The organism is Burkholderia sp. MR1-5-21 (assembly GCF_053427715.1).
In genome coordinates this window covers 1-56856 of sequence record NZ_JBSAXD010000023.1, presented here as the reverse complement: position 1 = coordinate 56856, position 56856 = coordinate 1, and the positions used below count along the sequence as shown (strand labels likewise).

The window sequence follows — 56856 nt, the reverse complement described above, 5'->3', positions numbered from 1 at the left end:
ATCATGTACGCCTCGTTGAAGCGTGCATGCTCGATCGGGTTGCGGCCGTCGCGGGATGTTCCTGACCGACGACATCCACGCGCAGCCGGGCCTGTTCGCGCTGCTGCCGCAGATCGTCGATGCGGTGCGCGCGCCGGTGATCGCGGCGGGCGCGATCGCCGACGGCCGGGGCATCGCGGCCGCGTTCGCGCTCGGCGCGCGCGCGGTGCAGATCGGCACGGGCTACCTGCTGACGCCGCAGGCCGGCCGCTCGCCGCAGCATCGCGCGGCGGTACGCGCGGCGCGCGACGACGGCACGCGCGTGACCAACCTGTATACGGGCCGCCCCGCGCGTGGCCTGATGACCCGCTTCATGCGCGAACAGGGGCCGATGAGCGCGGTCGCGCCCGCGTTTCCGCTCGCGACGGCGGCGGTCGATCCGCTGCGCGGCGCGTTCGAACGGCAGGGCCGCGACGATTTCTCGATGCTGTGGTCGGGCGAGGCGGCGGCGCTCGCGCGCGACGAAGGCGCCGGTGAGCTGACGCGCCGGCTGTGGGACGACGCGCTCGCGTGCGCGGCGGGCCTCGGCGCGATGCTGCCGCGGGCCGCCTGACGCGCGTCGACCCGCGTCGACCTGGGTCGGAAAGGGGCGCGGGCGGTTGGCCGTCGGCGTATCATCTGGGTTTTCGTCAGCCCGATCCAGGCACCCACCATGACCTCCGTCGACACTACCCCCGTCCTCGACCATGACAAGCTCGTTACCTTCGTCGAGCGCAAGTGGAACGATGAAATCCTCCATGCGCTGACCGACTACATCGCGATTCCCGCGAAGAGCCCCGCATTTGATCCCGACTGGGCGAAGCGCGGCTACCTCGAGCGGGTCGTCACCGATGCCGCGCAATGGGCCGAGCGCCAGCCCGTGAAGGGCCTCAAGCTCGAGATCGTGCGGCTGCCGGGCCGCACGCCGGTGATCTTCTTCGAGACGCCCGCGACGCGCTCGGGCAGCACCGACACGATCCTGCTGTACGGCCACCTCGACAAGCAGCCCGAATTCGACGGCTGGCGCGCGGATCTCGGCCCGTGGACGCCGAAGTTCGAGAACGGCAAGCTGTACGGCCGCGGCGGCGCGGACGACGGCTACGCGATCTACGCGAGCCTCGCGGCGCTCGGCGCGCTCGACGAGCAGGGCGTCGAACGGCCGCGCTGCGTCGGCCTGATCGAGACCTGCGAGGAGTCGGGCAGCTACGACCTGCTGCCGTACGTCGACGCGCTGCGCGACCGGCTCGGCCAGGTGTCGCTCGTCGTGTGTCTCGATTCCGGCGCCGGCAACTACGACCAGATGTGGCTCACGACGTCGCTGCGCGGGCTCGTGTCCGGCGACCTGCAGGTCGAGGTGCTCGAAGAGGGCGTGCATTCGGGCGTGTTCGGCGGCATCGCACCGTCGAGCTTCCGCGTGATGCGCCAGCTGTTCGAACGGCTCGAGGACGCGAAGAACGGCAACCTGCTGCCGGGCGCGTTCCATTGCGAGATTCCCGACAGCCGCCTGCGCGAAGCGGATGCGACCGCCGCGATTCTCGGCGATGCGGTATGGAAGGGCCTGCCGTGGGCGTGCGGCGCGGACGGCAAGCCCGTGCTGCCGACCACGACCGATCCGCGCGAGGCGCTGCTGAACTCGACGTGGCGGCCGTCGCTGTCGGTGACGGGGGCAGCGGGCCTGCCGCCGCTCGCCGATGCGGGCAACGTGCTGCGTCCGCGCACCGCGTTCAAGCTGTCGCTGCGCCTGCCGCCGCTCGTCGACGCCGCGCAGGCCGTGCAGCAGCTGAAGGAACTGCTCGAACTCGATCCGCCGTACAACGCGAAGGTCACGTTCAAGCCCGACGCGGGCGCGGCGACCGGCTGGGCGGCGCCCGACCTCGCGCCGTGGCTCGCGTCGTCGCTCGATGCCGCGTCGCGCCGCCACTTCGGCGCCGACTGCGCATACATGGGCCTCGGCGGCACGATCCCGCTGATGAACGTGCTGCAGGCGGGCTTCCCGGCCGCGCAATTCATGGTGTGCGGCGTGCTCGGGCCGAAGTCGAACGCGCACGGCCCGAACGAGTTCCTGCACGTGCCGTATGCGAAGAAGCTGACGGCGGCGGTCGCCGACGTGATCGCTTCCGCACGCTGAGCACGGACCCGGCCACGGATCCGACCACGGACCCCGACTGCGAGGAGACACGCCGATGAGCGACCCGCTGATGCCCGATACTGAACCCCTGCGCGTGCGCGCCGAGCCGTTGCACGCCTTCGTCGCCGCGATCTGGGAGCGGGCGGGCAGCAGCGAACGCGAGGCGCGTCTCGTCGCCGATCACCTGGTCGGCGCGAACCTCGCGGGCCATGATTCGCACGGGATCGGCATGATCCCGAACTACGTTTCGTCGTGGCGCGAAGGGCAATTGCAACTCAACGCGCACGCGTCGATCGTCCGCGACGCGGGCGCGGTGCTGACCATCGACGGCGGGCGCGGCTTCGGCCAGGTGATCGCGTTCGAGGCGATGGTCGAAGGGATCGAGCGCGCGCGGCGGATGGGGATCTGCGCGATCGGCCTGCGCGATGTCCATCACCTCGGCCGTATCGGCCACTGGGCCGAGCAATGCGCGCGCTCGGGCCTCGTGTCGTTCCATTTCGTGAATGTGCCGGGCGACCTGCTCGTCGCGCCGCTCAACGGCACCGATCCGCGCTTCGGCACGAACCCGTTCTGCGCCGCGTACCCGCGCACGGGCAAGCCGCCGCTCGTGCTCGACTTCGCGACCAGCGCGATCGCGTACGGCAAGACGCGCGTCGCGTACAACCAGCGCAAGCGCGTGCCGGCCGGCGCGCTGATCGACCATCGCGGCCAGCCGACCGACGATCCGGCCGTGATGCACGAGAAGCCGTTCGGCGCGTTGCTGCCGTTCGGGCTGCACAAGGGCTATGCGCTCGCCGCGATGTGCGAGATCTTCGGCGGTGCGCTCGTCGGCGGGCATACGACGTACGGCGACACGCTGCAGAAGACGAGCGCGATCATCAACGGGATGCTGTCGGTGCTGATCGATCCGCGCGCATTCGAAGCCGCCGACGCGGAGCGCGAGGCCGACGCGTTCGTCGAATGGGCGAAGGCGTCGCCGCAGGCCGGCGACGCGCCGGTGCGGATGCCCGGCGAACCGGAAGACGCGAGCCGCGCGGTGCGCGGCGCCGACGGGATTCCGGTCGATCGCGCGACGTGGCGGCAGATCGGCGACAGCGCGGCGGCCGTCGGATTCACCGACGCCGAGCGCGATGCGTGGACGCAGCGCTGCACGCTCGGCGCGTGAGGCAGGCGCATGAGCTGGCAGTCTGAAAAGGCGCACGGCGAAGAGATTGCGTACCAGCTCGCGAGCCTCGGCAACGTCGAGGTCGCGCGGTTCTTCAGCGGGGCGTCGCTGCGGGTCGACGGCGTGATGTTCGGCTTCATGTCGAACGGATCGCTGTTCCTGCGCGTCGACGACGTGAACCGGCCTGCGTTCGTCGTGGCCGGGATGGGGCCGTTTTCCTATGCGGGACGCACGCGCACCGTCAACCTCGAAGGCTACTACGAAACTCCGGCTGACGTGCTCGAGGACGCAGGCGCGCTGTTCGACTGGTGCCGCGGTGCATATCGTGCCGCGTTGCTCGCGGGGCCGCCGAAACGCAAGGCGAAGCGCGCGGCGCGGTAGCGGGGCGGACCGGGCGGAATAGCGTGTCACCACGATGACGCGCAACGCCGGTAGCTTACTACCGCACTTCACCTAAGCTCACCGCACCACGCGCGCTTCACAACGGCCGGTTCGGCGTTTATGATCGGCGCGATCGCGTTGGCGCACGACATGGCCGGTTGCCGGGCGAACCCGCAACGGCCGGCGCACACGGCGCGCAGAACGCCGCGCGGCATGCATCCCCACTCATATCCAGACGGAGACAGCTGATGCTCGTCCTGATTCTCGGTTTAGTGATCTTCCTTGGTGTGCATTCGATCCGCATCTTCGCGGACGACTGGCGATCCGCGCAGATCGCCCGGCTCGGCGAAAATGGCTGGAAAGGCGGCTATTCGATCGCGTCGATCATCGGGTTCGCGCTGATCATCTGGGGCTACGGCCTCGCGCGCGCGGGCGCGACCCTGCTGTGGGTGTCGCCGGTCGGCGTGCGGCACCTGACGGGGATGCTGACCGCGATCGCGTTCGTGCTGATCGCGGCGGCGTACGTGCCGGCCAATCGCATCAGGACGCTCGTCGGGCACCCGATGCTGGCCGGTGTGATGGTGTGGGCGGTCGCGCACCTGCTCGCGAACGGCACGCTGCACGCGGTCGTGCTGTTCGGCGCGTTCCTCGTGTGGTCGTTCGTCGATTTCATCGTGTGGCGCGCGCGCGATCGCCGCAACGGCGTGCGCTATCCGGCCGGCAGGACGTCGGCCGATGTCGTGACGGTCGTGGCCGGCCTCGTGATCTGGGCTGTGTTCGCGCAGTTCCTGCACGGCTGGCTGATCGGCGTGCGGCCGTTCGGCTGAGCGTGCCTGCGGCGCGCATTGCCGGGACGCCGCGCGCCGCGCGTGACTTGCCGCTCGCGCCACGAAATGCCGCGAACCTGCGCGTCACGTGCGCAAGCTCGCAGGGGCGCGCGTTACAGCGGCCTCTTGAACAGGCCGACGGTCAGCGCCGCGCCGATGCACACGATGCCGATCCGCAGGATCCGTTCATTGACGCGATGCAGCGCCCACGAGCCGCACAGGCCGCCGACGATCGCGCCGCCGCCGAGCGCGAGCGCCGCGGGCCAATGCAGGTGCGGCGAGGTCAGAAACAGCAACACCGCCGACGCATTCATCACGCCCGTGAGCGCGTTCTTCGTCGACGCCGCGTGACGCGGCGACAGGCCCGTCATCGTCAGCGCCACGATCATCAGGAAGCCGATACCCCCGCCGAAATAGTCGCCGTAGATCGCGATCGCGAACTGCGCGACGGCGGTCGCGACGGGGCCGAGATGCACCGTCTCCTGGCTCGGCTTGCGGAAGAAGCTGCCCCACGCGAATACGGCGGTCGCGAACAGCACGAGCCACGGCACGAGCCGCGAGAAGATCGACGACGGCGTGTTCAGCAGCAGCCCGCCGAGCGCGCCGCCGACGACGCTGATCGCGAACAGCGCCTTGAACGGCAGCTTGCCCACGCCGCGCACCATGTGGCGGCCCGCCCAGCCGGTCGTGACCTGCGCGGGAAAGAGCGCGACCGTCGACGTGATGTTGGCGGAGAGCGGTGACATGCCCGACACGATCAGCGCGGGCAGCGTGACGAACGAGCCGCCGCCCGCGAGGGCGTTTTGCAGGCCGGCTCAGAGGCCGGCGAGGATGACGAGGGTGAGCATCGGTGCGGGAGCGGAAAATTGGCGGGGGCCTGGCAGCAGCACGGCGAGGCTGTCCGGGCGCGGCGGACGCACGATGGTAATGCAGGATCACGGGTGCGGGAAGCGTTGCGCCGTGGTGTGATCCGCCATGCCGGCGCGTTCGACGCATCCCCGTGATGCGCGGCCGCATCGCTGGACATTTTGCCGGCCATGCGGGCTTCGGCATACCCCGAACTCAATCGGGCCGACGCGGTGGTGTGTCCGGCGCGTCGGCGTCGACGCCAGCCTCGCCGCGTGGATACACGATCGTGCCGTCCGGCTGAACGACGGCCCCCGGGGTCAGGCGCGCGGGTTCGAGGCGGCTCGTCCCCATGATGTGGAAGACCGTCTCGCCGCGCGCGATCAGATAGTCGGCGACGATGCGCCGGTGACAGCGCCACCACACGGCTTCCGCGCACATGACGGCGCAGCGCTGCCGGTGTCCTTGCGCGATCAGGTGATCGAGGCCCGCGCGGAATTCCCCGGATAGCGCGTAGTCGGCGTAGCGATGAAAGCTGTCGTTCGTCCAGAGGCCGTTGACGTCGTCGGACACCGCCCGGGACTTGCCGCGCAGCCCGCCGAGCGCGGCCACGTGTTCGTAGCCGATGTCGAACGCGGCCAGCGCAACGGGGAGCGTCGTCTCGTTGAATTGCGGATTGGTTCGCGATCGCGGCATTTTCCTGACATCCGCGAGCAAGCCGATGTCCACACCATTCAGCAGGCCGATGAAATCGTCGAGCGTGCGGTCGGAATGCCCGATCGTGAAGAACGGCAGCTTCATGCTTCACCTTTGCCGGACATCAGCGTGAGCGCGCGGCCCCGATGCGCGGCGATGTGATCGGTTCGGTCGCTCTTGATCTCGTATTGCGGATCGTCCGGCGACGCATGATGTCGGTAGCCCTTGTAGTCGAAGTCCTCCGTATGGATCGCGATGATCGTGCCCGTCACGTGGCCGGCCTCGGAATTCCACCGGACCCGATCCCCCAGCTTGAACTTCGTCGTCATCGTGAGCCTCCTGTTGCCGTTCGTGCGGCGTCGGGGCGATGGGGCGAGCGCGGCAGACGCGGGCCGGTCGCCTTCGCCGGGCCACGCGCGCGTCATGCCGGCGTCGCCTGCTCGAACGCGGCTTCCGCGCGCAGGCTCGCGAGGTCGCGCCCGACGGTCGCCACCGCGAGCTGCTTGCCGTCGCGCCAGTAGCTGACCGTGCAGTCGTGCGCGGCCGGGTCGCCGTCGACGTCGATGCGATCCCAGTGTTCGGCATGGCCGACGTAGTTGATCGCGACGTCGTAGTGCTGGCTCCAGAAGAACGGAACCGCCGCGAAGCGCTGCCGCTGTCCGAGGATGTTCTGCGCGGCCACCGCGCCCTGGCGCTCGGCGACCACCCAGTGTTCGACGCGAATGCGCTCGCCGGTTCTCGGGTCCGGCCAGCGGGCGATGTCGCCCGCGGCGTAGATGCCCGGTACGCTCGTCTGAAGGAATTCGTCGACCGTCACGCCGCGATCCGTCGCAAGGCCGGCCTCGTCGGCGAGCGCGAGGTCGGGCCGCACGCCGATTCCGACCACGACCAGATCGGCGGGCAGCGCGACGCCGGTCGACAAGGTCACGCGATCCACTTCGATCGCGGCGACCGTCGCCCCAAGGTGGAACACGACGCCGTGCGCCTCATGCAGCGCCCTGACCATGTCGCCGAGCGCCGCGCCGAGGATCCGCTCCATCGGGCGCGCTTCGGGGGCGACCACATGCACGTCGAGCCCGCGGGTCCGCAACGCAGACGCGACTTCGAGCCCGATGAAGCTCGCGCCCACCACCACGCATCGGCGCGCAGCGCCGACCTGCGCGATCAGCGCATTGCAGTCGGCCAGCGTACGGAGCACCGCGACGTGCGCCAGCGTGGCGCCGGGGACCGTGAGGTGCACGGGTTCGGCGCCGGTGGCGAGCAGCAACGCACCGTACTCGACCTCGCTGCCGTCCGACAACGTGAGGGATTTCCGGCCGGGCTCGAGGCTGACCGCGCGCATGCCGCAGTGCACGGAGATGTCGTGATCCGCGTAGAACGTCGAAGGATGCAGCGGCAGCCAATCGGGCTGCGCGGTGCCGGCGAGATAGTCTTTCGACAGGTTCGGCCGGTCGTACGGCAACGCGCGATCGGCGCTCAGCAGCGTAATGGGGCCCTGATACCCTTGCCGCCGCAACGTGCTGGCCGCCGAGTTGCCGGCCGCACCGCCGCCGACGATCACCACCGATTTGGGGTGCGCCGCGGCCGACGCTGCCGACGGGATCGGCGCCTGCGCTGCCGGCAGCGCGTCGCGCACGAACACCTTGCCGTCCTGCTGCTCGACGCGCCAGCAGGTCAGGTCGTTCAGCGCCGGCGCGCCGAGCACCTCGCCGGTCCGCACGCTGAAGCAAGCGTGATGCCACGGGCAGCGGAGCGTATCGCCGACCAGCAGGCCGTCGGCGAGCGGGGCGCCGTAATGCGTGCAGGTTGCGCCGACCGCGAAGCATGCATTCGCCTGCCTCACGAGCAGCACCGGTTGATCGCCGACGTGGCCCGCGATCATGCCGCCTTCGGGAACATCGTCCAACGGCACGCCCTGGGCAAGATCGGGGTCGTCGGGGGACGGAGCGCGTTCGGTCATGGCGTCTCTCCTGGCTGGTCAGGAACAGCACCATTATCGACCTCGATTTCGCCGGAGGAAAGGTACCGCCGGCGGGGCCGTCGGGACGGGCTTCGGCGGTCGTTGGTGGCCGCCGACCCGGCTCGTCACGGCGCTGCCGCGTCGATCGTGCCGGTGATCGCCGAGGTCGTGATCCACGTTTGCCATTGCGCCGTGAAGTCGAATTGCGGATCGATCGCGAGCGCGGCGTCGAGCGCTTCCGCCAGCGTGCTGCGTCGCTGCAGTGCAACGAAGGCCGTGTGCGCGGTCTCGGAGTGAACGAGTACCGTCGGTTTCCACAACGGACGCACGACCAGCGCCCATGCCGGGACGTCGAGCCGCGTCGGGAAGGTTCCGCCCGGCTGATGCGCGAACCAGATGTCGGTAATGGCATAGTCCGACGCAATCGCCGCGCATGCGGGATGGACGGCGAGCTGCGCATCGAGCAGGCGCTCGTCGGCGAGGTCGCGCCATTGCTGCGGCGTGAAGGACGGAACGTCGGCGGCGAAGCAGGCCTCGTGCAGCGCCCATTCGAGACGCGCGACGTCCGCGAAGTAGCGGTAGCGCGCGTCTTGCTCGTACTCGCCGACAAAGGCCGGCAACGCATCGCCAAAGCGATTGAGATCGCCGCTGCGTGACGGATGCGCGCGCGCATAAGCAAGCGACAGCGCGTCGAACCACGCATCGCCGCCGAGCGCGAGCAGCACGGGATACGCGTTCGCGAGCGCCGCGCGCCAGTGGGCGCGGACGTTGCCGCGGTACAGTCCGATTCTTCGGCGCAGCATCGCGTCCGGATCGGATGCCGGCGGCAGCGGCTTCACGTGCGCGATCAGCGACGGCTCGTGCCGAGCATCGTCGAGCGCCTTTGCAAAGGACTGCTGAAGGGACTCAAGTTCGGTGGGCATCGGTCGGACGACCTCCGGATGGTGTCTCGCCGTCGTCGCTCGCGCAGCCGACCCGAATGCGTGCATCGCGCGCGAGCCGCGCTTCATCGACGAGCACGCTCAGCGGCGGAAGGTCCGTATCCCATTCGATCAGCGTCGGCACGTCGCCGAAGCGGCGCAGCGCATGTTCATAGAGACGCCAGACAGCCGGCGCGACGCGCGAACCGTGATCGTCGATGACGGCGGCGTCGGTCACGCGATGCCCGGCCAGGTGAATCTCGCCGACCACCGCGGGCGGCAGCGCATGCATCGCCGCGAGCGCGTCCTCGCCGTGATTGCACTGGTTCACGTACAGGTTGTTGACGTCGAGCAGCACGCCGCATCCCGTGCGGCGCGCGACTTCCGCGAGGAACGCGGCTTCGCCGTAGCGGTCGCCGTCGAATCGCAGCCACGTGGACACGTTCTCGAGCAGGATCGGCCGTCCGAGCACGTCCTGCACCTGGCCGACGCGCGCGCAGACATGATCGAGCGCGGCATCCGTCAGCGGCATCGGCAGCAGGTCGTTCAGGTGGCCGGCGGCCGTCGCGCCCCAGCACAGGTGTTCGGAGACGACCGCGGGGTCGATGCGCGCGACCAGCCGCTTCAGCCGGTTCAGATGGTCGGCATCGAGCGGCGCGGCGGAGCCGATCCCGAGGCCGACGCCATGCAGGCTGACCGGCAGATCCCGCCGCACGCTGGCGAGCACGTGCAGGTCGTAGCCGCCGTCGCCGAAGTAGTTTTCGCTATGCACTTCGACCCAGTCGACCGCCGGTCGCGCGCCGAGAAAATCGGCATAGTGCGCGTGGCGCAGCCCGACCCCGACGCCGGACGGCGCGCGCGCGACAGGCGAGACGCCGGTCATCCGATCTCCACGAGGTGCACGCGATCGCGTTGCGGAATGGCGCGCATCAGATGCCGACCGTGCCGCCCATTTTTCCGCAGGTGCCCTTCGGCACGTTCTTGAAGTCGCCCTTGTCGTTGTCGACCTTGGCGTCGCCCGCGCAGCCGTGCACGCCGGTCTTGCTTGCACAGTCGTTCTGGCCGGCTTTCGCGATGCCGAAGCACTGTTCCGTTTCGGCGGCCTGTGCCGTGGCGGTGGCCGTCGCGGCAACGCCGGCGAGCGCAACGGCAAGCAGGGCGCGTCGGCTGAGATTCGATTTCATTATGGTTTCTCCCGTGTAATGAGGCGAGTATGGATTGAGGATTGGGCACAAGGATACTGCGATGCGACGAATGTCGCATGATCTGTGGTGCGGGGGCTGAAGTGGACATGGATCACGTGCAGCCTCGTCAGCCGCCGGTCGGCGACGTATGCCCCAGCACCGCCGCGATCGCGAGTACGGCGACCATCACGAACGCCTCGACGCGCAGCCACGTGTCGAAGCGGGCTTGCGCGGTCGTGAAGCCCGGACCTTCGTGCTGCGCATGCGCGCACAGCACGGGCAGGACCACCAGCCGGTTCCAGCCGCCCAGCGCTACCGCGGCGGCGACGCACGCGAGCTTCGCGGCGAGCAGCCGGCCCCACGGCATGCCGAGGAGCGGCGCGCTGGCGTGCGCGGTGTCCTGCATCACGTTATAGAAGCCCGTGATCAGCACGACGATCAGCGAAGCCGTAGCCAGATACGACAGTCCGCTGCGGAACGCGGCCTGTTGCTCCGCCATGTCGCGCATGATCGGCGCGGACCGGCGCAGCACCACCGCCGCGACGATCACGCTGCCGGCCCATAGCGCCGTCGCGCACAGATGGACGACATGGATCGCTTCACGCACCGACAGGTCGCCCGCGTCGGCCGCGTGGCTGGCCGCGGCCTTGCCCGCCGCCCACGCAACGAGGCCCGCGGCGAACAGCGGCAGGCCGCGACGGCCGGGCAGGCGGCTCAGCGTTGCCAGCAGCGCGCCGACGAACCCGACCGACCACACGACGCCGTAGTGCGATGCCGTGAGCACGACGGCGACCGCGCGACCGGCCTCGGCCAGCGGCGCGCCGCTCATCACGGCGGCCTGCAGCCACAGGTAGGCGACGGCCGTGAGCGCCAGCGCGATCGCGAGACCCGCCTGCCAGCCGCGCAGTGTTGCCGGCGCGCCGATGCCGCTGCGCTTTGCCATCACCGCGCACGCGAGCGAGCCGGCCGCTGTCGCAAACAGCACGTTCTGTACTGCGGCGAGAACGATCTGCGCTGCGACGAGCGGCTCCATGGTCATTTCACCGTGAACGTGTAATGCCCCTGCGTGCGATGCCCGTCCGCGGCAATGGCAACCCATGACACCGTGTAGACGCCCGCGGCCAGCGGGCTCAGTGCCACCGACATGTGTTTCCTGTTCGATGGGTCGACAACGGCCTTGCCGCTCGTGACGGTGTTGCCATGCGCATCCGTGACGGTGATCGAGCTGAATGCGGGCTCGAGCCCGTCGTCGAAATCGATCGCAACGTCCTTCTGCGACGCGGAGACGGTCGAGCCGGCGGACGGCGCCTGATGGGTAGGGTACGCATGCGCATGTGCGAGCTGGCTGCCGGTGAGCATCAGCGCGACAACGGCGGTGCGTGCGGTTGCGTGCAGTTTCATGAGAGGCTCCTTGTCGTTCAGAACAGCGGCTTGCCGATCGAGTTCGGGAAGATGTCGTCGAAGTAGATATGGGCTTGCACCAGGATGCCCGTATGCGAGCCGGTCGCGCGGTTCACGGGGATCTGCGCCTCGATGCCGAACTGGCCGTAGCGGTTCATCCAGATCACGCCGGGGTTGATGGTGCCCGTCGTCTGCCCGGCACATGCGCCCTCCGTGCAGGTGCTCATCGGGAATTCGACGACGGGAATCAGGTTCGCGAACGGCTGCGGCAGTCCGAGGTCCTTCACCTGCGACTGCAGGTACGGAATGCTGTATTGCACCGTCACGCCCCAGCCGAGCGAGTTCGGTCCGGTATCGGACGACGCGGTCGTCAGGTTCGGGCCGATCGTGCCGGTGATCGCAAGTGGCCGCAGGTAGCCGAGCGACGCGGGCAGGTCGCCGAAGCCCTTGCCGAGATAGACGGTCGGCGTGAACGTCGAAAACTCGTTCGCGATCGACTTGGCGCCGGTTCCGCCGATGGTGGAGAGCAAGCCCACCGACGCCATGAATTCGTGCGGCGCGTTCGCATAGACGAGATATTTGACGCCGAGCGTGATGTTGTCCCAACCCTTCGCGTTGCCGTCCGGCGAGTTCTGGCTCGCGTAGTTGCTCGCGACGCTGAACGCGAGGTTCTTCGTGATCAACTTGTCCCACTCGTATGACACCGTGTTGACGTTCATGTCGTTGCCGTTGCTGTCCGGCACCTTGATGTGGCTGAACTGCACGTTGAATTCGTCGCCGACGCCCGGGTCGTCGACCGCCATCGTCGCCGGAAAGACGCGGTCGCCGACGACCGCGTGAGCGGTGGCGTCGAACGACGCGACGCTTGACGCAAGCGCGCATAGCGCAACGGCGCCCCATTTGAATGTGGTTCGCATGATTAGGTCCCGATTTCGAATGATTGACAGAGGCCGCCGCAACAGACGCGCGACGACCAGCGATGCCGTTTAACGACATCGCGGGAGAACCTCGACGAAGGTCAGGACAAGGCGGGGGGCGCGCGCGGCTGGGCCGGCGTCTGCACCGTGTACGGGCGGAACGCCGCGGCGATGAAGGGGGGAGGGAAGACACGGCTCAGCGGCGCGACGCTCGATACGACGGCGACGCTGGGCAAGGCCGGAGAGTGCGCAATCAGTCCGCAATAAGGGCACGCGTCGCAGAGCGGCGACGAATCGGAATCATGGTGGTGCCCGGCATGGGCATCCAGCGCAACCTCGACGGCCGGATGATGGTGATGCAAATGATGAGCGTGATGCTCGACACCGTCATGCGCGTCGCGCAGCACCTGGGACACCGTCGGCGCGACCACGTTCAGCAGGATGGCAAGCATCCCGAGATAAGCCCCGATCTTCAGGCGGCGGCTGAGCATGGCTGTGCAATCCAGCATCGATTCATACTAACAGTATGCGAAAAATCGACGCCAGATTACCCGGCGTTTCCATTAGGCGACGACTGAAATCACCCGACTACGGCGAAGCTGAAGTGCCGGCGGACGCGCGAAAGCGTTTCCGCGACTTGACCGCAGTACGCGTCCGCTGCCGCCTTCAGGTTGCCAACGCTGCCCGGCACTCCTTGGCGCACGCTCGGCACGATTCCATGCAGGCCTTGCACGGAGCATGCTGGTCCGCATGCTTGGCACACTCCGCCGCGCAATCGCTGCATGCATCCAGTGCGATTTTGGCAAGCGCCGGAACATGGGGCGAGTTCTGATTGGCAAGCTGCTGGAGCGCGGTGCAAAGAGAAAGCATTTGCGACACGCTCGTTGCGCAGGCGGCCAGGTCCTGGTTCCCGCTGCCGAGAAGACGGATGCAGTGGCTCACACAGGCCTGTCCCTTCGACACGCACACGCCTGCCGTATCGGCAAGCGCCTGATAGTGACCGCCATGATGCAGGTGGGAGGTTTCCGCGGGGGCGCTTTCCTGGGCCGAAACCCGTTCGATCGTTGCCAGTGCGGAAAGCGCCAGCAGCCCGGTACCGAATAATGCGTCACGTCTGTCCATGTGAGAATCTCCAGGGAAAATTCACCGCAACGACAACACGTCCGAAAGCCCGCATTCGCAGCCGCGAAGGAAAGCGGCAGGAAGCGCCAAATCCTAACATCAATGGCGCGCTGATGGATCACTCGGGCTGTTGCTTTTGCCGGACGTCACGCATCAGCTGCCGGCCATGCAACTCGGCAATACAAATCAATGCGGTGTTGCGCGGATCGCAATTTTCCGCTCGCCGCAACCCGTTTCAACTAGAATGCTCGCACTTTCCGGTGCCCGCCATCATGACCGCACGTTCCCGCAATCGACTGACCGCCTGGCTTGGCATTTTCGCCATGTGGCTCGTCGTCTTCGCGCCGATCGTGAGCCAGGGGCTCGCCGCTCGCGACGGGCATACGCCGACCGCACCGATCTGCTCGGTCGACCGGCAGTCCGACGCCGACAACCACGCGCCGGCGGTCCACTTCGATGCGTGCGGATACTGCGATCTGCTTGCCCATCACGTGCCGGCGCCGGCATCGGCGATGCCGCAACTGCACGCGGTCGAAAGCTACGGCGTCGAACAACCTTCCGTTTCGCTTGCGTTCGTCTCTCGGGACGTCCGCCGGGCAGCCCGCCCGCGGGATTCACCGTCCTTCATCTGAAGCGATCATTTCCGGCCACATAACGAGGCTCCGCCGAATCGCGCGGAACGCCTTTGGCCGCTCGTTTGCAATTCGGACACGCCACATCGTGCATCCGCGACACGCGGATCGCGCGTGCGCGTCCATGCCAGATGAAAGTTGGATGACATGCGAATCGAATCGAAGAAAACCGTCGACGCGGCCCTCGCCGCGCTCGTCTGCCTGACCGGCCTGACCCTGCCGATCGCCGCCCGTGCGTGCGCAACCTGCGGCTGCTCGCTGAGCACCGATGCCGCGATGGGCTATTCGGCGATGCCCGGCTGGCGCATCAGCCTGGATTACACCTTCCTTCCGCAGAACCAGTTGCGCAGCGGAACGAGCGCAGTGTCGCCCGGCGTGCCGGCGGCGATCAACGCGGCAGGCGGCAGCCAGGAAGTCGAGCACCAGACGATCAACCGCTACTGGAACCTCGGGATCAACTACAGCCCGAACCCGAAGTGGAACTTCAGCGCGATCGTCCCGTTCATCGACCGCGGCCACTCGACGTACGGCAACGCGACGCCGGATCAGCTCACCCCCGACAACCTGAGCGGCGTCACGAGCAAGGGGCTCGGCGACATCAAGCTGATCGCCAGCTATCAGGGTTTTCTGCCGACCCGCAATCTCGGCGTGCAGCTCGGGGTCAAGCTGCCGACCGGGAAATACGGCGGCCAGAACGTGCTGACGGGCGCTACCGTCGGCCGCAGCCCGGTGTTTTTCTCGTCCGGCCCGAACAGCGCGGGCGGCCAGACGCTCGATGCGAGCCTGCAGCCCGGCACCGGCAGCACCGACATTATCGTCGGCGCGTACTACTACCAGCCGGTCAGCCAGAACTTCGACGCGTTCGTCAACGGCCAATTCCAGTCGGCCGTGATCGAGAATCTTCATGGCCTCGGCCAGGACTATCGGCCCGGCAACCTCGCGACGGTCAGCGTCGGCCTGCGCTATGAAGAGAACCCGAGGATCGTCCCGCAGCTCCAGATCAACGTGACCCGCAAGAGCGCGGACCAGGGCGCACTCGCCGACACCGCCAACACGGCGGGCACGGTCGTCTATCTGTCGCCCGGCGTGACGGTGAACGTCGTGAAGAACCTGAACGTCTACGCGTTCGTGCAGAAGTCGCTGTACAGCCGCCTCAGCGGCTATCAGCTCTTCCCGCGCTGGTCGGGCACGGTGGGGGCGAGCTATGCGTTCTGACATCGACAGGTCGCCGCGCGCCGGTCGCGGCCGGTCGCGGCGCGACTGGCTGCGCACGGCCGCAGGCGTGGCGCTGGGTGCCTGCGCCGGCGGCTGGCTGCCGGCCGCGCAAGCCGGCGGCCTGGCAGTCGGTCGTCCCGCGCCCGGACTGGTTCTGCACACGCTCGACGGACCAAGCATCGCCACCGACGACCTGCGCGGAAACGTCGTCATCCTGACTTTCTGGGCGACCTGGTGCGAGCCCTGCCGAACCGAGCTGCCGCTGTTGTCCGAGTATGCCGCGCGTCATGCGGCGAAAGGCTTGCGCGTGCTCGGATTCAGTCTGGACGGGCCGGAGAGTCTCGCGGACGTCCGGCACGTGGCGGCCGGCCTGAGCTTTCCGGTCGGCCTGCTGGGCAGTGCTTATGCCGGCGCGTATGGCCGCGTCTGGCGCATTCCGGTGAACTTCACGATCGACCGGAACGGGCTCCTCGTCGACAACGGCTGGGATGACCCGAAGCCTGCCTGGACCGCTGATCGCCTCGAGCGCGTCGTCACGCCGCTGTTGCGTGGTTGAAATGGCAGCGAAATCAACCGAACCCCGCGAACGGATTGATGGCCGGTATAGCAACAGGGGAATCGGTTGTTGTACCGGGCCGATGTACAATCCCGCGCCATGAACGCACTTCGCCACTTTCTGCACCGGCGTGGCGTCGCGCGACAGCTTCTGTGGATTCTGATCCTCGTGCCGCTGCTGTCTCGCGCGCTGATGTCGGGCGCCGTGATGCTCGATCCGGACGGTCCGGATGCGGGCTCGGTGGTGCTGTGCTCCGGCCGCGGTCCGCTGATCCTCGGCGCGACCGCGCTGACAGCGCGTTTCGATGCGAGCGCGTCGATCACGCCGGCCAACGACGCAATGGCGCTCGTCGACGTGCTCAAGAACGGTACCGATGCCGGCAAGCCGGCGTCCGCCGATAGCAGCAACGGTGTCTGTGCGTTCAGCGCGGCACTGTTCGCCGCACTGGCGTCGTTCGTGCTGCTCGTGCTGCTGTTTCCCGCCGCGGCTCCGCGGCGTTTCCGGCTTCCGCCCGACCGTATTCTCCCGGCACGATCGATATTCGACGATCGTCCGCCTTCCCGCGCCCCGCCTCAGTTCTGCTAAACGTTCCGGTGGATTGCCCACGCGCGTCGACGTGCACGGGTATCCACGCCGTTCGTCTCGCTGAACTCGCTACATCAATTCAACCGAATGCTCGCGTCGCGCGGGCGACGTCGGCATGCGCGCCGCGTGGCGCGTGCCGCTACGTCGCACGTCCCGCCGCGGCACGTGTGCCGTTTCGACCCGCGCGCGCCGTACCGTGCCGCCGCCGGTCGGAGCCGCGCGCAACCTGAGACGGCATCGTCGTCGCTGCCGGGTCGCGCATCGCGTCGTGACGAGGGCCGGCCCGGGCCGCCCCTTGCGATCGACGACAACAAGGAGGTAACACTATGTCGACCACCGTCGGGCAGGCGATCTCGCCTGCTCGTTCCGCAAGCGCCGGTTACCGGACGCTCTGGCGCTGGCATTTCTATGCCGGCCTGTTCGTGATGCCGTTCCTCGTGATCCTCGCGATCACCGGAACGCTTTACCTTTTCCAGCCGCAGATCGAGCCGTTGCTGTATCCGCACCGGCTGATCGTCGAGCCGCGCGATACGCCGAAACGCGATGCCGACACGCTGCTCGCGAAGGCGCGCGCCGCGATGCCGGCCGGCGCGGTGCCGGTTTCCGCGCAGGTATCCGATGCGCCGGATCGCAGCGCCGAATTCGTGTTCCGGCTCCGCGACGGCAGCCGGGAGAGCGTCTATGTGAACCCGTACGACGGCAGCGTACTCGGCACGCTGAGCGTCGAGCGCCGCTTCATGCAGATCGACCGGATGCTGCATCGCAAGCTGCTGCTCGGCAAGACGGGCGAGCTGCTGATGGAGCTTGCCGCGTGCTGGACGTTCGTGATGATCGGCACCGGCGTCGCGCTGTGGTGGCCGCGCGGAACGGCGCGCGTCGGGCGCGCGTTGCGGCCGGACCTGTCGCTGCGCGGCCGGCCGCTGTGGAAGAGCATCCATGCGACGGCGGGCGTCTGGCTCGCCGCCGGCACGGTCGCCTTCATTCTGACGGGCCTGCCGTGGTCGGGATCGTGGGGCAAGTCCTTCAAGGAACTCGCGGCGACCGTGAACCTCGGCGCGCCGGAAGGCGCATGGGGCGGCCTGCCCCTGCGTTCGTCGCGTCCGGGCGCGGCACCGGCGGGCGCGAACGCGCGTGCCGCCGCACCCGCCGCGCATCACCACGATGGCGGCGACTCGATGCCGGGGATGGTGATGGACGACCTGCCGCTGCCGCAGACGCCGTGGGCGGTCGGCAACGTGCCCGTTCCGCATTCGCCGTCGGCGCCGACGCCGACGCCGCTCACGCTCGACCGCGCGATCGCGATCGTCGCGGCGCTCGGCGTGACGAGCGGCTACACGTTCGCGCTGCCGGCCGGCCCGGACGGCGTGTTTACCGCGTCGTACTTTCCGGCCGATCCGAAGGCGGAGCGGACGATCTACATCGACCAGTACAGCGGGGCAGTGCTCAAGGACATCCGCTACGACGATTACGGCGCGGTGTCGCAGGCCGTGTCGTACGGCACGTCGCTGCACATGGGCCGGTATTTCGGGCTCGCGAACCAGATCATATGCGCGGTACTGTCGCTCGGGCTCGCCGCGATGGCCGTGACAGGTGCCGTGATGTGGTGGAAGCGCCGCCCGGCGGGCAAGCTGGGCGCACCAACGCGCGAACGTGGTGCGCCGCCGATGCGCGCCTGGATCGCCGGGCTCGTGCTGCTCGGGATCGTGTTTCCGTTGATGGGGATGACGATCGTCGCGGTGTGGCTCGTCGACCGGTTGCTGTTCGGCCGTGCGGCGCGCGCGGCGGCCTGATTCGTTCCGCGCCGGCGCGCTCGATCCGATCGCCCGCCATGACGGCACGCCATGCCGCGACCGCGCGCGGCGCGTGCCGTACACGATCCGTTTTCACCATAACCATACGAAAAACGACATGTTTCCTTTATCCCGAATCGCCATCGCGCTGTCCGGCGCGATTTCTGTTCTTTCCACGTCCGCGGCATGCGCGCAGAGCGCCGCCGCGACGACCGATACACAGGCCGAGCCGGCGTTGCCGGCGATCACGGTCAACGCCACCCGCACGACGGAATCGCTGACGTCGAAATCGACCGAGCACCTGAAGAACACGCTCGGCCAGACCGTCGGCTCGGTCGGCTTCGTCGACGCCGACAGCTACAAAAATACCTACGCGTTCACGCTGCGCGACGTGCTGAAGGACGTGCCCGGGGTGTTCGTCGAGAATCGCTACGGACAGGAGCTGCGCCTGTCGGTCCGCGGTTCGGGGATCGCGCGCGCGTATCACACGCGCGGCCTCGAGATCCTGCAGGACGGCATACCGACCAACCTCGCCGACGGCAGCGGCGATTTCTACCAGATCGATCCGCTCGCGCTGCAGGCGGCCGAGGTCCACAAGGGCGGCAACGGTCTCGCGTACGGCTCGTCGACACTGGGCGGGGCGATCAACTTCGTTACGCCGACCGCGTACACGGCCGACGCACCGAACATCCTGCGCGTCGAAGGCGGCAGTTACGGCACCGTCCGCACGAGTGCGCAGATCTCGCGCGTGATCGGCCCGCTCGATTTCCTCGCGAACTTCAGCGTGAATCACACGGACGGCTATCGCGATCATGCACGCGGCCAGTACGAGCAGTTCAACGCGAACGTCGGCTACCGCTTCAGCCCGATGGTCGAGACGCGCTTCTACGTCGGCGTGTACGTCGTCGACCAGTTGCTGCCCGGAACGCTGTCGCTGTCCGACGCGCTGAACAATCCGACGAAGGCCTCACCGAGCGCGCTATCCGGCGACCAGGCGCGCAACACGCGCACCGAGCGGATCGCGAACCGGACAACGGTGAAGCTCGATTCCGGCGAACTGCAGTTCGACACGTGGGCGATTCACAAGAGCCTCTATCACCCGATCTTCCAGGCGCTCGATCAGGACGGCTGGACGTACGGCTTCGCGCCGCGCTATACGGGCCACCTGAGCGTCGGCGGCATGCGCAACGACCTGATCGTCGGCGCGCGCTTCTTCGGCGGACGCACGCAGGCGAACCAGTACGTGAACGTCAACGGCGACAAGGGCAGGCAGACGCTCGACTCCACGCAGACGGCGTTCAACTACGAGGCCTACGTCGAGAACCGGCTGTTCTTCCTGCCGTCGGTCGCGTTGATGACCGGCGTGAAGGCGCTGCGCTCGGTGCGCGAGTACATCGACAACGGCGGTCTCGCGACCGATCGGGCCTACAAGTCGACGAGCGCGACCTACAGCGGGATCAATCCGAAACTCGGCCTGCTGTGGCAGCCGGACAGGAACACGCAGGCGTATGTCGACGTCACGCGCAGCCAGGACGTGCCCGATTTCACCGACCTGACGCAGACCTTCTCGAACACGACTCGCTTCACGCCGCTCGCGTCGCAGCACGCGTGGACGCTCGAGCTGGGCACGCGCGGCACGCGCGACCGCGTGAGCTGGGACGTGACCGCGTATCGCTCGATCGTGCGCGACCAGTTGCTGCAGTACACGACGAACCCGGACGTTCCGGCGTCGACGTTCAACGCGAACAGGACGGTCCTGCAGGGCATCGAGGCCGGCGCGTCGGTCGAGCTGTTCCGCAACGTCACGGGCCGCGGCGTCGGCGACAAGATCACGCTGTCGGGGCTCTGGAACCTGAACGACTTTCGCTTCAAGGACGATCCGCAGTACGGCAACAACCGGATCGCGGGCGTGCCGCTCAACGTGCTGCGCGCGACGCTCGGCTACGCGCGTCCGAGCGGCTTCCACATCGCCGCGACGCTCGACTGGGTGCCGTCGGGCGCGTGGGCCGACGATGCGAATACGCTGCGCGTGCCGAGCTACACGCTGCTCGGACTGCAGGCCGGCTACGACTTCCGAAACGGGCTGTCGCTGTTCGTCGACGCACGCAACCTGACGAACAAGCGCTACGTCAGCGACATCAGCACGGTCGCGAACGCGCGCACCGCGAGCAGCACGGCGATCTTCTACCCGGGCGAAGGCCGCAGCGTCTTCGCCGGCATGCGTTACGCGTTCTGAGGAGAACAAAAATGAAACGTTCCATTCTGGCCCGCCCGGCTTTCGTGCTGCTGGCCCTTCATGCCCCGGTGTCGCACGCGGCGACCGTTCATGACGAGGTCAGGGGAGCACGGCGGACGGGCGCTGTTTGAACGGCAACCGCGCCCGATACGCAAAGCAAAAGCGCAGGACTCGTTCGCGCACTTTATACGATCGATGACAACGAGGCGGCGCGGCCCCATGAATTGGGGTTGCGTCGTTTGGCGAATGTAACAACGTAACGAGTTGAAACAAGCCTGTAGCGGATCGGCGTTTTTTTGCAGGCTAGGATGTATCGGGCGGCCGGATAGCGACTCACGTCGAAGACTCACGTCGAATGGAGAAGCGAATGCTCAGTCCCCACGAATTGTCCACGTTGCTGCTCGTGCAGCGTTCACCGTATCAAGTGGAAGTCCAGCGACTCGATTTCGTGACGCTCCAGCGCCAGGCGCTGGTCGAGATCGAGCGGCGCGACAGCGGCGCAAGGATCGCCCGATTGACGCGGCGTGGCTCGGAGTTGCTGCGCAAGCTCGGAAGCGCTACGGCCGATCGCACGATTTGAACCGGAAGACGCCCGCCTCGCGGCGGGCGTCTGTCGCGCGGCGGACGTTACCGTCGCGCGCATGCCGGAACGGCGTTCACTGCCACGCGGGCGCGGGCGTGATCTGCGTCGTATACGCGGCGGCCGGCAGCAGCGTGACGGTCGAGATGTTCTGGCCGCTGTAGACCTCAGTCGACGTACCGAACGCGACGCCCGTCACCGGCACGGTGACCGATTTCCCGTCGGTCCGTGACCCGCTGACCGTGATCGACTTGCCCGGCGTCAGCGTTGCCACGACGTTCGACGTGTCGTAGATCATCCGCTGCTGCGCGAGCGTGCCGATGGACAGCAGCGACGGACTCACGATCGGCAGGCTCTTGTAGTACGTGTTGTACTTCGTGAACAGCGCATTCAGCAGGTCGCTCAGCAGCGTGCTCGTGCCGCTGTACGCGCGCACGTTCGACTGGTGGAACATCAGCGGCCGGTTGTCATACGTGATCATGTACACGAGCAACTGGCTGGACACCTCGTCGATCACTTGCGCGTAAGTCAGGTTGTAGCCGAAGCGGGTCGGGTCGATGCCGTTCGCGCCGTAGAAGTAGTTGTACTCCGCAACCCATTCCGACGGCTGCGACACGTTGTAGAACAGCCCGGTCGCGTAGCGCGGCACCTCGAAGATGTTCGTGTTCACGCAGTTGAACTTGCCTGCGTTGAACGCCGGCAGCGGCCACTTCGCTCCGTTGTTGGTCGTCGGGCAACCCGACGTGCCGACGGGCGGCGTCGGCAGCGAGCTGTCCGACACCAGCGTCTGGATGCCGAACGCCTGCAGCGCGCCGAGCGTCGACGCGTTGTACAGACCCGTGATGCCCGGCGTGACCATCGTGTTCGTGTTGTAGGCCTCGAACCCGAACGATTGCGCGACGTTGTCGTTGTTCGTCATCTCGGACGTGACCTGCGAGGCCATCGTCGTGAACGGCGGGTCGAGCAACCGGTGGTCGTACGTGTGGCTCATCCACATGAACGCGTACTCGTTCGCGTTCACCTCGGTCGTCAGCGAGTCCGTGCCGGTGGTCGGGAAGCCGCCCTGGCCACCGAATGCGGTGCCGAAGCCCACGCCGTTGAACGCAATCGTCATCTGGAACGCGGCGGCATTCGGCGTCGACTGGTTCACGGTCGACTGCCAGTTCAGGATGTTGTCGAAGTCGCTGCCGACGATCCGGTATTCGCACGCGGTGGTGCCGGTCGCCGGGTTTGTCGAGCCGACCGGACTGCCGAGCGGGCACTGGCCGGGCGGGTTGGTGTTGGTCGTGGCGCCGGTCGTCGCGTTGTACCACAGGGCCGTCGTGTCCGAGAGCGCGTACGGGAAGATCTCGTCGGGGATGCCGACGTCGTCCACCTCAGGCGCGAGGTACACGTGGCGGCTGCCGAGGAACAGCCCGCGCGTCAGCCAGTTCGCGATCCCGTAGGAGAGGGTGATCGAGTGCGTCAGGTACTGGCTGTTGTCGAACGTCAGCGACATGATTTCGCGCGACGTGCTGTCGCCGGTCAGCGGCGTCGTGTTCGCGAACAGGCAGGTCGCGCCGACCGAGTAGGTCGCTCCGGACACGGTCGCCTGCATGAACGGCGTGACGGTCGTGCCGGTCGGCAGCGGGCTGGCGGCCGATGCGAGATAGGTCCACGCGCCCGAGATCGTGAGCGGATTGGCCGTGGTCGTGCCCGCGTTCATGTACGGGAAGATCGTCTTGCCCGTGGTCGTCAGCAGCGACGGCAGCGCCGTCGTGGACGTGTCCTGGTAGTTCACGTACTGCAGGCAGCCGTTGTCGCTCGGCCACGTGTAGAAGCTCGCGAGCCGCACGTTGTACTTGAACTGGTAGCGGGCGATCGTCTGCGCGAGCGCGCCGCCGGCAAACGGGTTCATGTAGCGGTAGTCGCTGATCGGCAGGATGATCCCCTGGTACAGCGCATGATCGCCGGTTTCCAGCGGGGGCAGTGTCGGGTTGTTCGTGTCGTACGAATAGATCGTGTACGGGATGCCCACGCGATCGAGGATCGACTGGGCGGCGGCGAGTTCGGGTGAACTGCCGGCTTGCTGGCTCGTGATGATCAGGATCTTCAGGTCGATCTGGGCATCGCTCGGCACCGCATGACTGACGCCGGCCGCCGCGCAAAGACCTGCCGCGACGACACAGCGCGCCAAACGCCCGAACAGGCGGGATAGCGTTTGCAAAGCGCTCATGTCAAACCTCACGCATCGTGTCCGAGTGATCGGACGGATCCCCCCGACAATCAGAAAAAGGTACGACGCCTGCAGTTATTGTTTCGAAGTCTGATTCTTCATCGCAGACTTGTGGACGGTGTCGTCCGGATGCGGTCCCGACGGCGAATGCTTTTGCTTGCCAAAGGAATTCGTGCTGGACAGCACCATGCCGTCGCTGTGTACCTGCCGCTTGCCGCTGGCGAACGCGGCCGGCGACGCGAGCCCGGCGGCCGCGATCAGGCCGGACAAAAGGCAGGGCAGCATTGCGCCCAGCCAGCGTGAAGACCGTTTCGGTCCAAGGGTATGCATGGTCCCCTCCCGACGAGGTTGACGTGGTTCAACATGTTGCAAAAATGATCGATGCGGGCGCAACGGGCGCGCCGAGGCGTCGGGACGGGCACTCGCCCAGACGCCGGCGGATTGGAGCAAAAGCGCTCGCGACCAAGCCGGGCATTCGATCGGCGCTGCGAGAACCGCGCGGGAACGGATGCTCGACCGGCTGCGTGCCGGGTGCCTGCGATCGGCTCACGCGTGAAATCGCGTTCACGATTCATCAAGCGAGCAACGTGCCACTGATTGCAAGTCCATGATTTTGCACATGTAATTGGACCGTAATGGTTGTGGGCCGCGTAAAAGCGTTTCAGCGGCGAACGATCGGCTTTGAGGGCGGTTTGGGCGATTGACGTGCCGGTCATGGCGGCATTGGCTCCGGCGGCTGCGCTGACCGGCGAATCGCATGCGTTGCCCGTTGCACCTTCGAAACATGACGGCCGCGCCTGGCAGGCGGGAGCGGACGTGACTCGATCGGATGTTCCGTCGGCGAACCAAAAGAGACGCCCGCCTCGCGGCGGGCGTCTGTCGCGCGGCGGCCGTTACCGTCGCGCGCATGCCGGAACGGCGTTCATTGCCACGCGGGCGCGGGCGTGATCTGCGTCGTGTACGCGGTGGCCGGCAGCAGCGTGATCGTCGAGATGTTCTGGCCGCCGTAGACTTCCTTCGTCGTACCGAACGCGACGCCCGTCACCGGCACGACGACCGATTGTCCGTCGGTGCGCGAACCGCTGACCGTGATCGACTTGCCCGGCGTCAGCGTCGCCACGACGCTCGACGAGTCGTAGATCATCCGCTGCTGCGCGAGCGTGCCGATGGACAGCAGCGACGGGCTCTCGATCGGCAGGTTCTTGTAGTACGTGTTGTACTGCGTGAACAGCGTATTGAACAGGTCGCTCAGCAGCGTGCTCGTGCCGCTGTACGCGCGCAGGTTCGACTGGTGGAACATCAGCGGCCGGTTGTCATACGTGATCATGTAGACGAGCAGCTGGCTGGCCACTTCGGAGAGCACCTGCGCATAGGTCAGGTTGTAGCCGAAGCGGGTCGGGTCGATGCCGTTCGCGCCGTAGAAGTAGTTGTACTCGGCGACCCATTCCGACGGCTGCGACACGTTGTAGAACAGCCCGGTCGCGTAGCGCGGCACCTCGTAGATCGTCTGGTTCACGCAGTTGACCTTGCCGGCGTTGAACGCCGGCAGCGGCCACTTCGCCCCGTTGTTGGTCGTCGGGCAGCCCGACGTGCCGACGGGCGGCGTCGGCAGCGAGCTGTCCGACACGAGCGTCGTAAGGCCGAACGCCTGCAGCGCGCCGAGCGTCGTCGTGTTGTACAGGCCCGTGATGCCCGGCGTGACCATCGTGCTTTTCACGAAGCTCGAGAACCTGAATTTGTTCGCGACGTTCAGGTTCTTCTGCATCTCGGTCGTGACCTGCGCAGCCGTCGTCGTGAACGGCGGGTCGAGCAGCCGGTGGTCGTACGTGTGGCTGATCCAATTGAAAGCGCTCTGCTTTCCGGCGACCTGGGTCGTCAGCGAATCCGTGCCGGTGGTCGGGTAGTCGCCCTGGCCGCCGTATGCGGTGCTGAAGCCCGCGCCGTTGAATGCAATCGTCATCTTGAATGCGGCGGCATTCGGCGTCGTCAGGTTCACGCCCGCTTGCCAGGTCACGATGTTGTCGAAGTCGCTGCCGACGATCCGGTATTCGCACGCGGTGGTGCCGGTTGCCGGGTTGGTCGAGCCGACCGGACTGCCGAGCGGGCACTCGCCGGGCGGGTTGGTGTTGGTCGTGGCGCCGGTCGTCGCGTTGTACCACAGGGCCGTCGTGTCGGACTGCGCGTACGGGAAGATCTCGTCGGGAATACCGACGTCATCCACCTCGGGCGACAGATACACGTGACGGCTGCCGAGGAACAGCCCGCGCGTCAGCCAGTTCGCGATCCCGTAGGACAGCGTGATCGAGTGCGTCAGGTATTGGCTGTTGTCGAACGTCAGCGACATGATCTCGCGCGACACGCTGTCGCCTGTGAGCGGCGTCGTGTTCGCGAACAGGCAGGTCGCGCCGACCGAGTAGGTCGTCCCGGACACGGTCGCCTGCATGAACGGCGTGACGGTCGTGCCGGCCGGCAGCGGGCTGGCGGCCGATGCGAGATAGGTCCACGCGCCCGAGATCGTGAGCGGGTTGAGCGCGGTCGTGCCCGCGTTCATGTACGGGAAGATCGGCTGGCCGGCGAGCGTCAGCAGCGACGGCAGCGCCGTCGTGGACGTGTCCTGGTAGTTCACGTACTGCAGGCAGCCGTTGTCGCTCGGCCAAGTGTAGAAGCTCGCGAGCCGCACGTTGTACTTGAACTGGTAGCGGGCGATCGTCTGCGCGAGCGCGCCGCCGGCAAACGGGTTCATGTAGCGGTAGTCGCTGATCGGCAGGATGATCCCCTGGTACAGCGCATGATCGCCGGTTTCCAGCGGGGGCAGTGTCGGGTTGTTCGTGTCGTACGAATAGATCGTGTACGGGATGCCCACGCGATCGAGGATCGACTGGGCGGCGGCGAGTTCGGGTGAGCTTCCGGCTTGCTGGCTCGTGATGATCAGGATCTTCAGGTCGATCTGGGCATCGCTCGGTACCGCATGACTGACGCCGGCCGCCGCGCAGAGTCCTGCCGCGACGACACAGCGCGCCAAACGCCCGAACAGGCGGGATAGCGTTTGCAAAGCGCTCATGTCAAACCTCACACATCGTGTCCGAGTGATCGGACGAATTCCCCCGACAATCCGAAAAATGTGGCGCTTGCAGTTATTGGTTCGGTGTCCGATTCTTCATCGCAGACTTGTGGACGGTGTCGTCCGGATGCGGTCCCGATGGCGGTTGCTTCTGCTTGCCCCAGGTCTGGGTGCTGGACAGCATCGCGCCGTCGCTGTGCGCACGCTGCTTGCCGTCGGCGAACGCGGCCGGCGACGCGAGCGCGGCGGCCGCGATCAGTCCCGAGAAAAGGCAGGGCAGCATCGCGCCCGGCCAACGCGAAGACCGTTTCGGTCCAAGGGTATGCATGGTCCTCTCCCAACGAGGCTGACGTCGCTCGACATGTTGCAAAAATGATCGATGCGGGCGCAACGGGCGCGCCGAGGTGCCGCACCGGGCACCCATCCGGATGCCGGCGGGCGCGAACCAACGTGCTCCCGGGGCAGCCGGCCCTTCGATCGGACCCGCGAGAGCCGCACGGGGACGGGCTCTCGACCGACTGGGCGCTCGGTGGCCGTGATCGGGTCGCGCGTGCAGTCGAGTCCACTCATACTGGAAGCGAACACCGTACCAGCCGACGCAAGTGCCTGATTTTCCGCAAGTAATGCGTCGTAAACGTTCTCTGCCCCCAAAAAATGTTTCAGCGGCGTAGCGGTGGTCCGGACGGTGGCTTCCGCGATCGGCCCGACGGTCTCGGTGACCGTCGTTTCCGCGTCCGCGCTGCCGGCGCGTTCGGGAAATCGCCGAAGGCGTGCGCGTGCGGACGCCGGGTCGCCAATCGCGCGTCGTCCCGCGGGCCAGCCAGCATTGACGCCGAACGGCCGTCGCGTATGCTTCGGAACACCGGGGGAGCACGCGTGGGGAGGGCCGCATGCGACGCAGAACATTCCTGGCGCGGGCCATTGGTGTCGCGGCGGTGTTGCTGCCGGCGCGCAGCGCATGGACCCAGAGGGCTGGCACGACGGGCATCGACGACACGCCGAAGTCGCGCATCTGCGGGCTGGCCGCGGACGACGCACTGCAGTGCGGCAGGCCGCTCGCGCAACTGCGGACGCTCGCAAACGAGACCGGCACCGGCGGCGTATTCCGCGCGACGCTCGTCGCGCAGCCCGTCGACCGCCCGATGCTGGGCGGGGCCGCGCCGACCGGCTTCTGGCAGTTCGGCGCCGACACGGCGGGGCCGATCGCCGGGCCGCTGATCGACGTGCATGAGGGCGACACGGTCGAAGTCCGCTTCGAGAACCGCCTGCCGCAGCCGTCGACGATCCACTGGCACGGGCTGCCGGTGCCGCCCGATCAGGACGGCAATCCGACCGATCTCGTCGCGCCGGGCGCGTCGCGCGTCTACCGCTTCACGCTGCCTGCGGGCAGCGCGGGTACCTACTGGTATCACCCGCATCCGCACATGATGACGGCGGAACAGGTGTTTCGCGGGCTGGCGGGGCCGCTCATCGTGCGCGCGGCGGACGATCCGCTGTCCGGGTGGCCCGAACGGCATCTGTTCGTGACGGACCTGAAGCTGGCCAACGACGGCAGCATCGCGCCGAACAACATGATGGACTGGATGAACGGGCGGGAAGGGCAGTACGTGCTCGTCAACGGTGCGCGGCGCCCGCTGATCGCGGTGACGGAGGACGAGCGCTGGCGGATCTGGAACGCATGCAGCGCGCGTTTTCTGCGAATCGCGTTCGATGACGACCGCGTATTCGAGCAGGTCGGCACCGATGGCGGACTGTTCGAGACGCCGCAACCGATGATGTCCCTGCTGCTCGCGCCTGGCGAGCGCGCGGAGATACTGGTGCGCGCGGGCGAGCGGGCGTCGCGCGCGGCCTTCGTCGCCGCGAGGTATGACCGGCGCAAGATGTCGATGTCGCACTCCGGGCTGGCGCTGCGGGAGGGCGGCCCGCCGAGCCTGCCGCCCGATGCGACGCTGGCGCTCGCCGACGTGACGTTCGCGCCGGCCGAAGCGCGCGCGCGCCCCGACACGTTACGTGTCGTGCCGCCGCTCGGCAAACCCGTCGCGCGCAAAGCGGTCAGGCTCGGCGAGGAGATGTACATGGCGAAGATGATGTCGGGATCGATGCACGGCCTGCCTTCCGGCATGCACTTCACGGTCAACGGCGAGACCTACGATCCCGGTCGCGTGACGCTCACGAGCCGCGCGGGCGACGTCGAGGAATGGTCGATCCGCAACGACTCGGACATGGACCATCCGTTTCATATCCACGGCACGCAGTTCCAGGTCGTGTCGCGCTCGTTCCGCGGCATCCGGACCCTCGAGTCGCTGCGCGCGTGGCGCGATATCGTCAACCTGCACAGCGGCGAGACGGTGACGCTGCTGACGCGGCAGGCCACGCCGGGCGAGCGCATGTTCCATTGCCATATCCTCGAGCACGGGGACCTCGGCATGATGGGCGTGCTCAAGGTCGTTTGAGCGATGTTTCAGGAATGAACGACCGGCCTGGGCGGCCGGAAGTTGACCGGAGAATCCGGCGATCGTGCTTGGGATGGTTTGCGCGGGACCCAGCCAGACCCCGCCAGCGCCTGCGACATGCCCGCGAACCGGGCGCGATCGGAGCACTGGCGCGGTGCCGCAAGTCAGCAAAGGAGTTGCAAGAATGACATGATTTGGTTTATAAATGGTAATGATTCGCATTTTCCTTACCATCTGCAGCCATTGATGTCGAAAGGGTTGTTCCATGACCGCCGCCCAGTCCGCCGTGCCTCACGACGTACATGCCCTTTACCGCGACCATCATGGCTGGCTGCAGAGCTGGCTGCGCAGACGTCTGGGCAATGCCGTCGATGCAGCCGACCTCGCCCATGACGCATTTCTCCGCCTGATACTCAAACCCGCCCGCGAAGGTTTCGTCAGCGATGCCGAAGCGCGTGCCTACCTGCGCACGATGGCGCAGGGAATGTGCGTCGACCTGTGGCGCCGCCGTCAGGTCGAGCAGGCGTGGCTGGATTCGTTGGCCGCGCAACCCGAACCCTGCGAGCCATCGCCGGAGCACCGTGCGATCGTCGTCGAAACGCTGATGGAGATCGGCGTACTCATCGGCCGGCTGCCCGACAAGGCGAGGCGGGCTTTCATCATGGCCCAGATCCACGAATTGCCCACTCGCGAGATTGCCGGCGAATTGGCCGTGTCCGAGCGAATGGTGCAGAAGTACCTCGCTCAGGCCATGCTGCATCTGGCGCTGATCGACGCCGGACTGACCCACTGACGCATGTCGGCGACGCCTTCCCCGTCTGCCGCCGAGAGCGGTGTCCACGCGGACTTCGCGAGTCTCGAGCAGGCCGCCCACTGGTATGCCGCGCTTCATGCCGACGGGGGAGCCGGTGAACACCGTGACGCGTGGGCGCGATGGCTGGACGAACGTCCGGAACATCGTCGCGCATGGGCCCATATCGAGGCTGTCAGCCGCCGGTTCGAGCCGTTGCGGGGCGAGGGCGGGGGCGAGCGCAACGCGGCCGCGGCTGCCGTTCAGGTTTCCGCCAAGCGCATGGCGGGCCGCCGTCACGTGCTGGGCTGTCTGGCTGCGCTGGGCGGGACCGGCCTCGCCGGCTGGATGGCATGGCGCTTCACGATGCTGCCGGATCGGCTGATCGCGTGGCGATCGGACTATCGTACGCATGTCGGCGCGCAGCGAGACATTCTGCTGGCCGACGGCACGCGCGTCTGGTTGAACACGAACAGCGCGTTCGACGTCGACTACAGCGGTGCGCGACGCCTGCTGACGCTGACGATGGGCGAAATGCTCATCGATACCGGCAAGGACAGGCTGGGGCGGCCGTTCTTCATCGCTACGCGGAACGGCCGGATGCAGGCATTGGGCACGCGTTTCACCGTGCGGCAGACGGAACGGTTCACGCTGCTGGCCGTCTTCGAAGGGCGAGTGGAAATTCGTAACCGCTCGGGGCACACCGAAGTGGTCGTCGCCGGCCAGCAACGGCAATTCACCGCGAGTGCCATTTCCGGCGCGGTACCTGCCGATCCTGCGCGCGAAGCATGGTCGCGTGGCGTGATTCTCGCCGAGGACGTGACGCTCGATGCGTTGATCGCGGAGTTGAACCGGTATCAGCATGGTCACATCGGTGTCGACCCTCAGGTTGCAGGGATCCGGGTGGTCGGCCGCTTCCCGGTGAACGATCCGGACCAGACGCTCGCGATGCTGGAACGCGATCTGCCGATCCGGGTGCGGCACACGCTACCGTGGTGGAGCACGATCGAAGCCCGATGACGCGCGCGGGTCACGCCGCACATCCACGCCCCGCGGGCTGATCGACCAGCCCGCAAATATTTTTCCGATTTCAGTTCGCCTTTCCGGTCCTCATCCGATTAACAGATAGAAGAGGATCGCTTGGAGATCGAGCAGCGCTCCGAATGCCGATCGGGCGCCCTGAAGCGGGGAATCCCGACTGCACGTCGATGACGCCCGTTTCCCGATGGAAGTCGGCTGTCGTCCCGGTGACATCGATCGCATCCGGCAAGCCGGTGTACCTGCGCGCTCAGATGCGCGATGACCCTCTTCCTTGTCAACTTTCACTGCAAGGAAAGCCGTCTTATGCATCGCCTGCCGTGCCCTTCGAACCCGGACGTTCGCGAGCATGCGTGCTGCGTCGACAGACGGGCCGACGTGCCGGGTGCCGCACACGGCCCGGTGGTCCGCGCGGTGCGGTTTGCGGTGCTCGGTGTCGCGCTCGCAGGGGGCGGGGCCTGGTCGCCGGCATTCGCCCAGACGCCCGCCGGCACGGCGCCCCAGGCTGCCGTCCGGCGCTACGACATTCCGGCCGGGCCGCTGTCGGCGACATTGAACCGGCTTGCAGATCAGGCGGATGTCTTGCTCAGCGTGCCGAGCGAGTTGACGGCGGGCAAGACCAGCCCGGGCGTGCAGGGTTCGTATTCCGTCGACGGCGCCTTCCAGGCAATTCTGGCTCGCACAGGTCTCGAGGCGGTGCGGCAAGGCGACGGCAGCTACTCGGTTCGTCCCGTGCCGGTCGCAGGTATTGAACGCGTCCTGCCTGCCATGTCGGTGATCGGCAAGCGAATCGACGATTCCGTCACCGCTCCCTACGCCGGCGGACAGGTTGCGCAAGGCGCCCAGGTCGGCCTGCTCGGCAATCGCGACTATATGGATACGCCGTTCAGCCTGACGAGCTATACGGAAAAACTCATCCGGGACGAACAGTCGACCAGCGTGGCGGAACTCCTGACCACGACCGATCCGTCGGTGCGCGCCGCGATCGACAGCAGCAATCGCTACGATGCGATCACGATCCGCGGGCTTCGCGTCGAAAACAGCGAAATCGCACTCAACGGGCTCTACGGACTCGTGCCGGCCTACCGCGTCGGCCCCGATCCGATCGAGCGCATCGAAATCCTGAAGGGGCCCGGCGCGCTGCTCAACGGCATGCTGCCGCAGGGCAGTGTCGGCGGCAGCGTCAACGTCGTGACGAAGCGCGCCGACGATACGCCGCTTACGCGCCTGACGACCGATTACATGTCCGGCTCGGTGTTCGGCGGCCATGCGGACATCGGCCGGCGTTTCGGGAAGAACGGCGAATTCGGCATCCGCATCAACGCTGCGCGTCGCGAAGGCGATACGCCGATCGACGACCAGTCGCGACGGAACACCGCGCTCGCGGTCGGACTCGATTATCGCGGCGATCGCCTGCGCCTGTTCGGCGACGTCATCTACCAGGACGATTACATGCACGGGGCCGCGCGCGGTTATACCCCGATCGCCGGAATCGGGATCCCGAAAGCGCCGGATTCCCGGATCAATCTCGCGCAGTCCTTTGCGTATTCGAGCTCTCACAGCCTGACCGCATTGGGGCGGGCGGAGTACGACCTTGCATCGAACGTGACGCTGTTCGGTGCGGTTGGCATCAATCGCTTCGGCTACGACAAGCTGGAGGACCCCGGGGCGACCATTACCGACGTGCTGGGCAATGCCACGTCCACGTCGAAATACCAGCAGGGGCGCTCGCATGCGCTGTCGGCGGAAGCGGGCGTCAGGGCGCGCTTCCGCACCGGGCCGATCGAACATCGGCTCGTCATCGGCGGGAATTTCCTTCAGCAGACGACATGGTTCGGGCAGACGGCTTATGGAAGCTATCTGACGAACATCTACTCGCCGACGCGTCTGGCCGGGCCCGGGGCACCCGTATCCGTTTCACCGGAAGCCAAGGACAGCGCGCAGATCCTGCGCAGCATTGCCGTTGCCGATACGCTGTCCGCCGCGGGCGAACTCGTGCAACTCACGCTTGGCGTGCGCCACCAGCAGGTCAACTCCAGCAATTTCGCCGCATCCGGCGCCGAAACGTCGCACCATGACCAGGGGGCGACGACGCCCTCCGTTGCGCTCGTGATTCGTCCGCTCGACCCGTTGTCGTTCTACGCGAACTACATCGAGGCGCTGACGCCCGGCTCATCGCCTCCGGCCGATGCCGCCAATCCCGATCAGGTGTTCGCGCCTTTCAAGTCGAAGCAATACGAGGTCGGGACAAAGCTCGATCTCGGCAACTTCGGGGCAACGCTGGCGCTGTTCCAGATCGATGTGCCGAGCGGCATTGTCGACCCGGTCACGAAGATCTACGGTCTCAATGGCCTGCAACGCAATCGCGGCGTAGCGCTTTCCGGTTTCGGGGAGCTCGGCCGCGGCGTCCGGGTGCTCGGCGGTGTCAGCTGGCTCGACGCGAGGTTGCGCCGAACCCAGGGCGGAGCCAATGACGGGAATCACGCCGTGGGTGCGCCATCGCTCCAGGCCAACGTCGGCGCAGAGTGGGATACGCCCTTCATCCCCGGATTCACGTTGGCCGGGCGCCTCATCTATACCGGCAAGGCCTACGTGAGCCAGGACAACGCACAGCACGTCCCGAGCTGGACGCGTTTCGATCTCGGCGGCCGCTTCACGACGAAGGTCGCGGGCAGGGACGTCACGCTCCGCGCCAGCCTGACCAATCTCTTCAACAAGGACTACTGGCAGGCAAATCCGACCGGGTACCTGATCAGCGGCATGCCGCGCACGTTCTGGCTATCGATGTCGACCGACCTGTAATGCGCTCCATGACGGCAATTGCTTCCCGGTCGTACGGCACGTTCGTGGCGCTTTGTCGCCGGATGACGCGGGTCCCCGCGCGCGGTCCGATTTTTTCACTTGCATCGGACTGCGAAGTTTTTGTTGACTTTGCATCTCAAAAAGGAATAATTCTCATTTCTGTTTTTCTGCGATCCGGCGTTGTGCCGGATGCCGGATGCCGGAGCGGTGGGGTATGGGGCAGGAGGCGCAGTCTCGCGTATTGCGCCATCGCGTTGTTGTCGCCCGGATACATCGAGCACGCGATACGTCAGTCGCAACGGAAGCGTCATTGCCCGTCGGGAAGTGGCAGGTTTTCACAATGAGTCGAAACGGAATCAGAACAATGCAGTCGATCAGGAATGCAGACGGTTTGGGGGAGAAGGCACGTGTTGCGAGGCGAGTGCCGGGACGTCGCCAGGAGACGTTGATGCTCGCGTGTGCGCTGGCGTTCGCGTCGTCGCATGTCTGCGCGCAAGGCACGGCGGGCAACGGTGCGGGTGACGCGCCGCAGGATGCGGCGGCCATCGGCGCCACCACACTCGATCCGATTTCCGTGAAGGCAAGCCGCCCGTCGCTGTATGCGGTGCCCGATGTCAATGTCGGCGCGCTCGGCGCGAAGGACCCGAAGGACCTGCCGATGTCGGTGGCGTCGTACTCGAGCGAACTGATCGAAGCGCAGCGTGCCCGCACGTTGATGGACGTGCTGAAGAACGACCCGTCGGTGCAGAACACCGCGGTCGGCGGCGCGATGGACAACATCAGCATTCGCGGCTTTCCGGTCGACTGGACCAACACGATGCGGCGCGACGGGATGCCGGTCGCACCGTACTACGACCTGCCGCTCGAGAACGTCGAGCGCGTCGACGTGCTGAAGGGCCCGTCGGGCTTCCTGTACGGCGTGAACTCGCCGGGCGGCACGGTCAACTACGTGCTCAAGCGCCCGACCCGCGACCGCTTCACGACCGTCACCGGCGAAGTGCGCAGCTACGACGGCTACTACGGCGCCGTCGACACGGGCGGTCCGATCGGCGACGGCCAGTTCGGCTACCGCTTCAACGTCGCCGGCGAGAAGGTCGGCAATTTCGGCCATTCGGGCGACCTGCGCCGCACGTTCGTGAGTGGCGCACTCGACTGGGCGATCTCGCCGCGCGCGCTGCTGCGTTTCAATTTCGACTACCAGAACAAACGTCTCGCCGCGCAGCCGGTGATCGGCACGCAGCCCGACGGTTCGCTGCCGCCGCAATTCGACCCGCGCACGCTGCTTGGGCAGCCCTGGCTGCAATATCGGACCAACACGTTCAACATCGGCGGGCAGTTCGACTTCAAGCTGACCGACAATTGGACCTTCACGACGCAGATCGCCCAGTCGTACAACAATCGCGACGCGGCGTTTCCGGACGTGTATTCGGTTGCAGCCAACGGCGACATCCTGAGCGGCGACATCTATCTGTCGCCGAACCAGAGCTTCCGCGTGCTGTCGACGAACACGTTCGTGACCGGCAAGTTCAACACGGGACCGCTCGCGCACCAGCTCGTGACCGGCGTGTCGACGCGCAACTACGATTCGCAGCAGGGTGGTTTCGGCGTGATACCGATCACCGTCGGCAATATCTTCAACCCGGTCTATTCGCCGGCGCAGACGACCACGTTCCCGGGCAAGACGGTCACCAGGAATTTCCAGCCGAGCGTGTTCATCAGCGACCTGATCGACATCGGTTCGCACTGGAGCGTGATGCTCGGTTTGCGCCACGTGCGCTACCGCGACGATTCGTATGCGCCGTCCGGCGCCGACACGCATTACGAGACGAGCGTCAACGTGCCGTCGGCCGGGCTGATCTTCAAGCCGCTGCCGTCGCTGTCGACCTACGTCAGCTATTCGGAGGGTTTCGAGCAGGGCGGTGTCGCGCCGTACAACACGCTCAATGCCGGCGAGAATCTCGCGCCGGTGAAGAGCAAGCAGTACGAAGCGGGCGTGAAGGCGGACATCGGCAGCGACCTGACGGTCAACGCAGCGGTGTTCCGCATCGAGAAGACGCTGCAGTACGTGAACGCGGCGAACTACTACGTGCAGGCCGGCACCCAGCGTCATACCGGTGTCGAGCTGACCGCGAACGGCCGCCTGACGCGCGATCTGTCGATCGTCGCAGGCGCGGCCTTCCTGCATACCGCACAGGACGAGACGGGCGACCCGGCGACGAACGGCAAGCGCGCCGCGAACGTGCCGACGTTCCAGGCGAGTGCGTTCCTCGACTACCGGATCGCGGCCGTACGCGGGCTCAACGTCGACGCGGGCGTCTATTACGTCGGCCGCCGGCCGCTCGATGCGGCGAACACCGTGTCGCTGCCGGGCTACGTGCGCTTCGACACCGGTGCGCGCTATCAGACGCGCATCGGCGGTCACACGACGATCTTCCGTGCCGGCGTGCAGAACCTGACCGACAAGCGCTACTGGGCCGCGGCGAACTACAACGCCGTGTGGCCAGGTCAGCCGCGCACGTTCTTCCTGTCCGCGCAGGTCGACATGTAACAGCCAGCATCGGCAACACGAGAGACGACGGCAACCGGACGCGCCGCAGAGCGCGCCAGCCGTCTCCCCCACGAAAACAGGTTATCCGCAGGGCATGCGCCGCACCGTCGGTACGGCGATGCCCGTTTTCATACGAGGGAAACGCATGAATCTTGCTGAAGGCATCGATCCGTCCGGTCTGCAGCCGGTTTCGAAGTCGCTCGCGATCTACGAATTGCGCGACGACGAGATTACCGGACTCACGGACGTTGCGCAGGAACTGGTCGCGCATCACGACAGCGTCGAAAGTACGGCATTTGCGCACGACTGCACGCTGGCCGCGCAGGAGCTGCCGCGTTCGCTGCGCGCGCTCGCGCAGCGCTACCGTCAACTCGAGTTGCCATGCAGCGTGCTGCTGCTGCGCGGCATGCCGGTCGACGACACGCGCATCGGCGCGTCGCCGTCGCACTGGGATGCGCCTTGGCGCAATCCGCCGTCGCTGCGCGAAGAGGCAATGCAATGCCTGATGACGTCGCTGCTCGGCGACATGTTCGGCTGGCGCACGCAGGAGAACGGCCGTTTCCTGCGTCACATCGTGCCGATCAAAAAGGACCATGCGGAGCAGCTTGGCGGCGGCAGCAGCGTGACGCTGGTATGGCACAACGAGGAGGCGTTTCACGAGCATCGCGCCGATTTCCTGTCGATTCTCTGCTACCGCAACGACGAGCGCGCGGAGACGATCTTCTGCGGGATCGATGAGATCGAGATCCCGGACGCCATGTGGCGCGTGCTGAGCGCGCCGCGCTTCACGATCCTGCCGGACAAGTCGCACTTGCCCGACCAGAACGTCAGCGAGCATTGGCGACTCGACGATCACGTGTTCGAACACATCCGCCGCATGCATGAAAACCCGGAGCCGGTGCCGGCGCTGTCCGGGCTGCGTGCGAAGCCGTGGCTGCGTGTGGACGAGGCCTTCATGGCGGCGCTGCCCGGCGACCGCGAGGCGGAAACGGCGCTGCGCTGGCTGATCGATGCGTGCTACGCGCACCAGACCAGCGTCGTCATGCTGCCGGGCGACATGGTCTGGGTCGACAACAAGCGCGCGGTGCACGGGCGCACCGTCTACCAGCCGAATTACGGGCCGCGCCAGCGCTGGCTGCGGCGCGTCAACGTTCACGTCAACCTGCGCGAGACGCTGCCGTTCCGGCAGGCGCCGACCACGCGCGAAATCCTGTGAGGCCCGGATGAACACGATGACACACGATTCGGTCGAGGCGATCGAAAACCTGGTGGACGTGCGTCCGCGGCTCGCGACGCAGCCGTCCCGATTGCGCGTGCTCGGCAAGCGCGTGATCGACGCACTCGATTACGACCCGGCGATGGTGCTCGACGCGGTCGAGCGTGCGTATCGCGGTCTCGGTACCGGCGAATCCGACAATCCGCGCAAGCTGATGAGCCAGCCCGCGGACAAGCATTCGGTCGCGTATTCGATGCTCGGCCGGGATGGCGGTCGGCGGACGGTCGGCTTCAAGACCTCGTACAAGCACGACCCCGAGCACAGCCGCGAGCTGCAGAAGTACTACACGACGCTGCTGCTGTTCGACGACGAGACCGGCATGCCGGTCGCGATGATGGACGGCAGTCTCGTCGGGTCGCTGCGCACGCCGGCCGTCTCCGCGCTGATCGCGCGCGCGGCCGCACCGCACGCGCGCACGGCGCTCGTCGTCGGCACCGGCACGCAGGGCCGGATGGCAGCGCCCTTTCTGTTGACCGCGCTGCCGGACGTCGAGCGCGTGATCGTGCACGGCCATTACGACGAAGGCATCGATGCAGTCCGCAAAACGCTGAAGCGCTTTCATCCGGACCGCGACATCGAGGTGTCGACCGATCTCGACGGCTCGGCGAGACAGGCCGACATCGTGCTCGGCGTGGCCGGCGCGGGCGCACCGGAGCGGGTGCGTCACGCCGCGCTGAAGCCCGGCGCGCTGGCGCTGCTGGTCGGCTACGGCATCGACGCCGATGCGCTCCACCGCGCCGACTACCGGATCGCGACGAGCGAAGCACAGATGCAGGTCACCGGCGTGGATCTTGTCGACGAGACGGGAAAGCTGCCGCCTGTCGATGCGGAGCTGCCCGACATCCTGCTCGGCCGCAAACCGGCGCGCCGTGCGGACGACGAGATCGTGTACGCGTTCAACAGCGGCATGATCGTGACCGACATCGCGCTCGGCCGCGTGCTGGCCGATGCGGCACGCGCGAAGGGGCTGGGCGAGGAGGTCGAGCTATGGTGAACGATATTCCGCGGCTGCCCGCCCTGTGGGATCCGGCGCTGCGCGATTTCGTGGATGAGCATGAAGCGATGATCCACGAACTTGCACACGGTTTCGATGCACCGATTCATCTGCTGTTTCCGGAGCGGTTCGCGCGTAATGTCGCGGCGTTTCAGCGCGTGCTCGACACGCGCCAGGTAGCGGGCCGCGTCTACTACGCGAAGAAGGCGAACAAGGCGCGTTGCTTCGTGCACGCTGCTGCCGAAGCCGGGATCGGTGTCGATGTCGCGAGTGTGGGCGAGTTCGCAGACGCATTGGCTGCCGGTGTCTGTGGCGAGGACATCGGGGTGTCCGGTCCCGCGAAGGCGAGCGACCTGCTTCGGCTCGCGGTGCTGCACGGTGCACTGATCGCCATCGACAGCATCGACGAACTGGATCGCCTCATTGCGATCGCGCAGCAATGTGAATGCATCGCGCGCGTGCTGCTGCGCATGGCGCCGGCCGCACAGACCGGAAGCCGATTCGGTCTCAGTGATGCGGCGCTCGAGTCGGCACTGTCGGTGTGTGCATCGAATCGGGCGTCAGTCGTCCTCGAGGGTTTCTCGTTCCACTTGTCCGGATACAGCGCGGAGGCCCGCTGCAATCAGGCCGGGATCGCAGTGCGCGCGTGCGTGTCCGCGCGTGCGCTCGATCTCTCGCCGCATACGGTCAATATCGGCGGCGGCTTTGCGATGTCGTACGCAAGCGCGGACGACTGGCTCGCCTTCCAGGCAGCACATGGTCCGGACGACTACCACGCGAAGAAGGTGTTCGACGGCTTCTATCCGTACCACTCGTCGTGCACGGGCGCGCCAATGCTCGACGCGATCCTGACCGGCATCCCGGACGGCGAGTCGAAGCCGCTGGCCGACCTGCTGCGCGAGCACGGCCTGCAGATCATGCTGGAGCCGGGACGTGCGCTTCTCGATCAGGCCGGCTTCACGGTATTTGCGGTGCAAGGCGTGAAGGATCGCGGCGACGGTCGCGGCAAATACGGCATCGCGACCGTGAACGGCACGAGCTTCAGCCTCTCCGAACAATGGTTCGCGAGCGAGTTCCTGCCCGATCCCGAGCTGCTGACTGCCGCACGCGATCCGCAGCAAGCGCCGCGCGTGTCCGGACCTTACCGCGCCTGCGTCGGTGGCACGAGCTGCCTCGACTCGGACATGGTCACGTGGCGCAAGGTCGTGTTCGCACAGCGTCCCGAGCCCGGCGACCTGCTGCTGTACCCGAACACGGCCGGCTATCAAATGGATTCGAACGAGTCGCCGTTCCACGAATTGCCGTTGCCCCCGAAGCTTGTGATGACCCTCGATGGTGCGCGTCCGCGTTGGCGCGTCGATCGCCTTTCCCCGTTTTCCGGAGCCTGACGATGAATATGCGTTTCCTGGGTGAACAACCGACGATCACCGTGCCGGCGATCGTATCGAAAGTATCGGACCTCATCGGCCGCACGCCGCTGTTCGAACTGATTCGCGGCGCCAACGGCGCGCGCATCCTGCTCAAGCTCGAATCGACGAATCCGACCGGCAGCGCCAAGATCCGGATGGCGCGGCAGATGCTCGATGAAGCCGAGCAGGACGGCAGCCTGCGGGCCGCCGGACGGGTGATCGAATCGACGTCCGGCAATACGGGCATGGGCCTCGCGCTGCTGTCCGCCGAACGCGGCTACCGATTCACCGCGGTGGTCGACTGTCATGCGTCGAAGGACAAGCTGCGCGCGATGCAGGCGTTCGGTGCGGAGCTTGTCTATGTGAGCGAAGGTGACGCGCTCGCGACGGCGGACCGCGAGGCACTCGCCGAGCGGATGGCGGCCGAGGATCCGGACAGCATCTGGACCGAGCAGCACAACAACCCGGCGAACGGCAACGGCTATCGCGGGCTTGCACGCGAATTGCGCGACACCCTCGGCGAACGGATCGACTATCTGGTCGGATCCGTAGGCACGGGAGGCTCGCTGTTCGGCACCGCGCGCGAGCTTCGCGCGACCGGCCCCGCGCCTCGCGTGGTCGGCGTCGAGCCCGTCGGCTCGATCGCGTTCGGCGGCGAAGGCGGCGCGTACTATCAATCGGGCACCGGCACGCCGCCCGGTGCGGAGATCGGCGCGCTCGTCGACTACGCGTTGCTCGACGAGGGTGTCAAGGTGACGGACGCGGCCGCGTTCAACACCGCACGCTACCTCGCGCGCAGAAAGTCGCTGCTCGTCGGCGGGTCGGCCGGCGGCGTGATCTGGCACGCACTGAAGATGTTCGACACGCTGCCGCCCGATTCGTCGCTCGTCGTGCTGGTTTGCGATGGCGGCGAGAAATACCTCGACACCGTGTTCAACGACGACTGGATGCGCGAGCGCGACCTGCTCGACGATTCCATCGCCCTTGAACTCGATCCGATCTTTGCCAACGCCGCATGAAGTTTCATCGACAGTCCTGGCATGACGCCAGACACATCGGCACGCTCGCCGGGCCGCTCATCCTCACGCAGCTCGCGCAGGTTGCACTGACCACCACCGACATCGTGATGATGGGGATGCTCGGTCCGCGCGAGATCGCCGCCGGCGGTCTCGCGCTGACGATCTTCAACCAGCTGAGGACGATGGGGACGGGGCTCGTGACGGGCACCGGCAACCTCGTCGCGTTCGCGAACGGGCAGAACGACCCTGCGCAGATCATGCGTCTCGTGCGTGCGAGTTTTGCGTTGTCGACGCTCGCGGCGCTTGCTTTCGCGCTGCTGATGCTGTTCGTCGAGAAGCCGCTCGTGTGGCTCGGGCAGGACCCGGCCGTCGCGCGGCAAGCCGCGTTCTACCTTGTGGCTGCCGCGCCCGGCATGTTGCCGTGCCTGTGGTTCCAGTCGCTGCGGCAGTACACGGTCGGGCTGCGCAAGCCCGGGCCGCTGCTCGCGATCACGGCCGTGTCGATCGTCGTCAACGCGGCGCTCGACTATGCGCTGATGTTCGGCCGCTTCGGTTTCCCCGAACTCGGCCTGACCGGCGTCGCGTGCGCGACGAGCGGCGTGTACCTGCTGTCGTTCGTCGCGTTTCTCGCGGTCGCGAAGCGGCGGACGGAACTGGCCGGGCATCTGTCGCTTGCCGCGTGGCGTGCCGACCGGGACGCGCTCGCGCGCACGTGGAAGATGGGCCTGCCGATCGCGGCGACCTATGGTTCCGAGGCGGCGTTCTTCACCGTGCTCACGCTCGTGATCGGCACGCTCGGCACCGACGCGCTCGCCGCGCAGACGATCGTCAACCAGGTGATCTACATCGTGTTCATGATCTCGGTCGGCCTGTCGCATGCGTCGTCGATCAGCATCAGCCATGCGTGCGCGCAGCACGACTATCGCGGCGCGCGGCGCCTCGGCTATACGGGGCTCGTGCTCGGCGTCGGCGCGATGCTGATCGTCGCGCTGCCGTATGTCGTCGCACCGGCGCACGTGCTCGCGCCATTCCTCGACCACGGCGCTGCCGCGAACGCCGACGTACTGCGGCTCGCGACGGGCTTGCTGACGATCGCCGCGCTGCTGCAGATCTTCGATTGCAGCCAGAACATCGGCGTCGGCATCCTGCGCGGCCTCGGCGACGTGAAGAGCGCGTTCCGGATCTCGATCGTCGGCTACTGGATGATCGGCCTGCCGGTCGCGTGGGCCACGGGCGTGATGCTTGGCTACGGGATCTACGGGATCTGGATCGGACTCGCGATCGGGCTTGCCGCGACCGCGACGATGCTGCTGCGCAAGTTCGAGCACCGTCTCGGTACGCTGGCAAAACGGGCGAGCGCGAGTCATTCATGAGCGAACGCCACGTCACGGAACAGCGCGTGGCCGGCGAGCCGTCGTCCGATGGGCATCGCGTGCGATCGACGCGGTCCGGTTCGGCGCATGAGCCGCGGGTGCGCGTCGGCACGATCGTGCTCGCGCTGCTCGTCGCACTCGCCGTCGTCGCGCTCGCGAGCCTGTGCGCTGGAAACCTCGTGCTCAGTCCGGCCGCCGCGCTCGATGCATTGGCGAACGGCGGCGACACGCCCGCCGCGCAGATCGTCCATGCACTGCGCCTGCCGCGGTACATCGCGGCGCTGCTGGTCGGTGCAAGCCTCGCGGTCGCCGGTGCGCTGATGCAGGGGATCACGCGCAATCCGCTTGCCGACCCGACGCTGACCGGCGTCGTCAGCGGCGCGGCACTTGCCGTCGTCGCGGTGACCGTGCTGGCGCCGGCCGTGCCGGCCGGCGCCATGCCGTTCGTGGCGCTCGCAGGCGGTGGCGGGGCGGCGACGCTCACGTTCGCGCTTGCGTGGCGCGCGCGGCTGTCGCCGTTGCGCCTGTCGCTGGCCGGAACGACGATCGCCGCGCTCGGCAGCGCGGGCGTCATCTCGCTGATGATCGCGGCGGGTCCGCAGGCAGGACCGTTGTTCTACTGGCTGGCGGGCGGCCTGGCGGGTGTGGGCTGGCAGCAGGTTGCGATGGTGGCGCCGTGGTCCGCCGCCGGACTGGCCGCCGCGTTCGCCGGCGCGCGCGTGCTCGATACGCTCGCGCTCGGTGACGAAGCCGCGCAGAGCGTCGGCCTCGACCTGCTGCGCTGGCGGTTGATCCTTGGGGGCGTTGCGGTTGCGTTATCGGCATCGGTGGTCGCGATTGCGGGTCCCGTCGGCTTCGTCGGACTGTGCGTGCCGCACCTGGCGCGCGTCGTGCTCGGCGGCGGTTATCGGCGGACACTCTTCACGACCGCGCTGGCCGGTGCGCTGCTTGTCGCGGTCGCCGATCTCGTCGCTCGCACGGTCGCCGCGCCGCGCGAACTGCCGGTCGGCTTCCTGACCGCACTGGTCGCGACGCCGCTGTTGATCGCGATGATCCGTCGCGACGAAGGAGCGTCGTCATGATGGACGGTTCGAATCTGTGGGTGCGCACCGTGGCTGCGCGACCCGCCTGGTCGCGCGCGATCGCGCGTGTAGCAGGCGGGACGGTCGCGCTGGCGATCACGATCGCGCTGGCGCTACGGTTTGGCGCGGCGGATTTCCCGTTGACGGCGGCGGTTCAGGCATTGATCCATCGTGACGGCGCGCACGCCGCCGCGTTCGTGCTGTGGGAGCTGCGCATGCCGCGCGTGCTGCTCGCGCTGATGGTCGGTGCGCAGCTTGCGGCGAGCGGGCTCGTGCTGCAGGCGGCGCTGCGCAACCCGCTGGCGGAGCCGGGCGTGATCGGCGTGTCCTCGGGCGCGACGCTTGGCGTGATGGTGCTGCTGCTCGTCGCGAACTTCGCCGGCTCGATCGACAGCAGCCGGCTCGACGCCTACGACGCGACGTGGATGCCGCTCGTCGCGCAACTCGGCGGCATCGGTGCGGCGCTCGGTGTGTATGCGCTCGCGTGGCGCAACGGTACTGCGCCGTTCCGCCTGATCCTGATGGGCGTGGCCGTGAGCGCCGCGCTGTATGCGGTCGCGATGACGATCCTTGCAGGCTGGGGTTCGAGCCGCATCGAAGTGCTGCTCACCTGGCTGTCCGGCAACCTGTACGCGCGCGGCTGGCAGCATGTGTTGCAGCTCGCACCGTGGACCGCAGCGACGATCACGCTGCTGCCGGCGATCCTGCCCGGGGTGCAGGTGCTGTCGCTCGGCGACGACGCGGCCGCCAGCGTCGGCCTCGATGTCGAACGCTGGCGTCTCGTCGCGATTGCCTATGCGGGTTTTGCGGCCGCCTGCGCGGTCGCTGTCGCCGGTCCGGTTGCGTTCGTCGGCCTGGTCGCGCCGCATCTCGCGCGGCTCGCGGTAGGCGGGCCGCTCGCCCGGCAGGCGCCGTTCGCGCTGCTATGCGGCGCGCTGATCACGGCGCTCGCCGATCTGGTCGGGCGGATCGTCGTCGCGCCGGCCGAGATTCCGGTGGGCGCGGTCACCGCGCTGTTCGGCGCGCCGCTCTTTCTCTATCTGCTTTCCCGATCTTCCCGATGACACTCGTTGCCCGTGATCTTTCGCTCGGGTACGGCACGCGCCGTATCGTCGACAACCTGTCGCTGTCGATCGAGCCCGGCCGGACCACCGTGCTGCTCGGTCCGAACGGTTCCGGCAAGAGCACGCTGCTGCGCGCGCTCGCCGGCCTGCTCGCACCGCGAGGCGGCGCCGCGCTGCTCGATGGCGTACCGCTGCAGCACTGGCCACGCCGCCAGCTCGCGCGGCGCATCGCCTTTCTCGCGCAAACGCAGGACGTGCCGGCCGGCCTGACCGTGCAGGAACTCGTCCGTCATGGACGATTCGCGCATCGCACGTGGCTGCGCGGCGAAACCGATGACGATCGCGACGCGGTCGACTGGGCGCTGGCCACGACCGGTCTTGCGGCGATGCGCGAGCGTCCGCTCGTCGCGCTGTCGGGTGGCGAGCGGCAGCGCGTGTGGATCGCGATGGCGCTCGCGCAGCGGGCCGACGTCTTGCTGCTCGACGAGCCGACGACCTATCTCGACCTCGGGCATCAGCTCGACGTGATGCAGACGCTGCGGCGTCTCAACGACGAATTCGGCCTGACGCTCGTGATGTCGCTGCACGACCTGAACCAGGCGATGCGTTTCGCGGATCGTGCGGTCGTGATGCGCGACGGCAGGCTGATCGCCGATGGCATGCCGGTCGACGTGCTGACCCCGGCCTTCGTCGCCGACGTGTTCCATGTCCATAGCGAGCGGCTGCACGGCGCGAGCGATGGCGTGCCGGTATGCCATCCGCTTGGCTATGCGGGGTCGGGAAGCGGGGACGCGGATGCGGAACGGACTTCCGGCAACGTCGTGCCTTTCGTCGGGCGGGTCTCGAATGATCGACCGTAAGCGCCGCGCGCTCGCGCTCGCATTGCCCGCATCGCTCGCGTCCGTGCTGGCGCGGCCGGTTCGCGCGACGGAGCAGGCCGCGCCGTACAGCGTGATCGACGATCGCGGCGTGACGTTGCGCTTCGGCACCGCGCCACGCCGGGTTGCGACGATCTCGACCTTCGGCGCCGACACCGCGCTCGCGCTTGGCGTGCAGCCGGTCGCCTCGACCTTTCTCGTGCGCGGCCGCCGGCCCGCGTATCTGCTCGACCGGATGGATCGCGTGACCGATCTCGGCCAGCGCGCGAGCCCGAGCCTGGAATTGCTGGCGAGCACGCGCGCCGACCTGATCATCGCGATCCGGCGCTACACGGAAGCGAACGCGGCGCGGCTGCAGCAAATCGCGCCGTATCTCGCGCTCGATCTCGAGGTCCGCGAGGACAGCGACCGCAGCATCGCGCTCGCCGGCGCGGCGCTGGGGCGCGCCGAGGCCGCGGCTGCGCTGAACCGGCGCTTTGCCGGCGCGTGTGCGGAGATCCGCGCGCGCATCGGGCCGCGGCGCGGGCCTCGCTATCTGTTCGTCTGGGGCACGGGCACCGCGCCGTGGGCGTTCTACGACGAGAACATGACCTGCTCGCTGCTGAATGCGCTCGGCGGTGTCAACGTCGCGGGGCGCAATCCGCTGCCGTCGCGACGCGACAACACTGCGTTCCAGATGAGCCTCGAGACGCTGCTGATCGCGGAGCCGGACATGATATTCGTGTACGACGACGGCGGGCCGCGCGGCTTCGAGACGAATCCGGTGTGGCGATACCTGATTGCCGTGCGTCGTGTGCGGATCGTGCGCGTCGGCGATCACTGGATCGAATCGTTCGGCCCGATCGCACGTCATGCGGTGCTGGCCGAGGCTGCCGCGCATTTGCATCCGGATCGGTTCGAATCACCCGACCTGCGCGAGATTGCGATGTCGTATCTGGGCCGCGCAGGTTGATTTCCCTTTCACCGATATCGAAGGATCACGCCATGAAGCACGACACCTGGGCCATCGAACTGATTCCGACCGAACAGATCCTGCCGAACGAAGAGCACGACGAGACGCGCCTGCTCGAAGTCCTGGACAGCATCGCGCGCAGTGGCCGCTGGACCGCTCCGATCGTGCTCGAGCGCGCGAGCCTCGCGGTGATGGATGGGCATCATCGGCTGGCCGCAGCACGGCGACTGTCGCTGCCGCTCGTGCCATGCGTGCTGCTCGACTATGCGCAGGTCGGCGTCGAGACGCGTCGTCCGGACTTTCGCGTCGACGGCGACCAGATCATCGCGCGGTCCCGGGCGCGCGTGCTGTATCCGCCGAAGACGACGCGGCACATCTTTCCGCAGCCGCTGCCGGCATGCAATATCGACATCGCGGCGCTATCCGTGTGAACGCGCGGCGAGCCCGCACATCGGACCGATTTCGGTGCGGCGTGCCGCCGGCAGGCGCGTCACGATCAATGGCGAAACCTGCGGTCCGGGCAAGGATCGGCCTGGGGTATCGATCAAATTACGATTTGCTTTCGCTGGTGCTCGCTGCCCGCAACCGTTCGATATCCAGAATGGCGATTTCCCCGGACTTCAGGCTGACGATGCCCTCGCTTTCGAGATGCTTGAGCAACTGATTCGTGGTTTGCCGTGACAGCGACGCCATCGATGCGAGACGCTCTTGCGAGAGCCGGATCCTGCTCTGCGTCGCATTGAGGCCGCCGTACCCTTCGGCGATCATCAGCAGGCGGCTTGCCAGGCGTTGCGCCGCGGGCAACGATGCCAGGGATTCGACGTTCCTGAACGACAGCCTGATGCGCTGCGCCATCAGCAGCGCAAAATCGCGCCAGTAGCGCGGCGTGGCGTCCAGCACGCTCCGCAGCGCGGCCTCGGGGACATGCATGAGCAGCGTCCGGCTGGCGGCGATCGCATCGTGCGGACGCGGAAGCCCGTCGAACATCGAGATTTCGCCGATCCACGCGGTCAGACCGAGTACCGCGTGCAGCATTTCCTTGCCATCGGCGCTGACCGTCCCGATCGAAAGCGACCCTTCCAGCACCGCGTAAAGACCGTCGGACGGGTCGCCGCACCGATACAGCAGTTGCCCCTTTTCCAGCCGGAGCAGCGTCGCGTGGCTCACCAGGTAGTCCCGCAGCTCGACGGGCAGGCCCTGGAACCAGGGTGTCGATTCGAGTTGCGGGCGATAGGGGAGTAGCCTGGAATCCATGGGTATCTCGGCGTGTCGGCTACGCGACAGACTCTGCGTGGGGATCCCGAGATCATACGTCGACCGCTCTGACGACGCGTCGAAGCCGGCCCGCGTGCATCGCGTTGCGTCATGCCGGCCCGGCCCGGCGCTTGCGCGGAGCGCCGCTGCAGTTTCCTCAATGGCTGACCTCTAGATCAAGGAGTATTGACGTGACCTCATCCGATACCAGTCTGAAGCAGTCGGTTTCCGCTGCCGAATGGGAAGCACGAGTCAACCTCGCGGCCACCTACCGCCTCACCGCGCTGTTCGGCTGGGACGACCTCGTGTTCACCCATATCTCCGCACGCGTGCCGGGCCCCGAGCACCATTTCCTGATCAACCCGTACGGGATGATGTTCGACGAGATCACCGCGTCGTCGCTGGTCAAGGTCGATCTCGACGGCCGCAAGGTGTCCGACTCGCCTTACGACATCAATCCGGCCGGCTTCACGATCCACAGCGCGGTGCATGCGGCGCGCGAGGACGCGCACTGCGTGATGCATACCCACTCGGTCAACGGTGTTGCGGTGTCGGCGCAGGAAGCCGGCTTGCTGCCGCTTTCCCAGCAATCGCTCGGCGTGCTCGCGTCGCTCGGCTATCACGACTACGAGGGCATCGCGCTCAACGAAGACGAGAAGCCCCGCCTCGTGCGCGACCTCGGCAGCAACACGTACCTGATGCTGCGCAACCACGGCCTGCTGACCGTCGGCGCGACGCCGGCCGACGCATTCGTCGCGATGTACTTCTTCGAAGCGGCGTGCATGATCCAGGTCCGCGCGCAGGCCGGCGGCTCGACGCTGCTGCCGATCGCGCAACCGATCCTCGACGGCATCAGGCAGCAGATCGCCGCGGTGACGCGGGGCGTCAGCGCGGGCGCGCTCGTGTGGCCGGGGCTGCTGCGTCGGCTCGATCGCCGGAACCCCGGTTATACGGACTAGCGATCGAGCGTCACGAGGCTGTTCCGCGATACTGTCGACGCCATATGTCCGGCCATCGGCGCCATGCCGCCGATGGCGCGCGATGCGCGCGGGAACGCCTCGATGTTCGCGCTTTGTCCGACGGACGATTGCAGTGATCCACACATGCCTGTTGGCGGAATCACCAAAACGATGCGCAACGTATTCTTGCCGATATCGAGATAATAATTAAGGATTGCTGTGCAACAATTCCGTCGGTTTCCGAGGAAGAGTTGAGATGGATACGCTCCACAACATGCGTGTATTTGTTCGGGTGGTCGACGCCGGCGGTTTTTCGGCGGCGGCGCGACAACTCGATACGAGCACCGCCAGAATTTCACGCGCGATTGCCGACCTGGAAGGGCGCTTGGGCATGCGTCTGTTGAATCGAACGACACGTCGCTCCACGCTCACCGAGGCCGGCGAACGGTATTTTCGCCGTTGCGAGCAGATCCTGGGCTGCATCGCGCAGATGGAAGCCGAAGTCAACGGCGCTCACGCGTGGCCGTCCGGAACGCTGAGGCTGCACTGCATGCCCGTTCTGGGGCAGCGGAATGTGCTGGAGTGCCTGTCCCGCTATCGGCAACGCTTCCCGGACGTGGATGTCGACCTGACGTTTTCCCAGCGGCGGCCCGACCTGATCGATGAAGGCTTCGACGTGTCGATCGTGCTCGGGCGCAGCCTTCCGGATTCGGGTCTGGTGTCGCAGCGGCTCGGCGCGACCTTCAGCATCATGTGCGCGTCCCGACGGTACATCGACGAACACGGTGTTCCCGTCGTGCCGCAGGACCTCGCGCGTCATGCGTGTCTCGGCCTGGTTTCGCCGCACATGCCGTGCGACGAGTGGGCGCTGACGGGCCCGGATGGCGAGGAGCCCGCCGTGCCGGTCCTTCCGGTATTTCGCGTCAATGACGCCGACGCGCTGGCGGCGGGCATTCGGGACGGAATGGGCGTGGGGCTGCTGCCGCGTCCCGCCGCCATGTCCGGGCTGCGTAACGGGGACTTCGTGCGTGTCATGCCGCATCATCATGCGCACGACATGAACATCTATGCAGTGCATTCGTCACGCCGATCCCTGGACCCGAAGGTTCGAACCTGGATCGACTTCCTGAGCCGGGAAGTCCCGCCGATGCTGGAAAGCAACGAGCAGGCGCTCACGCGATTTGCCGAATTGACGCCGAATTGAAGGAAAGAGGAAGGATGCGCACTGGAAACGGCACCGTTCCGCAAACGTCGGGGCTCATGCGCGAGAAGTTCAGGGAACTGGCGTCGAACCCGTCGGAGGTGATCGAACGGACGTATGCGGCGTTGACCCGCATCGAGGGCTACGAAGACCTGTCGCCAACCGTCAGGAAGGACATCATGGATTCGATCGCGCTGTCGGAGCGCCTGTGGATCGAATCGGTGTCCGCCGGCGCGTTTCCGTCGACGAAGGATCTCGCGGTGTTCCAGGATTTTGGCCGCAGGCGGGTCCATCAGGGCATTCCGCTGCCGTCGCTGCTCAGGGCGTTTCGTGTCGGGCTGAAGGAGGTGTGGCACAAGTGCGCCGAGCTCGCCAACGAACACGACGCGTTGCGCGACGAACTGATCTTCGTGATTTCGCCCTACCTGATGGACTTTTTCGACGACATGGCCCAGCTGATTTCGCGAGCCTACCTCGACGAGCAGTATCAGCAGGCGCGCTGGCGCGAATCGTTGCGGTATCAGCTTCATGACGTGATCTTCAACCATGCCGGCGATGACGAAGCGTTCCGCAAGACCGCCACGGCGCTGGGCCTCGATCACACCGTTCGCAGGGTCGCGATCGCCATCGGGTCGCAGCGCCTGGACCGCGGCGCGTTGCATTCGGAGGCGGAGGCCGATCGAATCGTGCTCGCCGTGGCGCGACACCTGAGGGCAAGCCGGGACAGCCTGATCGACGTCTGGCATCGCGATCGCCTGATCGTCTGGGCGCCATGCAATCACGACGAGTCGGCAATCGCGAGCGACAGGCGCGTCGCGGACCGAATGTCCGCGTTGCTCGCCGCTCAGCGCTCGATCGCGTCGGTGGGCATCGGCCTGGCGGGTTCCGGCGCGAAAGGCTGGGCGGCGTCAGCAGACGAAGCGATCCGGGCGCTGGATGTCGGCCGAAGCGCGGACGCCGAGCAGCGGATGCATCGTTACTCGGACATCATGATCGAGGAATGCATACGCAGTCACGACGGCGCGCTCAACTACCTGCTTTCGCTGATCGACGAACTGTCGAGCGAGCCGGAGATCGTTCTGACGCTGGAGACCTTCTTTGCGAACATGCAGCGGCGCAAGGTCACGGCAGCGGCGCTTGGCATCCATCCGAACACGCTCGATCACCGGGTCGAGCGCGCGGAAAACATCACGGGCGCGAAACTCGACGACGCCGCGTGGATCGCCCGGTTCGAGATCGCGCTGAAGCTTCGTGGCACGCGCGCGTAGCATGCCGCAGCCGTGGCGTCGGCGCCGGATTCCGGTAGAGGCGGTCATGGGGGGCGGCCGCTCGCGTCGAATGCGCGGCGCGGGGTCAATCGGCGTCGAAATGAAAAATATTGAGAATCCGCAGCAGCAATTGCCCCTTCGCGCCGATGTCCGGTGACGCGCGCACCGCTACGTCGCGATGGAGGATCTGCATCCCGCGGCGTACCGACTGGTCGAACGCGGCGGCAAGTTCGGCGTTCTTGGTCAGCAACGGTGCGATTGCTTCGCGCGGCAGGCGGTAAATCGCGCAATAGGTGCGTGCCACCGCAGTCGCCGCGTGCGGCGCCCCCGTGAGCATGCCGATCTCGCCGACATATTCTCCGGCGCTGATGTGGCCGATCGTCCCGGTGACGGAACCGGACGTTCGCGTCAATTCCAGAATCCCCGACGCGACGACGTAGAGCCCGTCATCCGCTGTGTCCTGCGAAAAAAGCACCTCGTCGGGTTCGAGCCGAAGCAGCGCGAAACGACCGGCGAGATCGTCGAGTTGTTGCTCGTCGAGACACTCGAACAGGACGACGTCGCGAAGCAGCCGGCGCACCGCGAGCAGCTTGTCCGCGATGTCCGCGTTCGGCGCTTTGCCCGTGTCTGCGTGGCCGAGATAGCCCGCATAGTGCAGCTGACGGTGGACGGCTCGCAGCAGGGTGTCCCTGGTGGACGACAGTTGCCGGGTGTCGGCGACGAAAAACGAGATTCGATAGACGTTCCGTTTCATCCCGAGCTGAGTCAGGACGGTTTTGGGCGCGGGGATTCGAAGGATGTCGGGGCAAATGAGCGTCGCCTGGGACAGCACGTCGATGACGCGCTCGGGAACCGCGCTTTCCGAAACGGCGATCTCGACGGATGCCGCCCTGCGTTGAGTCGGGAAGCTTCTGTTGACGATCTCGGCCTTGGCGATCAGGCTGTTCGGGATGATCGCGATGTCGTCGCCGTCGGTGTGGATCCGGATCGAGCGCCAGTTGATCTGCGTGACGATGCCTTCGATCCTGTCGCCGATCTGGATCCGGTCCCCCACGCCAAACGGCGCTTCGACGCCGACCGCAATACCGGAAAAGACATCGGCCAGCGTGTTTTGAAGCGCGAGACCGAGGACGATGGCGACCACGCCCGAGGTGGCCACCACGCCTGTCACCGGCAGCGCATAGACGGAATTCAGCACGATCGCGGCGGTCGCGATATAGACGGCGGCCGCGAACAGGTCGGAGAAAAGCCTGGCGCCTCGCGAGTGACCGTCCCGATGAAGGGCGAACGAGAGGCCGGCGACCACGATCCTCGAGCCCAGCAGCCACCACGCGCCGCCGATCGCGCGCAGCCACACACCCGCGGTGTCCGCGTGATCCTGCAGCGGCGGAAACACCGGCAGGACGATACCCTGCTTGTGAAAATAAAAACTGATGGCGAGAAAACAGGCCACGTCGAACGCAATCCGGACCCGGTCCGAAAAGCGCCGAAGCCCGAGCACGCCGGCGACCGTGATCGCGATCAGCATCGCGGCGGAGATAAGCGTCAGATTCACCACTGTCCTCGCTCGATTGCATTCAGTAGCGAATCAACGCACGCCCGCTCGACGCCCGCATGGGACGCGCATTGCCACGCACACGTGTGCCTGTCTCGCGATCGTCCCGCCCACGGATTCGAGAGCGGCTGTTGCCAGCCGCGCTCGATGCGTCGGGAACGCGCAGCGCACGCTCCCGTTGCCGGGCAACCTGCGCCGGCGCAAAGGCGGTGGCCGCTTCAGCTTCCGTCTCGCCGCAGGGAAAGGAGACCGAGCAGCACTTCGTCGCGGCGAGCCGCCAACTGGTCGATCGACTGGCCGGCGACCTCGTCCTTGACGCCCGCGATCACTTTCTGGCGAAGTTCGGGCGTGATCTGCGGCGAGCCCAGCACGCTCCACCACGCGGTCATCGGGCCGGTGAACTGGTCGAAGAAGTGCTCGATGCCGCCTTGTCCGCCACCGAGATGGAACAGCATGTTCGGGCCCATGATGCCCCAGCGCAGGCCCGGCCCCCAGCACACCGCGGTATCGGCGTCCTTGACGCTCACGACGTCTTCCGCGATCAGATGGACGATCTCGCGCCAGAGCGCGGCCTGCAGGCGATTCGCGACGTGGCCGGGCACTTCCTTGTTGAGCTGGATGGTCTTCTTGCCGAGGCGCGTATAGAACGCGGTCGCCCGCTCGATCGTTTCTCGCGACGTCTTCGCGCCCCCGACGATCTCGACCAGCGGAATCAGGTGCGGCGGGTTGAACGGGTGGCCGATCACGCAACGCTCCGGATGGCGCTCGCAGGCCGACTGGATCTCGCTCATCGTCAGGCCCGACGAGCTCGACGCGATGATCGCGTCCGGCGCCAGAATGGCGTCGAGATGCTTGTAGAGATCCTTCTTGAAGTCGATCCGCTCGGGCCCGTTCTCCTGCACGAAATCGCTGCCGGTCACCGCTTCATCGAGATTGGCAGTGAACTGCAGTCTCGCGCGCGATGCGCCCGGCGCGAGCCCGAACTGCTCCAGAGCGGGCCATGCCGCGTCGATGAATGCCCGGAGCTTCGGCTCGGCATCGGGGGCAATGTCCGTTGCGATGACGTCCAGGCCCTTGGCCAGAAACAGCGCGGCCCAGCTTGCGCCAATGACACCGGTGCCGATGATGGCAACGCGGTTGATATCTTTGCCCATGGCTAACTATCCTTCGAGTGGAGTGGGTCAGACGAACGCGCTGAAACCGGTCACGGCCTTGCCGACGATCAGGTGGTTCATTTCGCGTGTGCCTTCGTACGAATAGAGCGCTTCCGAGTCGGCAAAGAAGCGCGCGACGTTGTAGTCGAGGACGATGCCGTTGCCGCCGAATATTTCACGGGCCCACGCCACGGTCTCGCGCATGCGGCTCGTGCAGAATGCCTTGGCCAGCGACGATTGCTGGTCCTGCAACTTGCCCTGGTCCTGCAATTCGGCAAGCCGCACGACCATGCATTGCGACGCGGTGATGTTGCCGAGCATCTTCGCGAGGTGGTCCTGCACCATCTGGAACGACCCGATCGGCTTGCCGAACTGCTCGCGGGTCTGCGCGTAGCGCACCGCATGTTCGTAGGCGCCCATGCTGCAACCGACGGCTTCCCACGCGACGTATTGGCGGGTGAGCCGAAGCACGCGCGCCGTGTCGCGGAACGACATGTCGCCCTGGAGGCGGTTCTCTTCAGGCACCCGGCAGTTGTCGAGCGTGATCTCGCCGTTCTGCACGACGCGAAGCGCGATCTTGTGCTCGATCTTCTTGACCGAAAAGCCCGGCGTGGTCTTGTTCTCGACGATGAAGCCCTTGACCTGGTTGTCGTCGACGTCACGCGCCCAGATGATCGACAGGTCGCACCACGGCGCATTGCCGATCCAGCGCTTCTGGCCATTGAGCACCCACGTATCGCCTTCGCGCCTGGCGGTCGTCAGCAGGCCGCCGCCTGCGCCCGACCCGACCAGCGGTTCGGTCAGTCCGAAACAACCGACTTTTTCCAGCCGCGCCATCGGCGGCAGCCATTTCTGCTTCTGCTCCTCCGATCCGCCGAGATAGATCGACCCCATGGCCAGCCCGCTATGGACGCCGTAGAAGGTCGAGATGGACGAGTCGACGCGCGCCAGTTCCATCGCGATGAAGCCATCGAGCAGCGTGCTGCCGCCGGGGCAGTCGTAACCTTTGAAGCCGACGCCGACGATGTTCAGATCCCTGATCCCGGGGATCAGCTCGAACGGGAACGCATCCTCGGCCCAGAACGTGTTGATCACGGGCGCGACCTGCTCCTCCATGAAGGCGCGCACGCGTTTCAGCAGCGCGCGTTCGTCTTCACTCAGGAACTCGCGAATCAGGTAGAAGTCGCTGTCGGGGGCCGGAAGCGGGTGGTTGGGCTTCGAGCTGGCAGTCATGATGATTTCCTAGTAAGCGTTGATCAGGCGGCGTTCGAGGGCGCGCGCAGATAGTCGTGGACGACTTCCGCGCCCGCGATCGTCAGGTCGGTGAGGAGGTGGACCGCGGACAGCACCTCGAGCACCGGCAGCTTGGCGACCGGCGCGAAACAATGCGGATGCAGTTCCAGGGACGCGGGGCCGGTCCACGCGCCCTTCACGGTGATGTCGGTCACGTAGTACTTGACCAGTTCGCAGACGCGGGCGGAGCCGTCGACATGCGGCAGGATCTTCAGCAGGAAGCCGGGCGCCTCGAGCGTCTTCCTGACGGCGGCGAGATCCAGCGGCTCGTATTTGTATCCCATCGTCGCGGTCGCGACCCGCACGCCGTTATAGTCGAGCGTGCCGACCAGCGCGTCGTTGCGGATTTCGAGCTTCGGCTGGGCCAGTACCTTCGGAAAGCCGAGCAGTTCGCGGCCGGAAGCGATGCCGGCTTCGCTGTCGAGGTACATCGCATGGGTAAAGCCGCCGGATTCGCCGTTGAACGTTACCGGGACCACCTGGCCCGATTCGGTGTAGGAACCGAGCCCGCTCGAGTCCGGCATCTTGATGAACTCGTATTTGACGATCGGCTCGGTCGGCATCAGCGGGGCGGGCACCACGCGCGCCAGCGCCTCCGGATCGGTGCGATAGCTGATGATGATGAATTCGCGATCGATGAACCGGAACGGCGGCTTGGGATAGGCCGGACTGCCGATCGGCATGGCATACGCGCGAGCGCGGATTTCGTCTTCAGTCATGAAAGGCTCCGAATGTGCGGCTGGCGTCAGCCAGCCGGTGGGTTGTCGCCAGGGCAGGCGTTCAAGCCATGGGATGGCGCAATGCGTCAGTTCGCGCTGTCGAAGCGGGCGACCACGCCCGCATCCTGCAGACGGGCGATCTCGGCGTCGTCGAAGCCCATCTCGGTCAGGATTTCCTCGCCGTGTTCGCCAAGCTGCGGTGCCGCGCCAGGCTTCACCTTTTGCTGCCCTGCGATATGAATCGGATTGCTGACCGTTCTCGTGGCGGGCTGGCCCGGCACTTCGAGTGGCACGACGATGCCGTTGAGCTCGAGCTGCGGATCGTGAATGATTTCCTCGGCAACCTGCACGACACCGAAAATCACGCGCTCGGCGGCGAGCGCCTGCTTCCAGAAGGACAACGGCTGGCTGTCGAACAACGGATCGAGGATCTCGACCAGCGCGGCCGCGTGTTCGGCGCGCAGCTTTTCGTCGGCAAAGCGCGGATCCTCCAGAAGCGCGGGCATCCCGATCGCGCGGACGAACGGCGCCCATTCCTTGCGTTGCGCGGCGACCAGCAGGATCCAGCGCCCGTCGCTCGTCCGGTACGGATTGAGCAGCGCGTTCGGCGGGCGCTTGCGGTCGTGCTGCGGGAAGAACTTGCCGCCGTTGAGGCCGCCTTCGACCCATGCCGCGGCCGCCCAGATGCCGTTCGCGATCAGCGAGGTCGTCACGTGGCTGCCCTTGCCGGTCTTCGTGCGCTCGTAGAGCGCCGTGACGATCGCCGCATACAGCGTCGTTGCCGTCGCGTGATCGCCAATGCCCGGGATGGGAAGGGTCGGCGGGCTGCCCGCGTCGTGGGTCACTTCCATGAGGCCGGAGCGTGCCCAGTACGCGGTGACATCGAATCCCGGGGTATCGGCCTCGGGGCCCTGCGCGCCATAGCCGGTGATGTCGGCATAGATCAGCTTCGGATTCAGCGGCGCGAGGTCCTCATAGGTCACGCCCAGCGCCGCCCTGACGCGCGGCGGGAAATTGACGACCAGCACGTCGGCCCACCGGACGAGGCGCGTCAGCACTTCCCGCGCGTCTGCGGACTTCAGGTCGAGCGCGATGCTGCGCTTGTTGCGGTTCGTCAGCTGCCACGCATAGTTCGTGCCGGCAACGGGATTCGGCGGAATGGTCGAGAAGAAGCGATAGACGTCGCCCGTGCCCGGAGGCTCGATCTTGATGACGTCCGCTCCAAAGTCGGCGAGTATCGTCGTGGCCGCAGGGCCGGCAATGTAGCTCGCGAGATCGACCACCTTGAGGCCTGAAAACACGTGTGTTCCATCAGTCATTGCAGTGTTCCGGATTCGATG

Annotated in this window: 50 protein-coding genes and 3 pseudogenes (1 of these 53 only partly in view); 30 read left to right on the top strand and 23 right to left on the bottom strand. The window is 66.7% G+C overall.

Annotation, left to right across the window (positions count from 1 at the left end; all coding sequences use genetic code 11):
• Window positions 1-53: pseudogene (locus tag ACV229_RS27440) on the bottom strand (Orn/Lys/Arg family decarboxylase); its annotated part reaches 1042 nt to the left of the window's first position; the annotation flags it as partial.
• Between ACV229_RS27440 and ACV229_RS27435 the strand changes: the two are divergent.
• The 5 genes and pseudogenes from ACV229_RS27435 to ACV229_RS27415 form a co-directional block, all read left to right on the top strand.
• A pseudogene (locus ACV229_RS27435) lies at window positions 44-592 on the top strand (NAD(P)H-dependent flavin oxidoreductase); the annotation flags it as partial. The pseudogenes ACV229_RS27440 and ACV229_RS27435 sit on opposite strands and share 10 nt — an antisense overlap.
• A gap of 99 nt (window positions 593-691) precedes the next feature.
• A complete protein-coding gene (locus tag ACV229_RS27430) occupies window positions 692-2146 on the top strand; it encodes a M20 family metallopeptidase (protein ID WP_448086252.1) in 1455 nt (484 codons plus the stop codon).
• A gap of 55 nt (window positions 2147-2201) precedes the next feature.
• Window positions 2202-3311, top strand: a complete 1110-nt coding sequence (locus ACV229_RS27425) for a malate/lactate/ureidoglycolate dehydrogenase (RefSeq protein ID WP_448086251.1) — start codon at window positions 2202-2204, stop codon at window positions 3309-3311.
• A gap of 9 nt (window positions 3312-3320) precedes the next feature.
• Window positions 3321-3689 (top strand): annotated as a pseudogene (locus ACV229_RS27420) (TfoX/Sxy family protein); the annotation flags it as partial.
• Window positions 3690-3940: 251 nt separating this feature from the next.
• Complete coding sequence (locus ACV229_RS27415) at window positions 3941-4519, top strand: NnrU family protein (RefSeq protein WP_448086250.1); 579 nt, start codon at window positions 3941-3943, stop codon at window positions 4517-4519.
• A 113-nt stretch (window positions 4520-4632) separates the two neighbouring features.
• On the opposite strand, the gene ACV229_RS27410 is transcribed toward ACV229_RS27415, so the two are convergent.
• The 12 genes from ACV229_RS27410 to ACV229_RS27355 form a co-directional block, all read right to left on the bottom strand.
• On the bottom strand, window positions 4633-5328 hold the full coding sequence (locus ACV229_RS27410; protein ID WP_448086323.1) for a sulfite exporter TauE/SafE family protein: 696 nt from the start codon (window positions 5326-5328) through the stop codon (window positions 4633-4635).
• Between the two features lie 253 nt (window positions 5329-5581).
• On the bottom strand, window positions 5582-6166 hold the full coding sequence (locus ACV229_RS27405) for a DUF488 domain-containing protein (protein ID WP_448086249.1): 585 nt from the start codon (window positions 6164-6166) through the stop codon (window positions 5582-5584).
• Window positions 6163-6390 carry a DUF2945 domain-containing protein gene (locus tag ACV229_RS27400; protein ID WP_448086248.1) on the bottom strand — a complete coding sequence of 76 codons (228 nt, stop codon included), beginning with the start codon at window positions 6388-6390 and terminating at the stop codon, window positions 6163-6165. Before ACV229_RS27400 ends, ACV229_RS27405 begins: the two co-directional genes overlap by 4 nt.
• Before the next feature lie 92 nt (window positions 6391-6482).
• Window positions 6483-8021, bottom strand: a complete 1539-nt coding sequence (locus tag ACV229_RS27395; RefSeq protein ID WP_448086247.1) for an FAD-dependent oxidoreductase — start codon at window positions 8019-8021, stop codon at window positions 6483-6485.
• Between the two features lie 125 nt (window positions 8022-8146).
• On the bottom strand, window positions 8147-8944 hold the full coding sequence (locus ACV229_RS27390; protein ID WP_448086246.1) for an HvfC/BufC family peptide modification chaperone: 798 nt from the start codon (window positions 8942-8944) through the stop codon (window positions 8147-8149).
• On the bottom strand, window positions 8928-9824 hold the full coding sequence (gene bufB / locus ACV229_RS27385) for an MNIO family bufferin maturase (protein WP_448086245.1): 897 nt from the start codon (window positions 9822-9824) through the stop codon (window positions 8928-8930). The genes ACV229_RS27390 and bufB overlap by 17 nt, the downstream gene beginning before the upstream one ends.
• Before the next feature lie 46 nt (window positions 9825-9870).
• Window positions 9871-10125 carry a BufA1 family periplasmic bufferin-type metallophore gene (locus ACV229_RS27380; RefSeq protein ID WP_448086244.1) on the bottom strand — a complete coding sequence of 85 codons (255 nt, stop codon included), beginning with the start codon at window positions 10123-10125 and terminating at the stop codon, window positions 9871-9873.
• 127 nt (window positions 10126-10252) lie between these two features.
• Window positions 10253-11158: a CopD family protein gene (locus tag ACV229_RS27375; RefSeq protein WP_448086243.1), complete on the bottom strand. Its 906-nt coding sequence runs from the start codon at window positions 11156-11158 to the stop codon at window positions 10253-10255.
• Between the two features lie 2 nt (window positions 11159-11160).
• Window positions 11161-11526 carry a copper resistance CopC family protein gene (locus tag ACV229_RS27370; RefSeq protein ID WP_448086242.1) on the bottom strand — a complete coding sequence of 122 codons (366 nt, stop codon included), beginning with the start codon at window positions 11524-11526 and terminating at the stop codon, window positions 11161-11163.
• Between the two features lie 17 nt (window positions 11527-11543).
• Window positions 11544-12443 carry a hypothetical protein gene (locus ACV229_RS27365; protein ID WP_448086241.1) on the bottom strand — a complete coding sequence of 300 codons (900 nt, stop codon included), beginning with the start codon at window positions 12441-12443 and terminating at the stop codon, window positions 11544-11546.
• 101 nt (window positions 12444-12544) lie between these two features.
• Window positions 12545-12934 carry a DUF2946 domain-containing protein gene (locus ACV229_RS27360; RefSeq protein WP_448086240.1) on the bottom strand — a complete coding sequence of 130 codons (390 nt, stop codon included), beginning with the start codon at window positions 12932-12934 and terminating at the stop codon, window positions 12545-12547.
• Between the two features lie 175 nt (window positions 12935-13109).
• Complete coding sequence (locus tag ACV229_RS27355) at window positions 13110-13565, bottom strand: four-helix bundle copper-binding protein (protein ID WP_448086239.1); 456 nt, start codon at window positions 13563-13565, stop codon at window positions 13110-13112.
• A gap of 260 nt (window positions 13566-13825) precedes the next feature.
• On the opposite strand from ACV229_RS27355, the gene ACV229_RS27350 reads away from it, so the two are divergent.
• The 7 genes from ACV229_RS27350 (at window position 13826) to ACV229_RS27320 (ending at window position 21159) form a co-directional block, all read left to right on the top strand.
• Window positions 13826-14197, top strand: coding sequence for a DUF2946 domain-containing protein (locus ACV229_RS27350; RefSeq protein WP_448086238.1), 372 nt, complete (start codon window positions 13826-13828; stop codon window positions 14195-14197).
• A gap of 147 nt (window positions 14198-14344) precedes the next feature.
• Window positions 14345-15412 (top strand): transporter, encoded by a 1068-nt coding sequence (locus ACV229_RS27345; protein WP_448086237.1) that lies wholly within the window; start codon window positions 14345-14347, stop codon window positions 15410-15412.
• The gene (locus ACV229_RS27340; RefSeq protein WP_448086236.1) at window positions 15402-15968 is read left to right on the top strand and encodes a peroxiredoxin family protein; all 567 of its coding nucleotides are present in this window, start codon (window positions 15402-15404) and stop codon (window positions 15966-15968) included. The genes ACV229_RS27345 and ACV229_RS27340 overlap by 11 nt, the downstream gene beginning before the upstream one ends.
• 99 nt (window positions 15969-16067) lie before the next feature.
• Window positions 16068-16553 (top strand): hypothetical protein, encoded by a 486-nt coding sequence (locus ACV229_RS27335; RefSeq protein ID WP_448086235.1) that lies wholly within the window; start codon window positions 16068-16070, stop codon window positions 16551-16553.
• 326 nt (window positions 16554-16879) lie between these two features.
• Window positions 16880-18343: a PepSY-associated TM helix domain-containing protein gene (locus tag ACV229_RS27330; protein ID WP_448086234.1), complete on the top strand. Its 1464-nt coding sequence runs from the start codon at window positions 16880-16882 to the stop codon at window positions 18341-18343.
• A 118-nt stretch (window positions 18344-18461) separates the two neighbouring features.
• A complete protein-coding gene (locus ACV229_RS27325; RefSeq protein ID WP_448086233.1) occupies window positions 18462-20579 on the top strand; it encodes a TonB-dependent receptor family protein in 2118 nt (705 codons plus the stop codon).
• A gap of 367 nt (window positions 20580-20946) precedes the next feature.
• The gene (locus tag ACV229_RS27320; protein WP_448086232.1) at window positions 20947-21159 is read left to right on the top strand and encodes a hypothetical protein; all 213 of its coding nucleotides are present in this window, start codon (window positions 20947-20949) and stop codon (window positions 21157-21159) included.
• A gap of 76 nt (window positions 21160-21235) precedes the next feature.
• Here the strand turns inward: ACV229_RS27320 and ACV229_RS27315 are convergent, their stop codons facing one another.
• From ACV229_RS27315 to ACV229_RS27300, 4 genes are all read right to left on the bottom strand, one after another.
• Window positions 21236-23374, bottom strand: a complete 2139-nt coding sequence (locus ACV229_RS27315) for an Agd3-related carbohydrate deacetylase (protein ID WP_448086231.1) — start codon at window positions 23372-23374, stop codon at window positions 21236-21238.
• A gap of 75 nt (window positions 23375-23449) precedes the next feature.
• Entirely contained in the window at window positions 23450-23644 is a 195-nt protein-coding gene (locus ACV229_RS27310; protein ID WP_448086230.1) for a hypothetical protein, read from the bottom strand.
• 652 nt (window positions 23645-24296) lie between these two features.
• Window positions 24297-26435 (bottom strand): Agd3-related carbohydrate deacetylase, encoded by a 2139-nt coding sequence (locus ACV229_RS27305; protein WP_448086229.1) that lies wholly within the window; start codon window positions 26433-26435, stop codon window positions 24297-24299.
• A 73-nt stretch (window positions 26436-26508) separates the two neighbouring features.
• Window positions 26509-26763, bottom strand: coding sequence for a hypothetical protein (locus tag ACV229_RS27300; protein ID WP_448086228.1), 255 nt, complete (start codon window positions 26761-26763; stop codon window positions 26509-26511).
• 562 nt (window positions 26764-27325) lie between these two features.
• Between ACV229_RS27300 and ACV229_RS27295 the strand changes: the two genes are divergently transcribed.
• From ACV229_RS27295 to ACV229_RS27225, 15 genes are all read left to right on the top strand, one after another.
• Window positions 27326-28888 (top strand): multicopper oxidase family protein, encoded by a 1563-nt coding sequence (locus tag ACV229_RS27295; protein ID WP_448086227.1) that lies wholly within the window; start codon window positions 27326-27328, stop codon window positions 28886-28888.
• Window positions 28889-29153: 265 nt separating this feature from the next.
• Window positions 29154-29681, top strand: a complete 528-nt coding sequence (locus ACV229_RS27290; protein ID WP_448086226.1) for a sigma-70 family RNA polymerase sigma factor — start codon at window positions 29154-29156, stop codon at window positions 29679-29681.
• 3 nt (window positions 29682-29684) lie between these two features.
• Window positions 29685-30698: a FecR domain-containing protein gene (locus ACV229_RS27285; protein ID WP_448086225.1), complete on the top strand. Its 1014-nt coding sequence runs from the start codon at window positions 29685-29687 to the stop codon at window positions 30696-30698.
• Between the two features lie 324 nt (window positions 30699-31022).
• Window positions 31023-33518 (top strand): TonB-dependent siderophore receptor, encoded by a 2496-nt coding sequence (locus ACV229_RS27280; RefSeq protein ID WP_448086224.1) that lies wholly within the window; start codon window positions 31023-31025, stop codon window positions 33516-33518.
• A 448-nt stretch (window positions 33519-33966) separates the two neighbouring features.
• Window positions 33967-36066, top strand: coding sequence for a TonB-dependent siderophore receptor (locus ACV229_RS27275; RefSeq protein ID WP_448086223.1), 2100 nt, complete (start codon window positions 33967-33969; stop codon window positions 36064-36066).
• Between the two features lie 145 nt (window positions 36067-36211).
• Window positions 36212-37282, top strand: coding sequence for a TauD/TfdA family dioxygenase (locus tag ACV229_RS27270; RefSeq protein WP_448086222.1), 1071 nt, complete (start codon window positions 36212-36214; stop codon window positions 37280-37282).
• Window positions 37283-37298: 16 nt separating this feature from the next.
• Window positions 37299-38336 (top strand): ornithine cyclodeaminase family protein, encoded by a 1038-nt coding sequence (locus tag ACV229_RS27265; RefSeq protein WP_448086221.1) that lies wholly within the window; start codon window positions 37299-37301, stop codon window positions 38334-38336.
• Window positions 38330-39724 (top strand): alanine racemase, encoded by a 1395-nt coding sequence (locus tag ACV229_RS27260; protein WP_448086220.1) that lies wholly within the window; start codon window positions 38330-38332, stop codon window positions 39722-39724. The genes ACV229_RS27265 and ACV229_RS27260 overlap by 7 nt, the downstream gene beginning before the upstream one ends.
• Before the next feature lie 2 nt (window positions 39725-39726).
• The gene (locus tag ACV229_RS27255) at window positions 39727-40764 is read left to right on the top strand and encodes a cysteine synthase family protein (protein WP_448086219.1); all 1038 of its coding nucleotides are present in this window, start codon (window positions 39727-39729) and stop codon (window positions 40762-40764) included.
• Complete coding sequence (locus ACV229_RS27250) at window positions 40761-42137, top strand: MATE family efflux transporter (RefSeq protein ID WP_448086218.1); 1377 nt, start codon at window positions 40761-40763, stop codon at window positions 42135-42137. The genes ACV229_RS27255 and ACV229_RS27250 overlap by 4 nt, the downstream gene beginning before the upstream one ends.
• Complete coding sequence (locus tag ACV229_RS27245; protein WP_448086217.1) at window positions 42134-43219, top strand: FecCD family ABC transporter permease; 1086 nt, start codon at window positions 42134-42136, stop codon at window positions 43217-43219. Before ACV229_RS27250 ends, ACV229_RS27245 begins: the two co-directional genes overlap by 4 nt.
• A complete protein-coding gene (locus ACV229_RS27240) occupies window positions 43216-44283 on the top strand; it encodes a FecCD family ABC transporter permease (RefSeq protein ID WP_448086216.1) in 1068 nt (355 codons plus the stop codon). Before ACV229_RS27245 ends, ACV229_RS27240 begins: the two co-directional genes overlap by 4 nt.
• The gene (locus ACV229_RS27235; protein ID WP_448086215.1) at window positions 44280-45143 is read left to right on the top strand and encodes an ABC transporter ATP-binding protein; all 864 of its coding nucleotides are present in this window, start codon (window positions 44280-44282) and stop codon (window positions 45141-45143) included. The genes ACV229_RS27240 and ACV229_RS27235 overlap by 4 nt, the downstream gene beginning before the upstream one ends.
• Window positions 45130-46113, top strand: a complete 984-nt coding sequence (locus ACV229_RS27230; RefSeq protein ID WP_448086214.1) for an ABC transporter substrate-binding protein — start codon at window positions 45130-45132, stop codon at window positions 46111-46113. Before ACV229_RS27235 ends, ACV229_RS27230 begins: the two co-directional genes overlap by 14 nt.
• A gap of 32 nt (window positions 46114-46145) precedes the next feature.
• On the top strand, window positions 46146-46544 hold the full coding sequence (locus tag ACV229_RS27225) for a transcriptional regulator (protein ID WP_448086213.1): 399 nt from the start codon (window positions 46146-46148) through the stop codon (window positions 46542-46544).
• 118 nt (window positions 46545-46662) lie between these two features.
• On the opposite strand, the gene ACV229_RS27220 is transcribed toward ACV229_RS27225, so the two are convergent.
• On the bottom strand, window positions 46663-47367 hold the full coding sequence (locus ACV229_RS27220) for a Crp/Fnr family transcriptional regulator (protein ID WP_448086212.1): 705 nt from the start codon (window positions 47365-47367) through the stop codon (window positions 46663-46665).
• Window positions 47368-47558: 191 nt separating this feature from the next.
• Between ACV229_RS27220 and ACV229_RS27215 the strand changes: the two genes are divergently transcribed.
• The 3 genes from ACV229_RS27215 to ACV229_RS27205 all read left to right on the top strand — a co-directional run bounded on the left by ACV229_RS27215 (window position 47559) and on the right by ACV229_RS27205 (window position 50795).
• The gene (locus tag ACV229_RS27215) at window positions 47559-48326 is read left to right on the top strand and encodes a class II aldolase/adducin family protein (RefSeq protein ID WP_448086211.1); all 768 of its coding nucleotides are present in this window, start codon (window positions 47559-47561) and stop codon (window positions 48324-48326) included.
• Between the two features lie 256 nt (window positions 48327-48582).
• On the top strand, window positions 48583-49530 hold the full coding sequence (locus tag ACV229_RS27210) for a LysR family transcriptional regulator (RefSeq protein ID WP_448086210.1): 948 nt from the start codon (window positions 48583-48585) through the stop codon (window positions 49528-49530).
• A gap of 14 nt (window positions 49531-49544) precedes the next feature.
• Complete coding sequence (locus ACV229_RS27205; protein ID WP_448086209.1) at window positions 49545-50795, top strand: PucR family transcriptional regulator; 1251 nt, start codon at window positions 49545-49547, stop codon at window positions 50793-50795.
• 85 nt (window positions 50796-50880) lie between these two features.
• Here ACV229_RS27205 and ACV229_RS27200 read toward each other — a convergent pair whose 3' ends face one another.
• From ACV229_RS27200 to ACV229_RS27180, 5 genes are all read right to left on the bottom strand, one after another.
• On the bottom strand, window positions 50881-52350 hold the full coding sequence (locus tag ACV229_RS27200) for a cyclic nucleotide-binding domain-containing protein (protein ID WP_448086208.1): 1470 nt from the start codon (window positions 52348-52350) through the stop codon (window positions 50881-50883).
• A gap of 218 nt (window positions 52351-52568) precedes the next feature.
• Window positions 52569-53504, bottom strand: a complete 936-nt coding sequence (locus ACV229_RS27195) for a 3-hydroxyacyl-CoA dehydrogenase NAD-binding domain-containing protein (protein ID WP_448086207.1) — start codon at window positions 53502-53504, stop codon at window positions 52569-52571.
• Between the two features lie 27 nt (window positions 53505-53531).
• Window positions 53532-54737: an acyl-CoA dehydrogenase family protein gene (locus ACV229_RS27190; RefSeq protein WP_448086206.1), complete on the bottom strand. Its 1206-nt coding sequence runs from the start codon at window positions 54735-54737 to the stop codon at window positions 53532-53534.
• A 23-nt stretch (window positions 54738-54760) separates the two neighbouring features.
• A complete protein-coding gene (locus tag ACV229_RS27185) occupies window positions 54761-55516 on the bottom strand; it encodes an acetoacetate decarboxylase (RefSeq protein ID WP_448086205.1) in 756 nt (251 codons plus the stop codon).
• Between the two features lie 86 nt (window positions 55517-55602).
• Window positions 55603-56835: a CaiB/BaiF CoA transferase family protein gene (locus ACV229_RS27180; protein ID WP_448086204.1), complete on the bottom strand. Its 1233-nt coding sequence runs from the start codon at window positions 56833-56835 to the stop codon at window positions 55603-55605.
• Window positions 56836-56856 lie beyond the last annotated feature (21 nt).

What these genes read in the sequence shown, in the direction of transcription:
- ACV229_RS27430 (WP_448086252.1), top strand. Translation starts at nt 692, where the DNA reads ATGACCTCCGTCGACACTACCCCCGTCCTCGACCATGACAAGCTCGTT.
- ACV229_RS27425 (WP_448086251.1), top strand. Translation starts at nt 2,202, where the DNA reads ATGAGCGACCCGCTGATGCCCGATACTGAACCCCTGCGCGTGCGCGCC.
- ACV229_RS27415 (WP_448086250.1), top strand. Translation starts at nt 3,941, where the DNA reads ATGCTCGTCCTGATTCTCGGTTTAGTGATCTTCCTTGGTGTGCATTCG.
- ACV229_RS27405 (WP_448086249.1), bottom strand. Translation starts at nt 6,166, where the DNA reads ATGAAGCTGCCGTTCTTCACGATCGGGCATTCCGACCGCACGCTCGAC.
- ACV229_RS27400 (WP_448086248.1), bottom strand. Translation starts at nt 6,390, where the DNA reads ATGACGACGAAGTTCAAGCTGGGGGATCGGGTCCGGTGGAATTCCGAG.
- ACV229_RS27395 (WP_448086247.1), bottom strand. Translation starts at nt 8,021, where the DNA reads ATGACCGAACGCGCTCCGTCCCCCGACGACCCCGATCTTGCCCAGGGC.
- ACV229_RS27390 (WP_448086246.1), bottom strand. Translation starts at nt 8,944, where the DNA reads ATGCCCACCGAACTTGAGTCCCTTCAGCAGTCCTTTGCAAAGGCGCTC.
- bufB (WP_448086245.1), bottom strand. Translation starts at nt 9,824, where the DNA reads ATGACCGGCGTCTCGCCTGTCGCGCGCGCGCCGTCCGGCGTCGGGGTC.
- ACV229_RS27380 (WP_448086244.1), bottom strand. Translation starts at nt 10,125, where the DNA reads ATGAAATCGAATCTCAGCCGACGCGCCCTGCTTGCCGTTGCGCTCGCC.
- ACV229_RS27375 (WP_448086243.1), bottom strand. Translation starts at nt 11,158, where the DNA reads ATGGAGCCGCTCGTCGCAGCGCAGATCGTTCTCGCCGCAGTACAGAAC.
- ACV229_RS27370 (WP_448086242.1), bottom strand. Translation starts at nt 11,526, where the DNA reads ATGAAACTGCACGCAACCGCACGCACCGCCGTTGTCGCGCTGATGCTC.
- ACV229_RS27365 (WP_448086241.1), bottom strand. Translation starts at nt 12,443, where the DNA reads ATGCGAACCACATTCAAATGGGGCGCCGTTGCGCTATGCGCGCTTGCG.
- ACV229_RS27360 (WP_448086240.1), bottom strand. Translation starts at nt 12,934, where the DNA reads ATGCTCAGCCGCCGCCTGAAGATCGGGGCTTATCTCGGGATGCTTGCC.
- ACV229_RS27355 (WP_448086239.1), bottom strand. Translation starts at nt 13,565, where the DNA reads ATGGACAGACGTGACGCATTATTCGGTACCGGGCTGCTGGCGCTTTCC.
- ACV229_RS27345 (WP_448086237.1), top strand. Translation starts at nt 14,345, where the DNA reads ATGCGAATCGAATCGAAGAAAACCGTCGACGCGGCCCTCGCCGCGCTC.
- ACV229_RS27340 (WP_448086236.1), top strand. Translation starts at nt 15,402, where the DNA reads ATGCGTTCTGACATCGACAGGTCGCCGCGCGCCGGTCGCGGCCGGTCG.
- ACV229_RS27335 (WP_448086235.1), top strand. Translation starts at nt 16,068, where the DNA reads ATGAACGCACTTCGCCACTTTCTGCACCGGCGTGGCGTCGCGCGACAG.
- ACV229_RS27330 (WP_448086234.1), top strand. Translation starts at nt 16,880, where the DNA reads ATGTCGACCACCGTCGGGCAGGCGATCTCGCCTGCTCGTTCCGCAAGC.
- ACV229_RS27325 (WP_448086233.1), top strand. Translation starts at nt 18,462, where the DNA reads ATGTTTCCTTTATCCCGAATCGCCATCGCGCTGTCCGGCGCGATTTCT.
- ACV229_RS27320 (WP_448086232.1), top strand. Translation starts at nt 20,947, where the DNA reads ATGCTCAGTCCCCACGAATTGTCCACGTTGCTGCTCGTGCAGCGTTCA.
- ACV229_RS27315 (WP_448086231.1), bottom strand. Translation starts at nt 23,374, where the DNA reads ATGAGCGCTTTGCAAACGCTATCCCGCCTGTTCGGGCGTTTGGCGCGC.
- ACV229_RS27305 (WP_448086229.1), bottom strand. Translation starts at nt 26,435, where the DNA reads ATGAGCGCTTTGCAAACGCTATCCCGCCTGTTCGGGCGTTTGGCGCGC.
- ACV229_RS27300 (WP_448086228.1), bottom strand. Translation starts at nt 26,763, where the DNA reads ATGCATACCCTTGGACCGAAACGGTCTTCGCGTTGGCCGGGCGCGATG.
- ACV229_RS27295 (WP_448086227.1), top strand. Translation starts at nt 27,326, where the DNA reads ATGCGACGCAGAACATTCCTGGCGCGGGCCATTGGTGTCGCGGCGGTG.
- ACV229_RS27290 (WP_448086226.1), top strand. Translation starts at nt 29,154, where the DNA reads ATGACCGCCGCCCAGTCCGCCGTGCCTCACGACGTACATGCCCTTTAC.
- ACV229_RS27285 (WP_448086225.1), top strand. Translation starts at nt 29,685, where the DNA reads ATGTCGGCGACGCCTTCCCCGTCTGCCGCCGAGAGCGGTGTCCACGCG.
- ACV229_RS27280 (WP_448086224.1), top strand. Translation starts at nt 31,023, where the DNA reads ATGCATCGCCTGCCGTGCCCTTCGAACCCGGACGTTCGCGAGCATGCG.
- ACV229_RS27275 (WP_448086223.1), top strand. Translation starts at nt 33,967, where the DNA reads ATGCTCGCGTGTGCGCTGGCGTTCGCGTCGTCGCATGTCTGCGCGCAA.
- ACV229_RS27270 (WP_448086222.1), top strand. Translation starts at nt 36,212, where the DNA reads ATGAATCTTGCTGAAGGCATCGATCCGTCCGGTCTGCAGCCGGTTTCG.
- ACV229_RS27265 (WP_448086221.1), top strand. Translation starts at nt 37,299, where the DNA reads ATGACACACGATTCGGTCGAGGCGATCGAAAACCTGGTGGACGTGCGT.
- ACV229_RS27260 (WP_448086220.1), top strand. Translation starts at nt 38,330, where the DNA reads ATGGTGAACGATATTCCGCGGCTGCCCGCCCTGTGGGATCCGGCGCTG.
- ACV229_RS27255 (WP_448086219.1), top strand. Translation starts at nt 39,727, where the DNA reads ATGAATATGCGTTTCCTGGGTGAACAACCGACGATCACCGTGCCGGCG.
- ACV229_RS27250 (WP_448086218.1), top strand. Translation starts at nt 40,761, where the DNA reads ATGAAGTTTCATCGACAGTCCTGGCATGACGCCAGACACATCGGCACG.
- ACV229_RS27245 (WP_448086217.1), top strand. Translation starts at nt 42,134, where the DNA reads ATGAGCGAACGCCACGTCACGGAACAGCGCGTGGCCGGCGAGCCGTCG.
- ACV229_RS27240 (WP_448086216.1), top strand. Translation starts at nt 43,216, where the DNA reads ATGATGGACGGTTCGAATCTGTGGGTGCGCACCGTGGCTGCGCGACCC.
- ACV229_RS27235 (WP_448086215.1), top strand. Translation starts at nt 44,280, where the DNA reads ATGACACTCGTTGCCCGTGATCTTTCGCTCGGGTACGGCACGCGCCGT.
- ACV229_RS27230 (WP_448086214.1), top strand. Translation starts at nt 45,130, where the DNA reads ATGATCGACCGTAAGCGCCGCGCGCTCGCGCTCGCATTGCCCGCATCG.
- ACV229_RS27225 (WP_448086213.1), top strand. Translation starts at nt 46,146, where the DNA reads ATGAAGCACGACACCTGGGCCATCGAACTGATTCCGACCGAACAGATC.
- ACV229_RS27220 (WP_448086212.1), bottom strand. Translation starts at nt 47,367, where the DNA reads ATGGATTCCAGGCTACTCCCCTATCGCCCGCAACTCGAATCGACACCC.
- ACV229_RS27210 (WP_448086210.1), top strand. Translation starts at nt 48,583, where the DNA reads ATGGATACGCTCCACAACATGCGTGTATTTGTTCGGGTGGTCGACGCC.
- ACV229_RS27205 (WP_448086209.1), top strand. Translation starts at nt 49,545, where the DNA reads ATGCGCACTGGAAACGGCACCGTTCCGCAAACGTCGGGGCTCATGCGC.
- ACV229_RS27195 (WP_448086207.1), bottom strand. Translation starts at nt 53,504, where the DNA reads ATGGGCAAAGATATCAACCGCGTTGCCATCATCGGCACCGGTGTCATT.
- ACV229_RS27190 (WP_448086206.1), bottom strand. Translation starts at nt 54,737, where the DNA reads ATGACTGCCAGCTCGAAGCCCAACCACCCGCTTCCGGCCCCCGACAGC.
- ACV229_RS27185 (WP_448086205.1), bottom strand. Translation starts at nt 55,516, where the DNA reads ATGACTGAAGACGAAATCCGCGCTCGCGCGTATGCCATGCCGATCGGC.
- ACV229_RS27180 (WP_448086204.1), bottom strand. Translation starts at nt 56,835, where the DNA reads ATGACTGATGGAACACACGTGTTTTCAGGCCTCAAGGTGGTCGATCTC.